This window comes from Enterobacter sp. 241F3 (genome assembly GCF_034106785.1).
GTDB classification, from domain to species: domain Bacteria; phylum Pseudomonadota; class Gammaproteobacteria; order Enterobacterales; family Enterobacteriaceae; genus Enterobacter; species Enterobacter vonholyi.
On sequence record NZ_JAWNDD010000001.1, the window covers coordinates 687,963 to 744,341 of the forward strand.

Genomic DNA, 56,379 nt, shown 5'->3' on the forward strand with positions numbered 1-56,379 from the left:
CGACCGAAGCGGTCCGCGGCGCGCCCACGCATGTAGCGTAAGCCTATGAAGAGTGCGACAGGTTGATACATGAAGTCCGTCTGTTTGCTGATAGCAGACCCACGAGTATATAAGCGAATCCGTTAAGCGTAAATGACTGAAACCGTAAGCTTTGGTAATCATTTTTCCAAAAAATTCAGACAAATCAGGGTACTAATATCTGAAACCGCCCCTCGCAACCTCCACCTTTTCCGAAAAACCTCCTGATACAGACTGTTACCCATTACAGCACGGTTTCGTTTAACAACAATTGCTCGTTCGTCTATGGCAATAAGGTAGTTGCGAACAATGAAGCAAAAAGCATTATGGATTAACCAGATAAAAGGGCTGTGTATCTGCCTGGTGGTTATCTATCATTCGGTTATCACGTTTTATCCGCATCTGATCGGGCTGCAACACCCGCTCTCCGGCCTTCTCGCCAAATGCTGGGTCTATTTTAATCTCTATCTTGCCCCCTTCCGTATGCCGGTCTTTTTCTTTATCTCCGGCTATCTGATCCGTCGTTATATTGACGAGGTGGACTGGCGAACCAGTCTCGACAAGCGAATCTGGAGCATTGTCTGGGTGCTGGCGCTGTGGGGGATTTTGCAATGGCAGGCGCTGACCCACCTGAATGCCTGGCTGGCGCCCGATCGCGAGCTTGCCACCTCGTCGAACGCGGCCTACGCCGACTCGCTCTCGGGATTTGTGCAAGGCATGCTCACTGCCAGCACCAGCCTGTGGTATCTGTATGCCCTGGTCGTGTACTTCACGCTGTGTAAACTGCTGAGCCGCTGGAAGCTGCCGATGCTGGGGCTGCTGGCGCTGGCAAGCATCGCGATCAACTTCCTGCCGCTGCCGTGGTGGGGAATGAACAGCGTGGTCCGCAACATGATCTACTACAGTCTCGGGGCGTGGTATGGCGCGACGCTGATGGCGTGGATGAAAAGCGTCAGCCTGCGCCGCCTCTGGCTGGCAACCGTCGCTTTCGCCGCCGTCTCCGTGGTGCTGTGGTTTGCTAACGTTCCGCTGCTGCTCTCATTGCTGTCGATTGTGCTGATCATGAAGCTATTCTACAGCTTTGAGCAGTGCTATGCCGTTCACCCTGACAACCTGTTGAACGTGATTGGCTCCAATACCATTGCGATTTATACCACCCACCGCATCTTGATTGAGGCCTTCAGCCTGTTCCTGATTGGCGAGATGAATGCCGCTTACTGGCCGGTCTGGGCTGAACTCACCTTAATTCTGGTCTACCCGTTTGCCAGCCTGCTGATCTGTACCCTGGCCGGGCTCGGGGTGCGTAAAATTTCCACCGCGCTGTTTGGCGACGTTTTCTTCTCTCCTCCGTCTACGCTGACCCTGTCCCCCTCAACGCGTTAATGCCCTCTCCGCCCCCGTTTCGGGGGCGTTTAGCCCTGCCGTGCGGTTACGATTTGCTTATGCAAAACGATCGAGGATAATAAAGACATTGCGTATCAGTGATATGCCCCAATACTGTTGGTATATCCATAAGAGACTCTGACATAGCCATGCCTGAACACTATCGTTATTCCTTGCCTGTCAAAGCGGGCGACCAGCGCCAGCTGGGTGAACTCACGGGCGCGGCGTGCGCCACGCTGGTGGCGGAAATCGCCGAGCGTCATCAAGGGCCGGTGATCCTGGTTGCCCCGGATATGCAAAACGCCCTGCGCCTGCACGATGAAATTCGCCAGTTCACCGATAATCTGGTGTTCAGCCTGGCCGACTGGGAAACGCTGCCCTATGACAGCTTCTCTCCGCACCAGGAGATCATCTCCTCGCGCCTGTCGACGCTCTACCAGCTTCCGACCATGCAGCGCGGCGTGCTGATTGTACCGGTGAACACCCTGATGCAGCGCGTCTGTCCGCACAGCTACCTGCACGGCCACGCGCTGGTGATGAAAAAAGGCCAGCGCCTGTCCCGTGATGCCCTGCGGGCGCAGCTTGACGGGGCCGGCTATCGCCACGTCGACCAGGTGATGGAACACGGGGAATACGCGACCCGCGGCGCGCTGCTCGACCTTTACCCGATGGGCAGCGACCAGCCGTATCGTCTGGACTTCTTTGATGATGAAATCGACAGCCTGCGCGTCTTTGACGCCGACACGCAGCGCACGCTGGAGGAAGTGGAGTCCATCAATTTACTGCCCGCGCATGAGTTCCCCACGGACAAAACCGCTATCGAACTGTTCCGCAGCCAGTGGCGCGATAGGTTCGAGGTGAAGCGCGACGCGGAACATATTTATCAGCAGGTCAGCAAAGGCACGCTGCCTGCCGGGATCGAATACTGGCAGCCGCTGTTCTTTAACGAGCCGCTGCCTGCCCTGTTCAGCTACTTCCCGGCGAATACGCTGATTGTTAACACCGGCGATATCGACGCCAGCGCCAGCCGCTTTGAAAGCGAAACCCGCGCTCGCTTCGAAAACCGGGGCGTTGACCCGATGCGTCCGCTGCTGCCGCCGGAAGCGCTGTGGCTGCGCACCGACGAGCTCAACGCCGAGCTGAAGCGCTGGCCGCGCATGCAGCTGAAAACCGATTCGCTTGCCGACAAGGCCGCCAACACCAACCTCGCCTTCCGGACGCTGCCGGACCTGGCCGTCCAGGCGCAGCAGAAATCCCCGCTGGATAATCTGCGCAAGTTCCTGGAGTCCTTTACCGGCCCGGTGGTGTTCTCCGTTGAGAGTGAAGGCCGCCGCGAAGCTTTGGGTGAGCTGCTGGGACGCATTAAGGTGGCGCCGAAGCGCATCCTGCGCCTGAGCGAAGCAACCGGAAACGGTCGTTACCTGATGATTGGCGCCGCCGAGCATGGGTTCATCGACACGCTCAACAACCTGGCGCTGATTTGCGAAAGCGACCTGCTGGGCGAGCGCGTCGCGCGCCGCCGTCAGGACAGCCGTCGAACCATCAACCCGGACACGCTGATCCGTAACCTGGCCGAGCTGCATCCGGGCCAGCCGATTGTGCACCTGGAGCATGGCGTTGGACGCTATCAGGGGATGACCACGCTGGAAGCGGGCGGTATTAAAGGTGAATACCTGATGCTCACCTACGCGAACGACGCCAAACTGTATGTTCCGGTGTCGTCCCTGCATCTGATCAGCCGCTACGCGGGCGGTGCCGAAGAGAACGCGCCGCTGCACAAGCTGGGCGGCGACGCCTGGGCGCGCGCGCGCCAGAAGGCCGCGGAAAAAGTGCGTGACGTGGCCGCCGAGCTGCTGGATATCTACGCCCAGCGCGCGGCCAAAGAGGGCTTCGCCTTTAAGCATGATAAGGAACAGTATCAGCTGTTCTGCGACAGCTTCCCGTTTGAAACCACGCCGGATCAGGCTCAGGCTATTAACGCCGTGCTGAGCGACATGTGCCAGCCGCTGGCAATGGACCGTTTAGTGTGCGGCGACGTCGGCTTCGGTAAAACCGAAGTGGCGATGCGCGCCGCCTTCCTTGCGGTGGAAAACAACAAGCAGGTGGCAGTGCTGGTGCCGACCACCCTGCTCGCTCAGCAGCACTTCGACAACTTCCGCGACCGCTTCGCCAACTGGCCGGTACGCATCGAGATGCTGTCGCGTTTTCGCAGCACCAAAGAACAGACGCAGATCCTCGAACAGGCAAGCGAAGGCAAAATCGATATTCTGATCGGCACCCATAAGCTGCTGCAAAGCGACGTGAAGTGGAAAGATTTGGGGCTGCTGATCGTCGATGAAGAGCACCGCTTCGGGGTGCGTCATAAGGAACGCATCAAAGCGATGCGCGCCGACGTCGATATCCTGACCCTGACCGCAACGCCGATCCCGCGAACCCTGAACATGGCGATGAGCGGCATGCGCGATCTGTCGATTATTGCCACGCCGCCGGCGCGCCGTCTGGCGGTAAAAACCTTCGTCCGCGAGTACGATAATCTGGTGGTGCGTGAGGCAATACTGCGTGAAGTCCTGCGCGGGGGTCAGGTCTATTACCTGTACAACGACGTGGAAAACATCCAGAAAGCGGCCGACAGGCTGGCAGAGCTGGTGCCGGAAGCGCGCATTGCTATCGGTCACGGGCAGATGCGCGAGCGCGAGCTGGAACGGGTGATGAACGACTTCCACCACCAGCGCTTTAACGTGCTCGTGTGCACCACCATCATCGAAACGGGGATCGACATTCCGACGGCGAACACCATCATCATTGAACGTGCGGATCACTTTGGCCTGGCGCAGCTTCACCAGCTGCGCGGCCGCGTCGGGCGTTCGCACCATCAGGCCTACGCCTGGCTGCTGACGCCGCACCCGAAAGCGATGACCACCGACGCGCAGAAGCGTCTGGAAGCCATCGCCTCGCTGGAAGACCTCGGCGCAGGCTTCGCGCTGGCCACGCACGATCTCGAGATCCGCGGCGCCGGCGAGCTGCTGGGTGAGGACCAGAGCGGCTCCATGGAGACCATCGGCTTCTCGCTCTATATGGAGCTGCTTGAGAACGCGGTTGATGCCCTGAAGGCCGGTCGCGAGCCGTCGCTGGAAGATCTCACCAGCCAGCAGACCGAGGTCGAGTTGCGTATGCCTTCCCTGCTGCCGGACGATTTCATTCCGGACGTGAATACCCGACTGTCGTTCTACAAGCGCATCGCCAGTGCGAAGACGGAAAACGAGCTGGAAGAGATTAAGGTTGAGCTGATCGACCGCTTTGGTCTGCTGCCCGATGCGGCGCGAAATCTGCTGGATATCGCGCGCCTGCGCCAGCAGGCGCAGAAGCTGGGCATTCGTAAGCTCGAAGGCAACGAAAAAGGCGGCGTGATTGAGTTCGCGGAGAAGAACCACGTCAACCCGATGTGGCTGATCGGCCTGCTGCAAAAACAGCCGCAGCATTTCCGTCTGGATGGCCCAACGCGTCTGAAATTTACCCAGGAGCTGACGGAGCGCAAAACCCGCATGGACTGGGTGCGTAACTTTATGCGCCAGCTGGAAGAGAACGCGATCGCCTGACCTCCCTTCCCCCGTTAGCCCAGCGCTAACGGGGGACAATTTACAAACTCTTTGCACTTCACCCGATCTTCCCGACACACCCATTCGCCATAATTATCGTTAACGCCTTATAAAACAATAACCTTATCATTTACATGGATTATGGTGATGATGACCTCTTCGCGTATTACTCGCTGGTTAACCCTGTTTGCGCTGGCAGCCACCGTCGCGGTGGCGCTTCCCGCTCGCGCAAATACCTGGCCCCTCCCTCCGCCCGGCAGCAAGGTCGTGGGGGAAAACCGCTTTCATGTGGTTGAAAATAATGGCGGTTCGCTGGAAGCCATTGCCAAAAAATATAATGTCGGTTTTCTGGCTCTGCTGCAGGCGAACCCCGGCGTCGACCCGTACGTCCCGCGCGCGGGCAGCGTATTGACAATCCCGTTACAGACTATCCTTCCGGACGCCCCGCGCGAGGGGATCGTGATAAACCTGGCGGAGCTACGCCTGTACTATTATCCGCCGGGTAAAAATGAGGTAACCGTCTACCCGATTGGTATTGGTCAGCTGGGCGGCGACACCCTGACGCCGACGATGGTCACAACCGTCTCGGATAAACGCGCGAATCCAACCTGGACCCCGACGGCCAATATTCGTGCCCGTTATAAAGCTCAGGGCATCGATCTTCCGGCCGTGGTGCCAGCAGGCCCGGATAACCCGATGGGTCACCACGCAATCCGTCTGGCGGCCTACGGCGGCGTTTACCTGCTGCACGGAACGAATGCGGACTTTGGCATCGGCATGCGCGTCAGCTCCGGCTGCATTCGTCTGCGCGATGACGATATCAAAACGCTGTTTAACGTCGTTACGCCGGGTACCAAAGTGAATATTATCAATACGCCGATTAAGGTTTCTGAGGAGCCGGGCAGCGTGCGGCTGGTTGAAATTCATCAGCCGCTATCGAAAAACATTGGCGACGATCCGCAGACGCTGCCCATTAACCTGAATGCCGCGATGGTAAGCTTCAAAACGAATGCGAATACCAACAGCGTGGTGATGGAGCGCGCAATGGAGGCCCGCTCAGGCATGCCGACCGATGTCACCCGGCATCACGGCGTCGTCCAGCAGTCGATGTAAATCAGAAATAAAAAAACGCCCTGCTCAGCAGGGCGTTTTTTATTGCAGTGGCATAAATGAGGGTTTATGCCCGGCTTATTTGTAGATGACGGCGGTGCCGTGCAGGGTGTTAGGACCGGTCACAGAGGTGATGCGGTAAGATTTTGCACCCATCTCTTGCGCTTTTTGTGCCAGCTGATCTTCCAGGGAACCCAGGTTAGTACCGGCAGACGCAGAAATGGTCCCGACTTTATGCTGATCGACCGGGGTGGACTGTACCTGTACAGCAGCAAAGCTTGCGAAAGAGAGTGAACTCAGAACAGCGGCAGCGATGAGGGTTTTTACGTTTTTCATGATGTTTACCTTTAGCAGATGAATTTGGAGGTCGTTAATCATTTAGTTAACGATCGATAGGTAAATCATAAATGTGATCCACATCACGCGTCAACATAATTTTATAATGACCATTAACTTAATTTTAAAGTCGTTATTTTTCATACTCATATGATTAATTTATTTTTAAGCATTCAGCGCTGGTGGTGACTTGCGTTTATTTTTATAATGGTCATTCAACAAATCAACAGAGGACCAACGGCAAATGACAACCGACGTCACGAGTTGTGCGAAGAAAAGCCGTGGCCGACCAAAAGTGTTTGACAGGGATGCAGCGCTTGATAAGGCCATGACTCTCTTCTGGCAACATGGGTATGAAGCAACCTCGCTTTCCGATCTGGTAGAAGCTACCGGAGCAAAAGCGCCGACGCTGTATGCCGAATTTACCAATAAAGAGGGGCTGTTCAGGGCGGTGCTGGACAGATACATTTCGCGCTTTGCGGCGAAACACGAAGCCCAGCTGTTTTGTGAAGAGAAAAGCGTCGAACAGGCGCTTCGGGATTATTTCACCGCCGTCGCGACCTGCTTCACCAGTAAAGAGACGCCTGCGGGCTGCTTTATGATTAATACCTCTGCCACCCTGGCGGCGTCCTCTAAAGAGATTGCCAACACGGTGAAATCGCGGCATGCCATGCAGGAGGAGACGCTTAGCGCATTTCTGGCTCAGCGCCAGCAGCGCGGTGAAATCCCTGCCCAGTGCAACCCACAGCTGCTGGCGCAATACCTGAGCTGTATTTTGCAGGGGATGTCGATCAGCGCCCGTGAAGGGGCTACGCTGGAAAAACTGCAGAATATAAGCGAAACCACGCTGCGGCTGTGGCCTGAGCTACTGAAAATCTGAAGCAAAAAAAAGCTCCTCAGCCTGAGCGCATGAGGAGCTAAATTCAGAGAACATCTTTTTTACACTTTGTTATTCAGAACCAGCTGGCCATTTCCATCCAGTGGAATTTGCGTGCCCGGGTCTTTATCCATGCGGATTTTGCCCTGCTGATCGCCAATTTTGTACGTCACGTCATAGCCCAGCATTTTTTCCGACTTGTCATAGACGGTTTTGCAGCGCTGCTGAGTCGTGGTGTAGGTATCGTTATCCTGCATCGCGCCCTGCACCTGGTTACCGGCATAGCCGCCACCCAGCGCGCCGACCACGGTCGCCACATCTTTACCCCGGCCGCCGCCGAACTGGTGACCAATCACGCCACCCGCTACCGCGCCCAGAACAGAACCGGCGATACGGTTTTCATCCTGCACCGGACGACGATGCGTCACGGAGACGTTACGGCACTCCTGACGAGGCGTTTTTACCGTTTCTTTAATCGGTGTAGCAGAAACCACCTGCGCATACTGCGGGCCGCGATCTAATACGTTGAGACTGGCAACGGCAGCCACACCTAACGCAGCCGCGACGCCAATCCCTATACCCGCCAACATTGATTTATTCACGGGACTTCCTCCTTTGTTGCTATTGGTAACAATTTTGCAATGGAGGCACGGCTTCGCCAATCAGATAAAGGATCAAAAAAGGGGCGTTCAGAGGAGATATATTGTATTTAGGAGAACTCTTAAGCACTCAATCTGTGATCTACAGCATGAAATGCTAAAAACTCCCTCCGGAGAGCCCGGAGGGAGTGAAAGATTAGTGCAGCTTCAGACGCGGACGGATCACGCGGTTGATTCTGCCGACCAGCATCATCAGCCCGGTTTTGAAATAGCCGTGCAGCGCAATCTGGTGCATACGATACAGGGAGATATACACGAAGCGGGCAATGCGCCCTTCTACCATCATCGAGCCGCGCATCAGGTTACCCATCAGGCTGCCGACGGTAGAGAAGTTTGACAGAGACACCAGAGAACCATGGTCTTTGTAGACATAGGCCTTCATTGGCTTGCCTTTGTACTGTGCCAGAATGTTGTGCAGGACCAGGCTTGCCATCTGGTGAGCGGCCTGCGCGCGCGGCGGCACAAATCCACCTTCAGGACGCGCGCAGGAGGCGCAGTCACCGATAGCAAAGATTTCAGGGTCACGCGTGGTTTGCAGCGTCGGCTCGGTTACCAGCTGGTTAATGCGGTTGGTTTCCAGACCGCCGATATCTTTCATAAAGTCAGGCGCTTTGATGCCGGCCGCCCAGACCATCAGATCCGCTTTGATATACTCGCCGTCTTTGGTGTGCAGGCCGCCTTCGTCGGCGCTGGTCACCATGGTCTGCGTCAGTACCCGCACGCCCAGCTTGGTGAGTTCATTGTGCGCCGCACCGGAAATACGCGGAGGCAGCGCAGGCAGAATGCGTTCACCGGCTTCGACCAGCGTGACGTTCAGCGCTTCATTCGTTAATCCTTTATAACCGTAGCTGTGCAGCTGCTTCACCGCATTGTGCAGCTCCGCAGACAGCTCAACGCCCGTCGCACCGCCGCCGACAATGGCGATATTTACCTTACCGTTCGCCCCCATATTGCTGGTGTACTTCAGGAACAGGTTCAGCATTTCCTGATGGAAACGACGCGCCTGGTGCGGGTTATCGAGGAAGATACAGTGCTCTTTCACGCCCGGCGTGTTGAAGTCGTTGGAGGTACTGCCCAGCGCCATGACCAGCGTGTCGTACGGCAGCTTGCGTTCAGGAACCAGCAGCTCCCCTTTTTCATCGCGCAGTTCTGCCAGAGTGATGGTTTTGCTTTCACGGTTGATGTCCACCACCGAGCCCAGCTGGAACTGGAAATGGTGGTTGCGCGCGTGCGCCAGATAGCTGAGCGCGTCCACGCCCTCATCCAGAGAACCGGTCGCCACTTCGTGCAGCAGCGGTTTCCACAGGTGGCTGTGGTTACGATCCACCAGCGTAATTTTGGCTTTTTTACCGCGACCCAGCTTCTTGCCCAGCTGTGTCGCCAGCTCCAGCCCGCCAGCACCACCGCCTACAATCACTATCTTTTTCAATGGAGTAGTCAACGTGACCCCCTCAAATTATTAACCAATTGTTAATTAAAAGTTATAAAAATAACCCTTAATTAACAACAGGTTACAGCACTGAAACCATTCAGGTGCATTGAGAATACCACGTCAGGCGCATTGGTCATACCAAAATTGATATGCATCAAGTTTTGATGGCTTAAAAGTAGACAATTCTGGTCAAAAAGAAAGCCCGGCACGCTTTCACGGCCGGGCTTCGACGCCTGCAGGCAAGAAATTAACCCAGCGTTTTAAATGCTTTGATACGCTGCAGGTGCGGGGAGATGTTTTTGAACTTGTGGGTCTGTTCTTCGTCCCAGACAATTTCGTAATAATGATGCAGCAGCTCTGCCGCCCGGTGGCTGTTGAGCGCCTCATCGTTACGCGACAGGATCACAAGACAGCGGTCACGGTTTTTCTCACGAAAATTGCTCACGCACTTGGTCGCAATATCGACATACTCTTCCGGGCGGTCAATTTTGCCTTCCATGTTCTCGTTCGGGAACAGGTTAGGATTGAATACCACCTGACGGATGTCGCACAGGAAGCCAATGCGCTCCGCCCAGTAGCCGCCCAGCCCCACGCCGCAGATCAACGGGCGATCGTCGACGTTGAGCTGCAACATCTTGTCCACCTCTTTGAGCAGATGCTGCATATCGTGCTTCGGATGGCGCGTGCTGTAGCTGATCAACCGTACATCCGGATCGATAAACTGCAGCTGCAGCACCTTCTCATGATTACCAGGGCTGTTTGAGTCAAAACCGTGTAAATAGATGATCATCGTCTTCTCACCACGCTACGCCTTCCGGGAGGGTTTACAGGCTGGCTTTATGTGCCTGCCAGCGCTCATTCAGGTCTTCAAGCCGGGCGTTGACCGTCTTCCAGCGCGCCGAATCCATCAGCTCCTGACGGCTAAATGAACCTTTATGATACAATTGTGTAACACGCTCAGCTTTGATCGGCGACAGGTTATCCAGCACGCTAACGGCACCTTTACGATTATTGCAGACCAGGATCATATCGCAACCTGCATCCAGCGACGCCTGGCCGCGCTCAGCGTAGCTGCCCATAATCGCCGCCCCTTCCATCGATAAATCGTCAGAGAAGATCACGCCATTGAAGCCCAGCTCCTGACGCAGAACGGTTTTCAGCCAGTGCGGAGAGCCGCTGGCAGGGCGCGGGTCAACGTCGCTATAAATCACGTGCGCAGGCATGATGGCATCCAGCTTGTTGTCGGTGATGAGCGACCTGAACACCGACATATCTTTCGCGCGAATTTCCGCTTCCGGGCGCGGATCGCGCGGGGTCTCTTTATGCGAGTCCGCCGTAACCGCCCCGTGGCCCGGGAAGTGTTTCCCGGTGGTTTTCATCCCGGCATCGTGCATGCCGTCGATGAACCGGGTCGCCATGGCCAGCGCAATGCGCGGATCTTCATGGTACGAGCGCTCGCCAATGGCGGCACTGATATGCCCCACGTCCAGAACCGGGGCAAAACTGATGTCGATATCCATGGCAATCATTTCACTGGCCATCAGCCAGCCGGCCTCCTGCGCCAGTTTCCCGCCCTCTTCCGTGCCGAGCAGCGCGGCAAAAGACTGGGCTGCCGGCAGGCGGGTAAACCCTTCGCGAAAACGCTGCACGCGTCCGCCTTCCTGATCGACGGCGACCACCAGATGGTTGCGCGACGCGGCGCGGATCTGACGCACCAGCTCACGCAGCTGCGCCGGATCGTGATAGTTGCGGGTAAACAGGATAAGCCCCCCCACCAGCGGATGCGCCAGAATTTCACGCTCCTCCGCATCCAGCTCAAACCCTTCTACATCCAACATGACTGGACCCACATCCACCTCTCTTATCCTTTAGTTTGTAACTGACGCCAGGCATCGTCTGCCAGCGCAATAAATTGTTTGTCTCGGGACTGCCGATAGCGCATTTCAAACCAGCCAGCCATTAACATGACGACCCAGGGCCGCCAGCGTTTGACCTGACGCTTCAGCGCGTCGGCGTTAATGTGTGCCACCTGGGCGTAGTCCATGATGAGCATTTGCCGCGCGGCTTCACTCTCCGTCCAGACGGCCGCCAGCTCCAGCGCGACATCGCCATCTCCGGCATATTCCCAGTCGATAAGCCTGATGCCCGCTGACGTATGCACAATATTTCCGGCATGAACATCCATGTGCAGCGGCGAGAGCCGAATCGGCTGCGGCTCGCCCGTTTTACGCAGCCGCCTGAGATGTGCCAGCCACACTGGAGTGCGCCTGTCAGGCAGGGCCTGCTGCCAGTAGTGTTCAAGCAGCGGGAATAACGTAGTTCGCCATCCCAGACGTGGCTGCTGGTGCAGATGATACAGCATCGCCGCGAGCACAGGCGTGTCCGGCAGCGCGCTTTTAACATCACCTTCCAGATAGTCGACGGCCATCCAGCCCTGTCTGAAAAAACGAGGGGCAGGCACGAGATCTGACGGTAGACGCCTCAGGGCGCGAAACTGACGACGGAAATGGGAGGCAGGCGCATCGGGGTCATGGTTTTGCCGCAAGACCAGACGTTGTTCGCCCTGCGCTATAATGCAACTCGCGCCGCCAAGCCCGGAATGGGCCTGCGGCGCGATAAGGCGGTACTGAGGAAAATAGCGCGTCAGAATCTCTTCACGCGTGCTGTCATTGTTGCGTAACCGCACCTTTACCTGACCAGATAATTTCGCCTGTCTGAACCAGCATCAGCTGCATCTGCAGGGCTGGTGTATTCACGTTACCGGTGGCGTTAGAGTAAAGCACATACTGTGCGCCAACGTTACGGGCAATACCGATCGCCTTGCTGCGGGTACCGAGGCTATCCTGCGGCGAAAGGCCCAGCTGCTGTTTGGCTACCGCGAGCTGTTGAGCTGAGACCAGCGTAAACTTACCGTTGTTTGCCAGGGCATTGCGCAGAGTTTCCGTCGCTTCACCCGCATTCAGCGAACCGTTGGTACGGTTGTTCACGCTATCGACCAGCAACACGCTACCTGCCGTCACGCCCTGTGCCTGCAGCATTTTGCCGACCATGGGCTGCATTGCGCCGTTCCAGTCGTAATGACGCACGCGCGGCGTGGGTTGCGACGTCTGGTCCGGATGTTCAATCGGGCCTGGCTGTGACGGAATAGACGGCACAGACGGCACGGTTGGCTGCTGCTGCGTTGGCGGCGTCGGCTGTTCAGTGCCCGGTTTCGCCTCTTCCACAGGCGCTGGCTGTTCAGTTCGGGTCACACACCCTGCCAGGAACAGAGCGAAAGCTGTCACGAGCGCATAGCGGCTCAAATTTTTAATCAAGGTTCACCCCTCAGAGATAAAGATAAAGTCTCACCTTATGTGCACCCAGATAGTTGGCGCTGCCATAGAGCGTTACCGACGACCTGGCCGGAATGGTGACGCTGCGAGGCGCCTCCAGCGGATGCATTTCAAGACCTCTTACGTCATACCAGAAAAAACGGTAGTGGACCGTCACGGGCTCATGTCTTTCATTAAAGAGCGTAGAGGAGGCAGATGAGTTGATTTCACTGATAGTCAACGCGGGCTGTTGCGCCGTGATGCCCGCGGCAAGCACGGAGGATTCCATGACCAGCGTCTGTTCATCATTCACGGGGATCGCCGGGCGCGAGCTGCACCCCACAATCATCATCGTCATTATCAGCGCTGCAATACGCCCTTTAAGCATGTCAAAGACCTTTATGTGCCAGCATCGGTCCCAGAGGACGACCACCCAGCAGATGCATGTGAATATGATAAACTTCCTGGCCACCGTGACGGTTGCAGTTCATGATCAGACGATAACCGTCTTGTGCAATGCCTTCCTGTTCAGCGATTTTCGCGGCCACCGTCAGCATACGACCTAACACCACTTCATGCTCGGTTTTTACGTCGTTTACAGTCGGAATCAGAATATTGGGAATAATAAGGATGTGCGTCGGGGCCTGAGGGGAAATGTCCCGGAAAGCCGTCACCAGTTCATCCTGATAGACGATATCCGACGGAATTTCGCGGCGGATAATTTTACTGAAAATCGTTTCTTCAGCCATGACCTTTTCCTTTTTTGTTTAATCTGGCGCAATGCGTCCGCTGTAAACACACTCCCGGGATCGGTGTGTGACACAATGCAAGAGTATGAGCGAGTTTCTCCTGTCCTTTCAACCTCCTCCCTCGATTTCTTTCCTGAATGTTCATCAGCTGACTGAAGAGTGACCGCTCTTGTGCCTCAGTGGCGTTTTTAAGACACAAATAAAAAAGGCAGCCATTCGGCTGCCTTAGTCTCCCCAGGTCACAACTTAGTTGCTGCGGATGTACTCATCCATTTCGGTTTTCAGGTTATCGGATTTGGTACCGAAGATTGCCTGTACACCAGAACCTGCAACAACTACGCCCGCTGCGCCCAGTTTTTTCAGACCCGGCTGGTCTACTTTCGCTACGTCGGCAACGCTCACACGCAGACGAGTGATGCACGCGTCCAGGTTAGTGATGTTCTCTTTACCGCCGAACGCTGCGACCAGTGCCGGAGCCATTTCGCTGGTCGCGCCAGCTTTGCTGTCTTCTGTCGCATCTTCACGACCCGGAGTTTTCAGGTCCAGTGCTTTAATCAGCACGCGGAAGATGGTGTAGTAAACAACGGCATAGCACGCACCCACGATAGGGAACAGCCACAGTTTGCTGCTGTTACCGGACAGAACGATGAAGTCGATCAGGCCGTGAGAGAAGGACGTACCGTCACGCATACCCAGCAGGATACAGATTGGGAACGCCAGGCCCGCCAGAATCGCGTGGATAACGTACAGGATCGGCGCAACGAACATGAAGGAGAACTCGATCGGCTCGGTGATGCCGGTCAGGAACGAGGTCAGCGCTGCGGAGATCATGATACCGCCCACTTTTGCACGGTTCTCTGGCTTAGCAGAGTGCCAGATAGCAATCGCCGCTGCTGGCAGACCGTACATTTTGAACAGGAAGCCACCAGACAGTTTACCTGCAGTTGGGTCGCCCGCCATGTAACGTGGGATATCGCCGTGGAATACCTGGCCTGCTGCGTTGGTGAATTCACCAATCTGCATCTGGAAAGGAACGTTCCAGATGTGGTGCAGACCGAATGGCACCAGGCAACGCTCGATGAAGCCGTAGATACCAAACGCCACAACCGGGTTCTGGTAAGCAGCCCACTGAGAGAAGGTCTGGATAGCAGAGCCGATTGGTGGCCAGATGAAGGAAAGGATCACGCCAGTGAAAATCGCTGCCAGACCAGAAATGATCGGAACGAAACGCTTGCCCGCAAAGAAGCCCAGATACTCAGGCAGCTTGATGCGATAGAAGCGGTTAAACATATACGCTGCAATCGCACCGGAGATGATACCGCCCAGAACACCTGTGTCTGCCAGGTGTTTCGCGGCGATCTCTTCTGCCGGTAAATGCAGAACCAGCGGCGCAACCACAGCCATGGTTTTCACCATGATGCCGTAGGCAACCACTGCAGCCAGCGCAGAAACGCCGTCGTTATTGGTGAAGCCCAGAGCCACACCGATCGCGAAGATCAGTGGCATGTTAGCAAAGACAGAACCGCCTGCTTCGGCCATCACGTGGGACACTACGGCTGGCAGCCAGCTGAAGTTAGCAGAACCGACACCCAGCAGGATACCTGCGATAGGCAGTACGGATACTGGCAGCATCAGCGATTTACCGACCTTTTGCAGGTTAGCAAATGCATTCTTAAACATAATTGAGAGTGCTCCTGAGTATTTGTGCTTTTTTTACGCTTTCACGCATTGGCCCGGGGGGAGTACCGTGCCGTGGACAGGACATCTAAGCGCCCTTTATTTATTACACAGAGTAAAATAATTCCCTCTGAGTTTGTTTGACGGCTATCACGTTTCAGCTTAAGGCGGTCGAAAAACTTTCAGTTATTTACAAAAAGCATGTCCGGATGTGTCTAAAAACACCCTCACCGCCCCAAATGAGGCGGTGAACTTTACTCGCTTTACTTATTAATTACGAGCCTAAAAAAAACAGGTGTATCAGACAGATTGCAGGCGGGCGGGGTCAATATGGAACAGCGCGGAGAAGTTTTCCGTCGTCACGCGGGCCAGCTCATCGATGCTGACGCCCTTCAGAACGGCCATGTACTCGGCCACGTCTCGCGTCATCGCCGGTTGGTTTTCTTTACCGCGATGCGGTACCGGGGCCAAATACGGAGAGTCTGTCTCCACCAGAATGCGATCGAGCGGAACATAACGCGCGGCATCCCGGAGCTGCTCAGCGTTACGGAACGTCACGATCCCCGAAAACGAGATATAAAATCCCAAATCAAGCAGTTTACCCGCCGTTTCTCTGTCTTCTGTGAAACAGTGTAGTACGCCACCGCAATCCGTCACGTTTTCTTCCCGGAGGATCGCCAGCGTATCCGCACGTGCATCGCGGGTGTGGACGATAACCGGCTTATTCAGTTCACGGCCAATGCGAATATGGTTGCGGAAGGACTCCTGCTGGCGAGATTTGGTTTCCGGCGTGTAGAAATAGTCCAGCCCGGTCTCGCCCATTGCCACCACGCCCTCTTCCGCCGCCAGACGACGCAAATCGTCAACGTCATATTCTTCATCCTGGTTCAGGGGGTGTACGCCGCAGGAGAACACCACGTTATCGCGAACGCCCACCAGCTCGCGCATCGTGCGATAGCCCGGCAGCGTCGTCGCTACCGCAAGGCAGAATTTCACATCGCGGGCGGCGGCTTTTTCCAGCACGTCATCCACGTTTTTATGCAGGGATTGATAATCCAGGCCATCAAGATGGCAGTGTGAGTCGACTAAAAACATAATGTCTCTCTCAGAGATGGGAAACAGGCGGTGTGACGCCGGGTTGCAGGTAATGTTCGATACGCAGTAACTGGTCGGTCAGTAAAAGCTCGCGATTAAGCCCCGTCACGGTTAAAAGCTGTTCACGGCTTTGGCAAATTTCATGAAGCATAGCGTGAAGAACCGTCCCTGAGAGGCGGTTCGCCAGCGTATTCACCAGCGGCCACGCGTCCGGGTTGGTCAAAAGCGTTGCCCCTCGCTGGATTTTGAGCGCATCCAGCAGCAAGGAGGCCAGCCAGTGCAGCCGATCAACGGCCCGCTCGCTGTTAAGCGCAGGCAGTAAACTTAGCCAGTCGTGGTTATTCAGTGCCGTTTCGATGGCACGGCAGAGCGTTTCTCGCTCTGACCAGACGTCAGGCTGCAGTAATGCCAGCGCCGCCGCAGGCGCGCCGCTGCTCAGGCGCAAGGCGGACAGCGCGCTCTCAGGTGACGTTGTCACCTCTCGTTCCAGCCAGCTCAGCGCCCACGATTCCTGAGGAACCGCAAGGTGATGAAGACGACAGCGGCTACGCAGCGTCGCCAGTAATCTTCCCGGGTCGCGGCACGAGAGGAAAAACCACGTTTTTAACGGCGGCTCTTCCAGGGTTTTCAGCAGGGCATTAGCGGCCGCCTCGGTCAGCTGCGTGGCGTCTTTAAGCCAGACCACTTTAGCGCCGCCCAGCCGCGCGTGTTCATACAATTTTTCACTGACTTCCCGCACGGCATCGATACCCAACGCGCTTTTACCCTTCTCAGGCTCAAGGGTGTAGTAGTCAGGATGTGTACCCGCCTGCATCAGGTGGCAGCCACGGCATTTGCCACAGCTCTTATGCCCTTCCGGCTGCTGGCACATCAGAAAACGGGTGATGGCATAAATCAACGCGTCATCGCCCATTCCCGGCAATGCCTGAATCAGTAACGCATGATGCCCCCGCCCCGCCTGATAGCTGCCGATCAGCTGTTCAAAGTGCGGGCGCAACCATGGATACCATTTCATGCCTGCTGCTCCTGCACCCACTGCGTCACGGTTTGCTGAATGTCACGCGTGACGTCGTCCAGGGATTGCGTCGCATCGATGGTACAAATTGAGCTGTCCTGTGCGGCCAGTTCAAGATAGCGCGCACGGGTGCGGTTAAAGAAATCAAACGACTCTTGTTCTATGCGGTCCAGCTCGCCGCGCGCGCGGGCACGCTTGAGGCCCACTTCCGGGGTTACATCCAGATAGAGCGTCAGGTCGGGGCGAAAATCTCCCAGTACGGCATTACGCAGCGTTGCCAGCATGGTCTGGTCGATGCCGCGTCCGCCGCCCTGATACGCCTGAGTCGACAGATCGTGACGGTCACCGATCACCCACTTACCCTCGGCCAGGGCGGGTTTGATCACCGTCTCAACCAGCTGCACGCGCGCCGCGTAGAACATCAGCACTTCGGCTTTGTCAGTGATAACTTCGTCGCCGACGGATTTAATATCCAGCACCAGGCTGCGCAGCTTTTCAGCCAGCTGCGTGCCGCCCGGCTCACGGGTAAACACCATGTCCGCCACGCCAAGTGATTTGAGCGTATCCACTACCACGTTGCGGGCAGTGGTTTTACCCGCCCCTTCAAGTCCCTCAATGACAATGTATTTACTGCGCATTTTTTTCCTTAAGTGCCTTCAGATAGTCCTGAACAGAGCGGTTGTGGCTGGCAAGGTTGGTGTTAAAGGTGTGCCCCCCTTTTCCATCAGCCACAAAATAGAGATACGGTGTTTTAGCCGGATGCGCGGCTGCTTTTAGCGACGCCTCGCTCGGCGTGGCAATCGGGCCTGGCGGTAAACCGCTAATCACGTAGGTATTATACGCCGTTGGCGTCTCCAGATCTTTTCGTGAGATCTTGCCGGCGTAGCTCTCGCCCATGCCGTAGATAACGGTAGGATCGGTTTGCAGACGCATGCCGATACGCAGACGGTTGATAAACACCGACGCCACCCGATCGCGCTCGGCGGCAACGGCGGTCTCTTTCTCAATGATCGAGGCCATGGTTACGAACTGGTTCTGATCGCTGTAAGGCAATCCTTCCATTCGCCCCTGCCAGGCGGCATCCACTGCGGCGACCATTTTTTTGTGCGCCCGCTTAAGGATGGCCACATCGGTCGTGCCTGCCGTGTACATCCAGGTGTCTGGCCAGAACCAGCCTTCCACCCATTCCGGATGCTCAAGCTTCAGCGCTTCTGCTACCGTCTGATAGCTATCGTCTTTTAACGTATGTTTGATATACGGCGCATCGCGCAGCTGTTTAAGGTAATCGCTCAGGCGCATCCCTTCCACAAACCGCAGAGGGAACTGGGCTTCTTTGCCGCTTTCCAGCAGCTGCAGCATCTCCCGGACGGTCATTCCTGGCGTAAAGCGATAGGTGCCGGCTTTGAAATGTGACAGCTCAGGCTCCACGCGCAATAGCCACTGGAATACCCGTGGACGATTAATAATCTTGTCGCCATAGAGCTGTTCCCCAAGCGCCTGACGGCCGGTTCCCGCTTTCAGGGTAAAGATCGTTTCGTCTTTAACCAGGATCTTGCTGTCCGCCAGCTGGCGAACTTTCCATACGCCTGCTCCGCCAGCGATGCCCAGCGCGACGATGAGGATAAGGACAAAGCGCAACATTTTTTTCATGACTATCTGATTTGCTCACATATCGGGGCTAAAAACTGAAACAGCTCGCGCGAGGACCAGCGTTGTTGACCATACGCACGGACGGGTACAACAGGCATCAGCGCGTTGCAGATGATGACTTCATCTGCGGCCTTTAGCGCGGTTTCTCCTGCACTAACTTCGACAACGCGAAAGTCAGAGCGTGCCAGCTGTTCCAGACAAAACTGACGCATTAACCCATTTACGCCAGCGTGTTCCAGCGACGGAGTGAACACCTCTCCCCCCTGCCGCCAGAATAAATTAGCCGCACAGCATTCCGTAATGAACCCTTCGCTGTCAAGAACCAGCGCCTCATTGGCGTCCGTCTGTTCAAGATGAGTACGAATGAGCACCTGCTCCAGGCGATTGAGATGCTTAAGCCCGGCCAGCATCGGGTTTCGTCCCAGTCGCACCGGGCTCAGCGTCAGCGTGACGCCGTCTTCTCGCCAGTGAGAGTAATGCGCGGGATAAGCTGATACGGAGAGGATTCGCGTTGGGTTGAGACACGATGCAGCGCTATAACCCCGGCCACCACTGCCGCGGCTGATAATGACTTTGAGTACCCCGCTGTCCTTCCCCGTAGCCAGCTGGCACATTTCCTGACGCAGCATGTCCCAGTGCGTAAAAGGGGTCATTAGCTTTTCACAGCCATGCTGCAGGCGTCGAATATGCGCCTCCAGCAGGCAGACATCGCCATCCAGAATGCGCGCCGTCGTAAAGCAACCATCACCGAACTGTATCGCCCTGTCGCTGGCAGGCAGCGTGTCCTGCTCAAGGCCATTGATTAAAAACATGGTGGCTCCTTATGCGTGGGCGTTTAGTCTGGCAGGATGTCATGCAGCCGACAAGAAGATTAGCCTTAATAAAAAAGGCCCGGCAAGCGGACCTTTTTAAAAGCTATCGGGACGTCAGGATCAGATCTTTTTGAAGATCAGAGAACCGTTGGTGCCGCCGAAGCCGAAGGAGTTACACAGGGTGTACTCCATACCGCTAACCTGACGCGCTTCGTGAGGAACGAAGTCCAGATCGCAACCTTCATCCGGGTTATCCAGGTTGATGGTTGGCGGAACAGCCTGATCGCGCAGCGCAAGGATGGAGTAGATTGACTCTACTGCACCCGCCGCGCCCAGCAGGTGACCGGTCATGGACTTCGTGGAGCTCACCAGTACGCGGCTGGCAGACTCGCCGAAGATAGATTTAACCGCCTGAGCTTCAGCTTTATCGCCTGCAGGAGTAGACGTGCCGTGCGCGTTAACATAGCCAATCTGAGCCGGGGTAATACCCGCATCACGGATTGCGTTTTCCATCGCCAGCGCAGCACCTGCACCGTTCTCCGGAGGAGACGTCATGTGGTACGCATCGCTGCTCATACCAAAGCCAACGACTTCAGCATAAATTTTCGCACCGCGTTTTTTCGCGTGTTCGTACTCTTCCAGTACGATCATGCCCGCCCCGTCGCCCAGCACGAAGCCGTCACGGTCTTTATCCCACGGACGGCTTGCCGCCTGCGGGTTATCATTACGGGTAGACAGCGCACGGGCTGCGCCGAAACCGCCAACACCCAGCGGGGTACTGGCTTTTTCAGCACCGCCGGCAACCATAGCATCTGCATCGCCGTACGCAATAATGCGCGCGGCCTGGCCGATGTTATGTACGCCAGACGTACAGGCGGTCGCGATAGAAATGCTTGGCCCACGCAGGCCGAACATGATGGTCAGGTGACCTGCCACCATATTAACAATCGTGGACGGAACGAAGAACGGGCTGATCTTACGCGGGCCGCCATTCATCAGAGATGTATGGTTTTCCTCGATCAGGCCAAGGCCGCCAATCCCGGAGCCGATAGCGGCGCCGATACGGGTTGCGTTCTCTTCCGTAATCTCAAGGCCAGAATCCTGCATGGCCTGAACGCCAGCGACAATTCCATATTGAATGAAGGCATCCATCTTGCGCTGTTCTTTGCGCGAGATGATCTCTTCACAGTTAAAATCCTTTACTAAGCCAGCAAATTTCGTTGCATAGGCGCTAGTATCGAAATGGTCGATTAGGCTGATGCCGCTCTGACCGGCAAGGAGAGCTTTCCAGGTGGACTCTACGGTATTGCCGACAGGAGACAACATGCCAAGTCCGGTCACAACTACACGACGCTTAGACACGTTTGTCCTCCAGGGAGGGATAAAAAAAGAGATTCGTGGGACTAAAAAAGATAAAACTCAGGCGGTCGAATGACCGCCTGGAGATGTTCACTTACGCCTGGTGACCGTTGATGTAATCAATGGCAGCCTGAACGGTGGTGATCTTCTCAGCTTCTTCGTCCGGAATCTCAGTATCAAACTCTTCTTCCAGAGCCATTACCAGCTCAACGGTGTCAAGAGAATCTGCGCCCAGGTCTTCAACGAAGGAAGCGGAGTTCACAACTTCTTCCTGCTTAACGCCCAGCTGTTCGCCGATAATTTTCTTAACGCGTTCTTCGATAGTGCTCATACTCTTAAATTTCCTATCAAAACTCGCTTTCGCGATGGTTTTCGTAGTGTATAAAATGTTGAAAAATTTGCAACTAAATCCCGGCAGTTCTTACCACGATTTTACGTTATTTTGAGGCCTTTTACCCAAATAACGCAAATTTTTTTATCGTGGTTAAACCATATACATCCCGCCGTTGACGTGGAGGGTCTCACCAGTGATGTAACCCGCTTCGTCAGAGGCTAAAAATGCAACCGCACTGGCGATTTCTTTAGGGTCGCCAAGACGACCCGCCGGAACTGCCGCCAGCGTACCCGCACGCTGCTCATCAGTCAGCGCACGCGTCATGTCCGTTTCAATAAAGCCCGGAGCAACAACGTTTACCGTAATACCGCGGGACGCAACTTCACGCGCCAGCGACTTACTGAAACCAATCAGACCTGCTTTCGCCGCAGCGTAGTTAGCCTGACCAGCATTTCCCATGGTACCTACCACAGAACCGACAGTGATAATACGACCATGACGCTTTTTCATCATAGCGCGCATTACCGCTTTTGACAGACGGAATACAGATGACAGGTTGGTTTCGATGATATCGTTCCACTCGTCGTCTTTCATTCGCATTAACAGGTTATCGCGAGTGATCCCGGCATTGTTTACCAGAATATCCACTTCGCCAAACTCTGCGCGAATATTTTCCAGAACAGATTCGATAGATGCAGGTTCAGTCACATTCAGTACCAGACCTTTACCGTTTGCACCCAGATACTCGCTGATGGCCTGAGCGCCATTCTCGCTGGTTGCTGTACCAATCACCTTCGCGCCGCGCGCAACCAGTGTTTCAGCAATTGCACGCCCGATACCGCGGCTTGCGCCAGTGACCAGGGCGATTTTTCCTTCAAAACTCATGGTATTCCTCTTTTATTGCGAGAGTGCCGCTGACATCGCTTCCGGCTCGTTAATCGCCGAGGCTGTCAGGGTGTCAACAATACGTTTTGTCAGACCGGTGAGGACTTTACCTGGGCCGACTTCATACAGATGCTCAACGCCCTGTGCGGCCATAAACTCAACGGTTTTGGTCCACTGTACCGGGCTATAGAGCTGGCGAACCAGTGCGTCACGGATAGCTTCCGGCGCGGTTTCGCATTTCACATCGACGTTGTTCACGACAGAAATCGTCGGTGCGTTAAAGGTAATTTTTTCCAGCTCAACCGCCAGTTTCTCGGCAGCAGGCTTCATCAGCGCGCAGTGAGACGGCACGCTGACAGGCAGCGGCAGGGCACGCTTAGCGCCCGCTGCTTTACAGGCCGCACCCGCGCGTTCAACCGCTTCTTTATGACCTGCGATAACCACCTGACCCGGCGAGTTGAAGTTCACCGGCGAGACAATCTGGCCTTCAGCAGATTCTTCACACGCTTTTGCAATTGCAGCATCATCCAGACCGATAATGGCAGACATGCCGCCCGTGCCTTCCGGCACCGCTTCCTGCATGAATTTACCACGCAGTTCCACCAGACGTACCGCGTCAGCAAATGCGATCACGCCGGCGCACACCAGCGCAGAGTATTCACCCAGGCTATGGCCTGCGAGCAGCGCTGGCGCTTTACCGCCCTGCTGCTGCCAGACGCGCCACAGCGCAACAGATGCGGTCAGCAGCGCTGGCTGGGTCTGCCAGGTTTTGTTCAGCTCTTCGGCCGGCCCCTGCTGGGTCAGTGCCCATAAATCATAACCCAGTGCATCAGAAGCTTCACGGAAAGTCTCTTCAATGACCGGGTAGTTTGCTGCCATTTCAGACAACATCCCAACGGTTTGAGAGCCCTGGCCCGGGAACACAAAAGCAAATTGCGTCATTTTTTATTCCTTATCCTAGAAACGAACCAGCGCGGAACCCCAGGTGAACCCGCCACCGAAGGCTTCAAGCAAGACCAGCTGGCCCCGTTTGATTCGTCCATCGCGTACCGCTTCATCAAATGCGCACGGTACCGACGCCGCAGAAGTGTTGCCGTGACGATCAAGGGTCACAACAACGTTATCCATCGACATGCCCAGCTTTTTCGCGGTCGCGCTGATGATGCGCAGGTTCGCCTGATGCGGCACCAGCCAGTCGAGAGAGGAACGCTCAAGGTTATTCGCTTCCAGCGTTTCATCAACGATGTGTGCTAGCTCAGTCACCGCCACCTTGAACACCTCGTTCCCTGCCATGGTCAGGTAAATCGAGTTGTCCGGATTAACGCGATCGGCGTTAGGCAGAGTCAACAGCTCGCCGTAGCTGCCATCAGCATGCAGATGCGTAGAGATGATACCCGGCTCTTCGGACTGCCCCAGCAGCACCGCGCCTGCGCCATCACCAAAAATAATGATCGTTCCGCGATCGGTTGGATCGCAGGTGCGCGCCAGCACGTCAGCACCGATCACCAGCGCATATTTAACGGCACCGGATTTCACGTACTGATCGGCAACGCTCAGCGCATAGGTGAAGCCTGCGCACGCTGCAGCGACGTCAAACGCCGGACAGCCTTTAATGCCGAGCATGTTTTGCACCTGGCACGCTGCACTTGGGAATGCATGCGTGGCAGACGTCGTGGCGACCACGATCAAACCAATCTGTTCTTTATCAATGCCCGCCATTTCGATAGCACGCTGTGCGGCTTCGTAACCCATGGTCGACACGGTTTCGTCTGGCGCGGCAATACGACGTTCACGGATACCTGTGCGCGTGACAATCCACTCGTCAGACGTATCTACCATTTTTTCCAGATCGGCGTTGGTACGCACTTGTTTTGGCAGGTAGCTGCCGGTACCTAAAATCTTCGTATACATGTACGCTCAGTCACTTTTAGCTAATACAGATTCCAGGCGAGCGGCAATCCGTTGAGGGACTTGTCGCTGCACCGCCTGCACTGCCTGTTCAATCGCGACAGCAAATGCTCGCTGATTGGCGGCGCCATGACTCTTAATCACGATGCCGCGCAATCCTAACAGACAGGCGCCATTATACTGGTCGGGGTTGAGGTGACTGAATCGCCGCGTCAGGCTCTTTTGTAGCCAACGCTTCAATAAAATGAGCCACCAGGCGCTTTTTTTGCCCTCTCCCTGAGATTTCAGCAGAGAAAGAAACATGCGCACGACCCCTTCCATGGTCTTCAACGTGACGTTTCCGGTGAAGCCATCGCACACCAGAACATCCGTTTTCCCCGTCAACAACTCATTGGCTTCGAGATAACCAATATAGTTGATGGAGGGAACCTGTTTGAGCAATTCAGCCGCTTCGCGAATGCTGTCCAGGCCTTTGGTCTCTTCTTCACCAATGTTCAGTAACGCAACACGGGGAGTGTTGATCCCGACAACTTCTTCTGCCAGCACCGATCCCATCACGGCAAACTGAGCCAGCATAGTACTATCGCAGTCGACGTTAGCGCCTAAATCGAGCACCACCGTCTTGCCCTTCTGCTGATGCGGTAATACCGTCACCAGCGCCGGGCGCTCAATACCTTCTATAGGTTTGAGCAGTAATTTCGACAGCCCCATCAGCGCGCCGGTATTTCCCGCGCTAACGCAAGCCTGGGCTCGCCCTTCTTTCACCAACTCCAGCGCTATCCGCATAGAGCTGCCACGACTGTTGCGAATAGCCTGCGAGGGTCGGGCATCACTGGCAATAACTGACTGCGCAGGAATAATCTGCAGACGCGAACGTTGTTCAAAGTCAGCTTTTGCGAGTAATGGCGTGATTGCGTCGGGATTGCCGACTAAAAGAAGTGTGAGTTGCGAATTAGAATTCAGTGCCTGCAATGCTGCAGGCACTGTCACGGAAGGGCCAAAATCTCCCCCCATGACATCTAACGCCAGGGTTAGACGTGTCAAGGTATCGTCGCAGCCTGGTTCGGTAAATTCCCCGTTTACACGGGGAAATCCTCACTAAGCCTAATCACGCTTGCGCGTGATTACTTAGTGATAACCTTGCGGCCGCGGTAGAAACCGTCAGCGGTGATGTGGTGACGCAGGTGTTTCTCACCAGAAGTCTTGTCTACAGACAGGCTGGTAACTGCGGTCAGCGCGTCATGGGAACGACGCATGCCACGTTTGGAACGGGTTGGTTTATTCTGTTGTACGGCCATGGACCTTACTCCTCAATTACTTACGCTTTAAGCTGGCTAATACGGCAAATGGGTTTGGTTTTTGCGCTTCATCAGGCAGTTCCCCAAAGACCATGTCCGCCTCGGACACTTCACAGTGTTCAGAATCATGCACCGGAACTACTGGCAAGGTGAGGATGATTTCATCTTCAACCAGAGCCAGAAGATCGATTTCACCGAATTCGTTAACCTCAATCGGCTCATACGCTTCCGGGAGTGCTTCAGCCTGTTCGTCAGAACGGACCGGACTGAAACAATACGTTGTGTGAACATGCTGTACAAACGGTTTCCCGCAACGCTGACATTCGAGCGTTACCGTTACCTTCGCATCACCGGTTAAAACGGCGAGACGCTGGTTGTCGATAGCGAACGACATGGAGCATTCTACATCACTGTCCACACTGACTACGGATTCGGCAATACGCTCAGCCTGATCGGAAGTATAGATACCTTCATAATCGAGGCGTTTTTGAGCCGTACGAACCGGATCAAGAGTCAGGGGTAATTTTACCTTTTGCATAGGGCGCGCATATTAACTTTGTAACGTCATAGAGTCAAAGAAAAAGGCAACCAGAGCTGCCTTTTGCCAATTATTCGCACACATTGCGGCCTGTAGTTTAAAATGGCTGGCATCGATACGCTATATCTGGTGATAAAAATATGCCAAATCTCGTCCTTGCTTCCACGTCTCCCTATCGCCGAATGCTGCTGGAAAAGCTCGGGATCCCGTTTGAATGCGCCGCGCCAGAGATTGATGAGACGCCACAGCCGGGTGAATCACCGCGTCATCTGGTGACGCGTCTCGCTAAAGAGAAAGCGCAGTCGCTGGCAGCACGTTACCCCGCACATTTGATTATAGGCTCCGATCAGGTTTGCGTACTGGACGGCGAAATCACCGGCAAGCCCCATACGGAGGAGAACGCCTGCCAGCAGCTTCTGCGTGCACGAGGCAGTATCGTGACCTTTTATACCGGCCTGGCGCTTTACAACTCCGCTTCCGGTCATCTGCAAACTGAATGCGAACCGTTCGACGTGCACTTCCGCCATCTCAGCGAGCAGGAGATTATGGATTATGTGCGCCGTGAGCGACCGCTGAACTGCGCGGGGAGCTTTAAAAGTGAAGGATTGGGGATTGCACTTTTCGACAAGCTGGACGGTCGGGATCCCAACACCCTGGTGGGGTTACCGCTAATTGCCCTGTGTCAGATGTTAAGACGAGAAGAGTGTAATCCGCTGACGATGTGACTGGGACGTTGCGGCCTGATGCCCTCACCCGCCCCTCTCCCACAGGGAGAGGGAGGAAGGCAAAATCAGCCGCGCAAAACCTTAAGACAGCGTTTCAGCTGCTCATCCAGCGGCGCTTCAATACGGATCACTTCACCGGTATTCGGATGGGTAAACTTCAGCGCTGCCGCATGCAGGAACAGACGCGACAGCCCCGTTCCCGCCAGCTGCTTATCAAACTCGCGGTCGCCATAGCGGTCATCAAACGCGATGGGATGCCCTGCAAACTGCGTATGCACGCGGATCTGGTGGGTCCGGCCGGTCACCGGACTGCAGCGCACCAGCGTGGCAAACTCATACCGCTCTTCAACCTTAAAGCGCGTCTCAGACGGTTTCCCTTCCTGGCTCACGCGGACAATACGCTCACCGCTTTGCAGAATATTTTTCAGCAGCGGCGCCTGCACCACTTTAACATGGGACTGCCACTGGCCGCGCACCAGCGCCAGATAGTCTTTCTGCATCCCTTTTTCACGCAGCTGTTCATGCAGAGAACGCAGCGCGGAACGCTTTTTCGCCACCAGCAGAACGCCAGAGGTGTCGCGGTCAAGACGATGCACCAGTTCAAGGAAGCGCGCTTCCGGGCGCAGGGCACGCAGCCCTTCAATCACCCCGAAGCTCAGACCGCTACCGCCATGAACAGCCGTCCCTGACGGTTTGTTCAGCACCAGAATGTGGTCGTCTTCATAAAGGATCACATCACTCAGGGCCGCCACTTTCTGTAGCTTCGGTGATACGGTCTCTTCTTCACGCTCTGCCACGCGCACCGGTGGAATACGCACTTCGTCACCGGCTTCGAGTTTGTACTCGGGCTTCACGCGTTTTTTGTTAACCCGCACCTCGCCCTTACGCAGAATGCGGTAAATCATGCTCTTTGGCACCCCTTTTAGCTGGGTGCGCAAAAAGTTATCGATACGCTGCCCCGCTTCATCTTCGGCGATGGCAACCATTTTTACGGCTGGAGTCTCTGTTTTCATGGTTGGCGATTCTAAATATCGCCAGCCATTAGCGCCACTCATTTTTCTATGCTTATATTTACTTTTATCCGGCCTGCTACCCGTTTCGCGCAACCGATTTGGTGGTTATTAAACCAATCGCCATTCTGAAGTGAAGAAACTGTGAGTAACCGGGTGATAATTGGTAAAAGTCATCTTGCTATAACCCGGCGAGCAGTGGAATAATGAGGCTGTTTTCCGTGTTAAATCCTGGTTAAGTAAGGATGTTGACGGAATGACCAATTTTGTCTGACCGATCATCCACGCAGCAATGGCGTAAGACGTATTGATCTTTCAGGCAGTTAGCGGGCTGCGGGTTGCAGTACTTCCCGGTATAAGGATTGTTCTCTGGAGAGTTCTACCCAGGCAATTCCCCTGATAATTGCGCTGTGTTTCCGTATGAAATACAGGCAACCGACACTCTGCGCCTCTTAAGCGAGCGACAACCGTGAGGTTGGCGACGTGAACAGACACGAGGCCATCGGTTCATACCCCGGAAAGCGTCACCTTGCCCGCAGCTTTGTCGTCAATGTAAGAATAACGAGTAAGTTACGATGAAAAGAATGTTAATCAACGCAACTCAGCAAGAAGAGTTGCGTGTCGCCCTTGTGGATGGGCAGCGCCTGTACGATCTGGATATCGAAAGTCCTGGACACGAACAGAAAAAAGCGAACATTTACAAAGGTAAAATCACCCGCATTGAACCAAGCCTTGAAGCTGCATTTGTCGATTACGGTGCTGAGCGTCATGGTTTCCTCCCTCTGAAAGAAATTGCCCGCGAATATTTCCCTGCAAACTACAACGCCCATGGCCGCCCAAACATCAAAGATGTGCTGCGTGAAGGTCAGGAAGTTATCGTTCAGATTGATAAAGAAGAGCGTGGCAACAAAGGTGCCGCACTAACAACCTTTATCAGCCTGGCAGGGAGCTATCTGGTTCTGATGCCAAACAACCCGCGTGCGGGTGGCATCTCTCGCCGTATCGAAGGTGATGACCGTACCGAGCTGAAAGAAGCGCTGGCAAGCCTCGAGCTGCCTGATGGCATGGGGCTTATCGTGCGTACCGCAGGCGTTGGCAAATCCGCCGAAGCGCTGCAGTGGGACCTGAGCTTCCGTCTGAAGCACTGGGAAGCCATCCAGAAAGCAGCGGAAAGCCGCCCTGCTCCGTTCCTGATCCACCAGGAAAGCAACGTTATCGTGCGTGCCTTCCGTGACTACCTGCGTCAGGACATCGGTGAAATTCTGATCGATAACCCGAAAGTACTTGAGCTGGCGCGCCAGCACATTGCCGCGCTGGGTCGTCCGGATTTCACCAGCAAAATTAAACTGTACACCGGTGAAATACCGCTGTTCAGCCACTATCAGATCGAATCCCAGATTGAATCCGCCTTCCAGCGTGAAGTGCGCCTGCCATCCGGCGGTTCTATCGTTATCGATACCACTGAAGCGCTGACCGCTATCGACATCAACTCCGCTCGCGCAACGCGCGGTGGCGATATCGAAGAGACCGCCTTCAACACCAACCTTGAAGCCGCTGATGAAATCGCCCGCCAGCTCCGCCTGCGCGACCTGGGTGGTCTGATTGTTATCGACTTCATCGACATGACCCCTGTTCGCCACCAGCGTGCGGTTGAAAACCGTCTGCGCGAAGCGGTGCGTCAGGACAGGGCGCGTATCCAGATTAGCCATATCTCACGCTTTGGCCTGCTGGAGATGTCCCGTCAGCGTCTGAGCCCGTCGCTGGGTGAGTCCAGCCATCACGTCTGCCCACGCTGCTCCGGCACCGGTACCGTGCGTGATAACGAATCGCTGTCCCTCTCGATTCTGCGTCTGATTGAAGAAGAAGCGCTGAAAGAGAATACCAAAGAGGTTCACGCGATTGTCCCTGTGCCAATTGCCTCTTACCTGCTGAACGAAAAACGTGCTGCGGTCAGTGCCATTGAAGCGCGTCAGGGTGGCGTTCGCTGCATCATCGTGCCAAACGATCAGATGGAAACCCCGCACTATCACGTGCTGCGTGTCCGTAAAGGCGAAGAGACGTCAACGCTCAGCTACCTGCTGCCGAAGCTGCATGAAGAAGAGATGGCCCTGCCGTCCGATGAAGAGCCAGCCGAGCGCAAGCTGCCTGAGCAGCCTGCGTTAGCGACCTTCATTATGCCTGAAGCACCGCCTGAAGCAGCCCTAGAAAAACCGGCGGCCAAACCTGCGGCGCAGAAACCTGAAGCAACGGCAGCGAAAGCCCAGCCGGCGCAGCCTGGTCTGCTGAGCCGCTTCTTCGGCGCGCTGAAGAAGATGTTTGCCGGTGAGGAAGTTCAGCCAGAGCAGCCGAAAGAAGAGCCAAAAGCGGCCAAGCCTGAGCGTCAGCAGGACCGCCGTAAGCGTCAGAACAACCGCCGCGATCGTAACGACCGCAGCGATCGCAATGACCGCAACGAGCGTCGTGACAACCGTGACAACCGCTCTGAGAATAACGAAGGCCGTGAGCAACGCGAAGACAACCGTCGCAACCGTCGCGAGAAACAGCAGCAGAATGTTGAAGATCGTGAAATTCGCCAGCAGGCGGGCGATGAGTCTGAGAAGAGCAAACAGCGTGACGACCAGCAGCCGCGCCGTGAACGCAACCGTCGCCGTAACGACGAGAAGCGTCAGGCACAGCAGGAAGTCAAAAACCTGAACCGCGAAGATCCTGTTGAACAGCAGGACGGCGAGCAGGAAGAACGTACTCAGGTAATGCCACGTCGTAAGCAGCGCCAGCTTGCTCAGAAAGTTCGTTTCGCCTCCGAAGCAACCGAAGAGTCAGCAATTGTCCCGGTTGAAACCCGCGAGAGCGCAGCCGGTACTCAGCTTGCAAAAGTTGACCTGCCAGCGGTCGTTGATAACAACGTTGAGCAGGATGATAACGGTGAAAACCGTGATAACGCCGGCATGCCGCGCCGTTCACGTCGTTCCCCACGTCATCTGCGCGTCAGCGGCCAGCGCCGTCGTCGCTATCGTGACGAGCGTTACCCAACTCAGTCGCCAATGCCGCTGACCATTGCCTGTGCTTCACCAGAAATGGCCTCCGGCAAAGTCTGGATCCGCTACCCGGTAGCGCGTCCGGAGCAGGTTGTTGAAGAACAGCCAGTAACCGAAGAGGTTATTGCACCTGCAGCAGCGGTAGAAGAGGTCGTGACTGAAGCGGCAACCGTGGTGGAACCTCAGGTTGTTGAAACTGCAGCCCCTCAGGTAGCTGAAGTCGAAACCACGCATCCGGAAGTGATTGCCGCGCCGGTTGATGCCGCACCGCAGCTTATTGCTGAAGAAGATGTCGTGGTGGCTGAGGAAATCGCTGAAGAAGCTGAACCTGTAGCCGCAGTGGAAGACACCGCTGAAGCCATCGTCGAAACGACCGCTGAAGAAATCGTTCAGGACGTTGAGATTGAGGTTGAACCGGTTGTTGAAGAACCGAAAGCGCCTGAAGTGAAACCAGAGCTGGTTGTTTCTGCGCCAGCCGCTGCCCACGTGGCGACAGCACCAATGACGCGCGCTCCGGCGCCGGATTACGTGCCTGAAGCACCGCGTCACAGCGACTGGGTTCGCCCGGCATTCAGCTTCGAAGGTAAAGGCGCAGCCGGTGGCCACAGTGCAACGCATCAGGCGACTGCACCTGCAACGCGTCCGCAGTCTGTCGAATAACGACAAACGACGCTGAAAGTAAAAAGCCGACCTGAGGGTCGGCTTTTTTTATGGCTGCTGCACAGGCTTCCTCATCCCGGTCACCTCCGGCATGACCTGCCGCATCAACTCCAGAAAACGCCGCAAGCGTGCCGGATAATAACGGGACCAGGGATAAACCAGATGCACCGGTAGCGCCGCTGGCTGCCACTCCGGCAGCAAGTGCACCAGCCGCCCTTCCTGAATATCGTCCTGTACCGTCCAGCTGGAGACCACCGCCACGCCAAGCCCGGTGAGTGCAGTGTTACGTGCGACATACAGGCTGTCGGTACTTAGCCGTGGCGTAATAGCAATCCGCGCGGTGGCGGGCGAAGTATCGTGAAAAAGCTCCACGTGGCGCTGGTAGAAAGAGCTGATGGCTATCCAGGGAAACTGCTGCAAATCCTCCGGCGTGGTAACCGCTGGAAAACGGGCCAGCAGTGCCGGTGAAGCCACCACCGAGCGCGGCACCTCCGCCAGCAGCACGGACACGGTCGCCGGATCGACCTCCACGCCTACCCGAATAGCACAGTCCAGGTTGTCGCCGAGGAAATCCGCCGACCTGTCGTTGAGCATCCACTCAATCGAAAGCTGCGGATAACGTTGCAAAAATTCGGTTACGGGTTTAAGAAGCTGATCCTGACCAAACGCGTGGGGAGCGCGCACCCGCAGCACGCCTACCGGCTCATCTTCCGTCTGCCCCACCTCATCTTCCAGCGCCAGCCAGCTGTCAATCACCCGACGGGCGTGCTGATAGCAGCGCTCGCCGTCATCCGTCAGCCGCGTCGTGTGGGTGGTGCGCAATATCAGGCGTACGCCCAGCATGGTCTCAAGCGACTGTAACCGTCTGCTCACAGTGGCCTGGGTGGTGGCCAGCTGCCGTGCCGCCGCAGAGAGGGAACCCGCCTCCACGATGCGAACAAACGTCCGCATTAGCTCCACCCTGTCTATACGCTCAGCTCTTTTCATCGCCTTTTCACTTATACGTTCAACGTATAAGCGTTTTACCACCGGGCCCGCTACCGTCGCAAGGCGTACTGATAAAAAATAGCCTCACACGACGAATGAGGAACTTCTTATGAACACAACAACCGCCGCCCATGCCGTGAGCCGCTGGGTGATTTTAATGCTGGCGATCGGTGCAGGTTTCAGCGTGGCATCAATCTATTATGCCCAGCCTCTGCTGCCGCTGATGGGCGCAGACCTTCATCTGAGTATCGAAGGAATGGGCATGGTCCCGACGCTCACCCAGGCGGGATATGCCCTGGGGATCCTGTTCCTGCTTCCGCTCGGCGATCGCCACGACCGCAGGACGTTAATCCTGATAAAGAGTGCGGCGCTGGCGATGTTTCTTCTCGGCTGTAGCCTGACCGGGCAGATCCACTCTCTGCTGCTGGCAAGCCTGCTCATCGGCATGGCCGCCACCATGGCACAGGATATCGTCCCTGCCGCGGCCATCCTTGCGCCGGAAGGTAAACAGGGGAAAACCGTGGGCACGGTAATGACCGGGCTGCTGATGGGTATCTTATTATCAAGAACCGTGAGCGGCGTGGTGGGTGAAGCGTTTGGCTGGCGCGTCATGTACCAGCTGGCGGCGGCGAGCATTGCGTTCATCGGCGTGATGATGTGGTTTGTGCTTCCCCGTTTTGCCATTCACTCCACGCTGAGCTACCCCGCGCTGATGCGCTCAATGGAACACCTGTGGCGTCGCTATCCGGCGCTGCGCCGTGCGGCGCTGGCTCAGGGCTTTCTGTCGATTGCCTTTAGCGCCTTCTGGTCTACGCTTGCGGTCATGCTGCTTGAGCACTATCACCTGGGCAGTGCCGTAGCGGGTGGTTTTGGTATTGCAGGTGCCGCCGGTGCGTTAGCTGCCCCGCTGGCAGGAGGTCTGGCGGATAAACTGGGTGCAGGAAAAGTCACGCAGCTTGGTGCCGTTCTGGTGACCGTCTCATTTGCCCTGATGTTCCTGATGCCCGCGCTGGGCGTTCATGGACAGCTGATTCTGATCGCCATCTCTGCCGTCGGGTTCGACCTGGGTCTGCAGTCAAGCCTGGTCGCTCACCAGAATCTGGTATACAGCCTTGAACCACAGGCTCGGGGTCGTCTCAACGCCCTGCTCTTTACGGTGGTCTTTATCGGGATGGCGCTGGGTTCCGCGTTAGGCAGCAATATCTACTCGCTGGCTGGCTGGACGGGTGTGGTCGCGCTGGCGACAGTCTGTGGCGTCATTGCACTGGCAATTCGTCTGATTGAAAGCGCGCGTGTCGCCTCCGCATCAGCAGAAGTTGCATAAAAAAAATGCCCAATCCAGGCGGATTGGGCAGTAAAACATGCCCAGTTTCAAGACATGTTCCAAGAGGTCAAGATGTTATTTGTTCAGCTGGAACAGAGACATGCCCTGCATATCGCTAAACGCTTTATAAGACGCCTGCAAGGCCGCCTGCTGCATGGTGTAAGAGGAAATCGCTTCGTTCCAGTCAACATCCACCAGGTCGCTCATCTGCTTGGTCTGACCCAGCGCGCGGTCATCACCCAGCGTATCGAGTTTTTCCAGCTCGTTCATCTTGGTTCCCACATCCGCAACGACCGTCAGGACATTGTTCTGGGAGTTTTTGATGCCGATTTGCGCATTGGCAATCACCTGGCTTTGCGCCGTGGCAGCAGCCGGATCGTTTTCAATCGGCGTCTTCAGCGACGCAATCGCAGAATCCAGGATTTTGAACATGTTCGTCTGGCCATATCCACCGCCCGGCAGCTGTTCTGCATTACTGGTAATGCTTTCGAAAATTTGCTGGCCGGTATGGCTAATGGTCATATTTCGCGCCGTATCAACCTGCTGCGTGATGGCCTCTGCGCCGCCGTTGTAATCCCCGGTCGCGGCATCAAACGGTGCGCTCTCGGTTTTGTATCCCGCAAAGATAAAGCGACCATTACCATCCGTCGTGTTGGCCAGGTTCATAAGCTGATCGCGGATCCCCTGAATATCGGTCGCCAGAGAAAGACGGTCGTCATCGCTTAACGTGCCGTTCGACGCATAAACGAGCTTCTCGCGCACGCTCGAGATCGCGGTGTTGACCTGGGTTAACACGTTATCTTCCAGCGAGACCTTCTGCGTTGCAAAGGTGCGCGCGAGCGCAAACTGGCTGTTTTGCGACTGAGACTGTGACAGAACGATGGCCTGCGACGCGGCGATAGGATCGTCCGAAGGACGATTGACGCGCTTGCCGGTGGACATCTGCTCACCGTAGCTCAGCCATCTGCTCTGGGAATCGGTGATCCCACGCATGTTCTGCTCGTACATCATCTGGGTGCTAATACGCATTGTTCACCTCAACCTTAACGAATGTTGATAATTGCATCGAAGAGCGTACTGGCAGTCTGGAGAACCTGGGCGTTCGCCAGGTAATACTGCTGATAACGCTGCAAATTGCCATACTCTTCGTCGAGGTTTACCCCAGAGATGGTCTGCTGCTGCTTGATTAACTGCGTCTCCACGTTGGCTTTCGTCTGGCTGCTCACCTTCAGTGACGCCGTTGAGCTACCGACGGTACTGACGAGAGAGGCATACGCATCGTTGAAGGTTTTGTTTCCACCCACTACTTTGCCATTTTGCAGATCGAGCAGTTTTTGGCCGTTACGGTTATCACTCTCTCCGCCGTTCTGCACCGATGCCATCGCCAGCTTGGACTCGTCGCTGATCGCGAGTTCCATGTTCATGATGACGTTGGAAACAGGCTTCACGGTAAAGCTGTCTTTGGTGTTTGCCGTACCGCTCACGTTGACGTTAAGGCCATCAAACGACAGATTGCCGCTGGCATCCGGGCTCATCGTAAAGCTGGTTTTGTCTGAAGTACGGGTAACCGTCCAGTCAGTGCCGTTAAACTGCAGCTTATAGTCTGTCGCCTGGACCTGCTTGCTGTCCGCTACAGAAGCCGTAACAACCGCCGAACCGCCGTTCTTGCTGCTGGACAGGACCGCCGGAGAGCCGAAGTTGAACAGCTTACCGCCCGCATCACCGTTCGCATCAAAGCCGGCTTCATGCTGCGCGTTCATTGAATCTGCAAAGGCCAGCGCCATCTGGTTCAGGGTGTTACGAGCTTTATCAAGATCTTCCGTGCGGAAGGTCAGTAAACCGCCCAAAGAACCGGTGGTAATCATCTTCTCCGGGATCTCGACATTACCCGCTACGTCGTCGACATAGGCCACGGTGGTACGAGCCGGATCTGCACTCGACTTCACGGCAGCCAGCTGGTTGGCTTTGCTGCCCTGAACCAGGCTGTAACCGTTGCCGAAAGAGATGTTAAACGTACCGCTATCCTGAACAGACACTTCCACGCCGACGATTTTGTTCAGCTCATTGACGAGCTGATCGCGCTGGTCGAGCAGATCGTTAGGCGATGCGCCCGCGCCGACGCCGGTCAGACGAGAGATCTGATCGTTCAGGTTCGCAATCTGTTTGGCATAGTTGTTGATCTGAGACACGCTGGTCCCAATAGCGGTATTGACCTGCGTATCCTGGTCACGCAAATACTGATCGTTGGTTTTGAACTGATTGACCAGACCACCCGCTTTACCCAGCACCGTCTGACGTGCAGCCGGGTCTTCCGCGTTGCTCACCAGCGTTTGCAGGCTTTTGAAGAAATCCTGCAGGGTGGTGGAGAGCGAGTTGGTGGTATCAGAGAGCACATCGTCGATTTTTGACATCTGCTGATAGCGCGTCGTCAGACCGCTGCTCTGCGTCTGCGCGGCGCGCAGCTGGTTGGTGATGAAGGCGTCATACTCACGCTGGACACCGGAGACATACACCCCGTTACCCACCCAGCCACCGCCGGTCAGCGTGCTGTTAGATGCGCCCAGCACCGTGGTCTGGCGGGTGTAACCTGCCACGTTATAGCTTGAAATATTATTACTGACGGTATTGAGTGCCGACTGCGCAGCACTGAGGCCACTCATGGCGCTGTTAATCAAACTGGACATGGGGGTTCCTTTTATACGTTCAGACACGAGTCCTGATGAAGGTTATCGGCAACCTCCACCGGGACTTGAGAACTTTCAGAACAGATTTTCAATATCTGTGCTATAGGCTTTGCTGACTTTCTCGCCCATGGATTTCAGCTGCTGGATCATGCTGGTGAGCTTGCGTGCATAGTTCGGGTCAGTCGCGTAGCCCGCGTTTTGTAAGGCCTGAGCGCCCTGCTCCGCCGTCGCCGCCTGCGTAACGGCGGTATAACGCGGATTTCGGCTCAGCAGGCCAACGTAGTCGGACAATGCTTCCAGATAAGAGCTGTAGACGCGGAATTTTGCTTTGACCTTCACCGCCGCACCGTTCTCGTATTCAGTGGTCGTGATCTCCGTTGTTGGCCCCTTCCAGCTGGAGGTGGCCTTCACGCCGAAGATGTTGAAGCTCGGCTCGCCGTTTTCCTTGCGGATCTGGCGCTGGCCCCAGCCCGACTCCAGCGCGGCCTGCGCCAGAATCAGATGATGCGGCACGCCGCTCTGTTCGCTGGCAAGGCGCGCGGGCAGAGAAAGCTGCGCCAGGAAGTCTTTGCTGTCACCGGAGAGCGGCTCATCGCCGCTGCCCGTGGCTTTTGGCATCGCTTTACGCACCATTTGCGTCAGAGCCTGGTTCTGATAACTGGTCACCGTTTCCAGGTCGAACTTCATCGGCACCTGCTGCGTCTGTTCCTGAGGCTGAATGCCCTGCGCGGCTTCGGTCTGTTTCACAATCATGTCAGCCAGACCGAGGCCTTTACCGGCGGTCATCTGCTGCGCAATCTGCTGGTCATACATGCTGGTGTAGAGACGCGTTGAATCACTGCTGAACATCCCGTCTTTCGGCAGGGTTTCACGCATGCTTTTCAGCATCATCTGTACAAACATCCCTTCCACCTGGCGGGCGACCGGGCGGATGTTCGCCGCCGGGTCTTTTCCTGCTTTGGTTTTCAGTTCGTTGAGCGACTGGGCATCCCAGGCTGCACTGGTCAACAGTTTGCTATCGGTCAGCATTAGATGATTTCCAGTTTGGCGCGCAGGCAGCCCGCGCTTTGCATGGATTGCAGAATGGACATCAGATCCATCGGCGTTGCACCCAGGGCGTTCAGGGCTCGCACCACGCTGTTCAGGTTGGCACTGGAGCGAACGCTCTGCAGCGACCCGCCGCTCTGACGCATATCAATCTGCGTTTGCGGCGTCACCACCGTCTGACCGCCACTAAATGGCGTATTCGGCTGGCTCACGTTCGCGGAGCGGTTTACCGTTACGGAGAGGTTGCCCTGCGCTACGGCACAGCTGTCCAGCGACACTTCCCGGTTCATGACCACCGAGCCGGTACGGGAGTTGATGATCACCTTGGCATCCTGAACCGGAACGTTCACTTCCATATTCTGGATATCTGCCAGCATGCGCACCTGGTTGCTGCTGCCGGTAGAGGTACGGATCTGCACGGTGCGCGCATCGAGTGCCGTTGCATTACCGTAGCCGCGGCTGCGGTTGATGGTATCGGCAATTTGCTGCGCCATGGTGAAGTCTTCATTATTGAGCTGCAGGTTGATGGTGTTGCCCGCGCCAAACTGGGTCGGCAGTTCACGCTCAATGATCGCCCCGTTGGTGATACGTCCACCGTTAAGCTGGTTCACCTGCACGCTGCTTCCGCCTGCGGATGCGCCCGCACCGCCAACCAGAATGTTCCCCTGCGCCAGCGCATAGACCTGGCTGTCGACGCCTTTCAGCGGGGTCATCAGCAGCGTACCGCCGCGCAGGCTTTTGGCGTTACCCATTGAGGAGACCACCACGTCAATGGTCTGCCCCTGACGAGCAAACGCCGGGTAGGACGCGGTGACCATTACCGCGGCCACGTTTTTCAGCTGCATGTTAGTTCCCGCCGGCACGGTAATGCCGAGCTGGGAAAGCATGTTGTTCAGACTTTGGGTAGTGAACGGCGTCTGGGTGGTCTGGTCACCGGTACCATCCAGACCAACCACCAGGCCATAGCCAATCAGGGAGTTTTCACGGACGCCCTGAACGCTGGTGAGGTCGCGAATACGGTCAGCCTGGGCAAACGTTGCCACCAGCGCGAGCGCCACGGCGAAGATCGATTTAAACATGGGTCACCTCGCTTACATTGGCGATAAATTAAGGAAGAAGCGCTGCAACCAACCCATATTTTGCGCTTCATTGATATAGCCGTTCCCGACGTACTCAATGCGCGCATCCGCCACCTGGGTAGATGGAACGGTGTTGGTGCCGCTGATGGTGCGAGGGTTAACCACGCCCGAGAAGCGAATGAATTCAGTGCCCTGGTTGATGGCGATCTGTTTTTCACCCACAACGTGCAGGTTGCCGTTAACCAGTACCTGGTCAACCGTGACCGTCAGCGTGCCGCTGAAGGTGTTGCTGGCGTTCGCGCCGCCTTTACCGTTAAAGGTGTTGCCGCCGGAGGCCTCAACATCCGCACGGGCATTGCCGAACAGGCCCTGCAGATAGCGTGGCACGGTATCGAAGCCAAAATTGGTTTTGCCATCGCGGCTGGCGTTCGCCGACGAGCTCTTGCTCGCGCTGACGTTTTCCTGCAGCACAATGGTCAATGTATCGCCGACGTTACGCGGGCGGCGATCTTCAAACAGCGGCTGATAGCCGTAATTAATCGGCTGCGCAGTCTGGAAAATGGAGCCGTTTACCACTGGCGCGGGGCCAGGAACGGGTTGGGCAGTCGTCGCACCCTGGACCAATGGTTTAGACGGGATCAAAGCACACCCGCTAAGGGTGACAGCCAGAACAGTCAGTATCGGATAACGAAACGCCGCGTTTTTTTGCATTGCCTTCATCTTCGAAAACAGGGAGCCGGCGCGGCGTTTACCGCACCGGGCTACACCTTAGAGTTGCGTCAGTTTCTGCAGCATCTGGTCGGTCGTCGACACTGCTTTACTGTTAATTTCATACGCGCGCTGGACCTGGATCATATTCACCAGCTCTTCCGCCACGTTCACGTTGGACGTTTCAACATAACCCTGGTACAGCAGACCCGCGCCGTTCAGGCCCGGGGTGCTCTCATTCGGCGTACCGGAGGATTGCGTTTCGGTGTAGAGGTTCTCACCAATGCTTTCCAGACCGGTATCGTTCATGAAGGTGGTCAGGTTGAGCTGCCCGACCTGAACCGGCGCGGCCTGTCCCTGCTGGGTCACGCTGACCACACCGTCACGTCCGATGGTGATGCTCAGGGCATTCGCCGGGATGGTAATCGCAGGCTGAACCTGGAAACCGCCCGCCGTCACCAGCTGGCCGTTCTGATCGACCTGGAACGAACCGTCGCGGGTATAGGCAGAGGTCCCGTCAGGCAGCTGTACCTGGAAGAAGCCCTGGCCTTTGATTGCCACGTCTTTGCTGTTGTTGGTCTGAGACAGGTTGCCCTGGCTGTGCAGACGTTCGGTGGCCACCGGACGAACACCGGTACCGATCTGCAGGCCCGAAGGCAGCGTCGTCTGTTCAGAAGACTGCGCGCCCGGCTGGCGGATGGTTTGATAAAGCAAATCTTCGAAAACGGCACGCTGACGCTTGAAACCATTGGTGCTCACGTTTGCCAGGTTGTTGGCAATCACGTCCATGTTGGTTTGCTGGGCGTCCAGGCCAGTTTTCGCGATCCATAAAGAACTGATCATAAGGAGTCCTGTTAACTCATAGCCAGAAGTTGGTTAGCCTTGCCCGCGTTTTCATCCACGCTGCTGATGATCTTCATCTGCATTTCAAAACGACGGGCGCTGGCGATCATGTCGGTCATGGCTTCGACCGGCTTGACGTTACTGCCTTCCAGAACGCCGGACATCACGCGGATGCTCGGATCGGCCTGTAACGTGGCGCCACGCGTCGCCTGAGCCGCCTGGGTCAGGCGGAACATGCCGTCGTCGCCACGCTGCACGTCTTTGGCTTCCGCCTTCACCAGCTTCAGACGTCCGACGGGCGCAACGGTGTTGGCCGGGTCGCCCGGATTCAGCGCCGAAATGGTGCCGTCCGCAGCGATAGTGAGCTCAGATCCTTCCGGCACGGTCAGCGGACCTGCTTCCCCCATCACCGGATGCCCCTGAATCGTCAGCTGGCCCGTCGCGCTCACCTGGATGTTGCCATTACGGGTATAGCCTTCGCTGCCGTCCGCCGTTTGCACCGCCAGCCAGCCGTCCTGCTGCAGGGCAACGTCCAGCGGGCGTGAGGTGTAATCCATCTGCCCTGGCGTCATATCGGCGCCAGGAGTTGATGCTGTCACCAGCGTACGGGTCGGCAGGGAAAGCCCTTCTACCGGCACCGCGCGCAGCGCATTAAGCTGGGCGCGAAAGCCCGGCGTTGAGGCGTTTGCCAGGTTGCTGGCGGTAACGGCCTGCTGATTGAGCGTCTGACTTGCCGCGCCCATCGCGGTATATATTGCGTGATCCATTGCGCTTTCCTGTTAGCCGCTTAACGCAGGTTAACCAGCGTGTTGAGGATCTGGTCCTGGGTTTTGATGGTCTGCGCGTTCGACTGATAGTTACGCTGCGCGACGATCATGTTCACCAGTTCTTTACTCATATCCACGTTGGAGGCTTCCAGCGCGCCGTTGGTCAGCTTGCCGAAGTTACCGGTGCCCGCGGTACCCAGCAGCGCCACGCCGGAAGACTGTGTGGCAGACCAGACGTTGTCGCCTTCAGACTTCAGGCCTTCGTTGTTGGCGAAGTTTGCCAGCACGATCTGACCCAGAACCTGAGACTGTTCGTTAGAGTAGCTTCCCACCACGGTGCCATCGTCGTTGATCTGGTAGCTCACCAGATCGCCCGGCTTATAGCCGTTCTGATTGGTTGCCACCACGCTGTTTGCACCGGTGTTCTGCTGCATGGAGTTCTGGAAACTCAGGGAGAAGGTCGCCGCCGTCGCACCGCTGACAGAACCCGTGGTGATGTTAATGGCCGGCGTGGCGTTTGGCGTTGCGCTCAGCACGCCCGCCGCGTCGTAGTTATAGACACCCGCCAGGTTACCGTTCGCATCAAAGTTCATCTGCGCCGCTTTCGTCGCAGCAGAACCCGCAACGCTGCCGTCCTGAGTGTAAAGATCCCATTTATTGTTGGCCGTCTTAACGTAGTAGACGTACATGTTATGGGCGTTACCCTGGCTGTCGAATACGGTCACGGTACCTTTTTTGTTATAGGTATCCGGGTTGGTCGCATCGAAGGGGGCGGTTTGAACAGGATCGGTTGAGTTCAGGTTGATCTGCTGCGTGGCGGTGGTGGTTGATTTCGCCGCCATCAGGGTATTCGGGATAGTAATCGCCTGAGGATTCGCACCGGTCTGAACGGTTGGAGGCGTTCCTGCTGCCGGGTAGCCCGTCAGCTGCATGCCCTGCATGTTAACCAGCGTACGGTTTTCATCCAGTTTGAACTGGCCGTTACGGCTGTAGAACACAGAACCGTTAGAATCGACCATACGGAAGAACCCGTTCTGGCTGATGGCAACGTCCAGGCCACGGCCGGTGTTGGTGGTTGTGCCGTCGCTAAAGTCCTGAGTGATGCCTGCAACTTTAACGCCCAGACCCACTTTGGAACCGGCAAACATGTCTGCAAAAGAAGCAGAACCGGATTTAAAACCATAGGTCGCGGAGTTGGCGATGTTGTTGCCAATGACGTCCAGGTTGGTGGCCGCAGCATTCAGGCCGCTGACCGCTTGAGAAAAGGCCATGACTTACTCCTGATAAGTGTTAAGGCTTAGATAATCTGCCGAACTTCGTCGAGTGTGGTGGAACCAGAGGTTCCCAAATCCAGTTTGTTGCCGTCGCTTCCTTTAATCACGCCCTGGACCAGCGCGAACTGCAGCGGCTGCGCCACCAGCTGGGTCGTCCCGTTGCTGGCGCTGATCGCTACTTTGTAAGAACCGTTTGGTGCTTTAGTGCCGTCGGTCAGGCTGCCATCCCACGTAAAGGTGTGAACGCCCGCCTTCAGCTCACCGATATCAATGGTGCGCACGACCGTGCCGTTGCTGTCGGTAATGGTTGCGGTAACTTTCTCCGCCGCCTGCTGCAGCTCAACGCCAAACGGCGTGGTGGTCGTTGTGGTGTTCCCTTCAGTGGTGCTGGTGCCCGCCAGAATCGTGGTTCCAGGGATCATCACCCCGTGACCAATCAGGCTCGCTGCCTGCAGAGACTGGCTGCTGCCAATCTGGCCGGAAACGGCACCGAGGGTAGTGTTGAGCTTCTCAATGCCGCTCACGGTGCTGATCTGCGCAAGCTGCGTGGTCAGTTCGTTGTTCTGCATTGGGTTGGTGGGATCCTGGTTCTTAAGCTGCGCCACCAGCAGCGTCAGAAAGCTGCCCTGAAGATCGGAGGCATTGCTTCCGGTCAGGGAGTTAGAACCCGTCGTACTCTTCGTGTTATTAACACCCGAGTTCGTAGGATCATTCACATTTACGGCGATGGACATGCATGTCTCCTTTACTGGCCGAGAGTGAGTGTTTTGAGCATCATGCTCTTCACGGTATTAAGCACTTCGACGTTGGCCTGGTAGCTACGGGAAGCCGACATGGAGTTCACCATCTCACCCACCACATCCACGTTTGGCATTTTCACGTATCCGCTGGCATCCGCGAGCGGGTTACCCGGCTCATACACCAGCCTGTCCGGCGCCTGGCTCTCTACCACATCAGACACCTTCACACCGCCCGTCGCCGCGCCCGGCGCCGCATCGACCTGAAAGACAACCTGTTTGGCACGATAAGGCTGGCCGTCGGGTCCGGTTACGCTGTCGGCGTTCGCCAGGTTACTGGCGGCCACGTTCAGGCGTTTGGACTGCGCGGTTAACGCCGAACCGGCAATATCAAAAATATTCAACAAGGCCATCTATCAGTTCCCCCCCTGCAGGACGTTCATCATGCCTTTGATTTGTCCGCCGAGTACGGTCAGGCCCGTCTGGTATTTCAGGCTGTTATCGGCAAACTGCGTACGCTCCCGGTCCATATCCACGGTGTTACCGTCGAGTGAGGGCTGATCGGGAATGCGGTAAAGTAAATCGGTCGCTGGCGCGGTCATCGCCTGAGCAGGAATATGGCGAGAGGATGTCATGGCGAGTGCAACACCCGTTCCTTCGGCACGTCCACGCTCCATCACCTTTTTGAGTTCACTGGAAAAATCAATATCGCGCGCCTGAAACCCTGGGGTATCGGCGTTAGCGATGTTGGCGGCTAAAATCTCCTGCCGCTGGGCGCGTAAGTTGAGCGCTTCCTGCTGAAAACGTAACGCGGCGTCGAGTTTATCGAGCATGTCTCCTCCGCTGATGGCAAAATTTCAGTTCACAGCTTAAATCTCACCCGGTCTCCCCTATCGACGGAATAAGCGCAAAATGCGTCGCTATTTATTGCGTTGATGCAAAACCACTGCAGGTAAAATTCATTCAACTCTGGAAACGGTGGAACTTGCGATGCAAACGTTAAAACGTGGCCTGGTGGCAGCTTTCTTGCTGTTTAGTCCTCTGGTGCAGGCTGATGGCTTACAGGATCGGCTGACGGCTTTTTTTGCTGAAAAACTGGCAGGCTTTAGCGATGACGTGACCGTTACCGTGCGCACGCCACCGAATCTGTACCCGACGTGTGACCAGCCGTCCTTCAGCGTGGTAGGGTTCACAAAGCTCTGGGGGAATGTGAACGTGCTGGCACGCTGCGCCAACGAAAAACGCTATTTACAGGTTGCAGTTCAGGCGACGGGCAATTATGTTGTCGCCGCCGTGCCCATTGCGCGCGGCAGCGTGCTGCAGACGAACAGCGTGACGTTAAAACGCGGGCGTCTGGATCAGCTGCCGCCACGCACCATGCTCGATATGAACCAGGCACAGGACGCCGTCAGCCTGCGTGATGTCGCCCCCGGCCAGCCGATACAGCTCTCAATGCTGCGTCAGGCATGGCGGGTAAAAGCGGGTCAACAGGTGATGGTGGTGGCCAACGGAGATGGCTTTAGCATCAACAGTGAAGGGAAAGCGTTAAACAATGCCGCGGTGGCGCAAAACGCCCGCGTCAGAATGTCCTCAGGCCAGGTGGTGAGCGGAACCGTCGATGCTGATGGGAATATTCTGATTAACCTATAATCTTTCTAAAGATTTCGCTGCGCGTGCCGATAAATATTCCACTAATGATGATATCAGGCGCAAACGCCGCGAACCCTCGATGAGGACAACACTATGAGCATTGATCGTACATCAGCCCTGAAGCCGGTAAGCGCTGTACAACCTCGCGAAACGAATGACGCTCCTGCGCAGAAAACGCGTCTGGAAAAACCGTCAACGTCCAACAGCACCAGCGTTACCCTGAGCGACGCGCAGGCAAAACTGATGCAGCCAGGCAGCAACGATATCAATATGGAACGTGTTGAAGCGCTGAAAACGGCTATTCGTAACGGTGAGCTGAAAATGGACACCAGCAAAATCGCTGACGCCCTGATTCAGGAAGCACAGAGTTTCTTACAGAGTAACTAACCGTATGAGTCGACTGTCAGAAATACTGGATCAAATGACGGTTGTTCTTAACGACCTGAAAACGGTAATGGACGCTGAACAACAGCATCTCTCTTCCGGTCACATCAACGGCAGTGCGCTGCAGCGTATTACTGAAGATAAGAGTTCACTCCTGGCGACGCTGGATTATCTGGAGCAGCAGCGCCGCGCTGAGCAGGATCCTAAGCGTAGCGCCAATGACGATATTATTGAGCGCTGGCAAACCATTACCGAAAAAACCCAGCATCTGCGCGATCTTAATCAGCACAACGGCTGGCTACTGGAAGGTCAGATTGAGCGTAACCAGCAGGCGCTTGAGGTATTGAAACCGCATAAAGAAACCGGACTGTACGGTGCGGATGGTCAGACAGCGACTGCGCGTATTGCGGGAGTTAAAAAGATTTCGATTTGACGCCTGAGCGACAAATCATGCAGCGGGGAGCACCATAAGGTGAACTCCCCTTTTGGCGTTTATGCCGTACGGCGGGCAAACTCTTTCACTTTGAACCCCAGCACCGCGAGCGTGGCAAAATAAGCCACCACCCCAACGCCTACCACGGCCATCAGCCGCATCAGACGGTAAGGCATGGTGCCCAGGGACCATTCCGGCATCACGTACATCATGCCAAGCAGCGCGGCAGACATTACCAGTACCGCAACGATCAGACGCGCCAGGAAACTCCCCCAGCCCGGCTGCGGCGTAAAAATATCCTGCTTGCGCAGCTGCCAGTATAATAGCCCGGCATTCAGACAGGCCGCCAGACCAATCGATAATGACAGGCCTGCATGCTTCAGCGGCCCAATAAACGCCAGGTTCATCAGCTGCGTCATAATCAGCGTCACGATGGCAATTTTTACCGGCGTTTTGATGTCCTGACGCGAGTAGAACCCTGGCGCCAGCACCTTGACGACGATCAGCCCCATCAATCCGACCGAGTAGGCAATCAGCGCGCGCTGGGTCATGGCAGCATCAAAAGCGGTGAATTTCCCGTACTGGAAGAGCGACACCGTTAACGGTTTAGCCAGAATACCCAGCGCCACCGCGCTTGGCAGGGCCAGCAGGAAGCAGAGACGTAATCCCCAGTCCATCAGGCGGCAATATTCATCGTGATTGCCGCTGGCAAAACTTTTCGACAGCGACGGCAGCAGAATGGTCCCCAGCGCCACGCCCAGCACCCCGGACGGAAACTCCATCAGACGGTCGGCGTAGTACATCCAGGAAACCGAACCGGACACGAGGAAAGAGGCAAAGATGGTGTTGATGATAAGCGAGATCTGGCTGACTGAGACGCCGAGAATGGCGGGCCCCATCTGCTTGATCACGCGCATCGCTCCGGCATCTTTGAAATTGATGCGCGGCAGCACCAGCATGCCGATTTTTTTCAGATGCGGCAGCTGGTACGCCAGCTGCAGCACGCCGCCGACGGTAACCGCCCAGGCCAGCGCCAGCACCGGCGGGTTAAAGTGCGGCGCGGCGAACAGGGCAAAACCGATCATGCTGACGTTGAGAAACGTCGGCGCAAACGCCGGGACAGAGAAGCGGTTCCAGGTATTCAGGACAGCCCCCACCAGCGAGGCCAGCGAGATGAGCAGAATATAGGGGAAGGTAATGCGCAAAAGCTGCGAGGTCAGGGCAAATTTGTCAGCCGTATCGGCAAACCCGGGCGCGGTCACCATAATTACCCAGGGCGCGGCCAGCATCCCGAGTACGGTCACCACAGCTAAAGCCAGCGTCAGCAATCCGGAGACATAAGAAACAAAGACGCGCGTCGCGTCTTCACCCTGCTTGCTTTTATATTCCGCCAGAATGGGCACGAATGCCTGGGAAAACGCCCCTTCAGCAAAAATACGACGCAGCAGGTTCGGCAATTTGAACGCGACGAAAAAGGCGTCCGTGGCCATCCCTGCACCAAATACCCTTGCCACAATGGCGTCGCGTGCAAAACCCAGCACGCGGGAAAACATGGTCATCGAGCTGACGGCCGCCAGCGATTTTAATAAGTTCATTAACGTGAATTTCCAGAACCATACGGATTTCCAGGACGGGCAAGCGTAAGCGCCACCCGGCAAAGCCTACAAGCGGCGCTTAGTCTACCCGGATTTCAACGAATTACTATCCGCAGATGTTACAGCGAGTTATTCACTCATGGCATCGCGCCAGAGCCTTTCTACAATGCGCTGCGCCATAATGGCCTGCTCGCCGGACGTTTCAGGAACCGTCTGATTTTGCACGCAGGTGATAAAGTGGCGGGCGCATCCTGCGAAACCGCGCTGCTCGAGGGTGCTCTGCCAGCCTGGCGCCGGGAGCGTCACCACGCCGTTGCCCTTCTCTTCCCGCCACTCGCGCATGTCCGTAATGTCGTACAGCGCGCCGTCGCTCACCGCCTGCACGGATTCACGCTGGCTACCCGCCCGACGGTGCATGCTGGTGGTAATCTGAAGATGCTCAACGGAAAAGTGGTGTTCAGCGTAGACCATTTGCCCCTGATCGTTTGTCACGAGGGTGCCGCTTTTCAGCTGCGCATTACCGTTGGTCAGCCACAGCGCCGTATCCACCACATGCAGGTAATCATCCAGAAGGGTGAACCGCAGATCGTTTGGCCCAATGCTGTCGGTACGGTGCTTATCCATTCGCAGCGAGGAAAGCGTGCCCGACTGTGCCTTAAGCTGCTGGTAAAGCGGCGCGAAGCGGCGGTTGAAGCCCACCATCAGCGTCAGTTTTTTGCGCGCCGCCAGTTCGATCAGACGTTCCGCGTCCGGAACATTTTCCGCCAGCGGTTTATCCACGCAGACGTGAACCCCCGCATTGAGCAGCTCGCTCACCACCTGATAGTGAGTTGCCGTTGAGGTATGCACAAAAACCGCATCACACTCGCGGGCCAGATCCTGCAGGGAGGCAGCGTACGGAATGCGCCAGGTTTCGCAGATACGTTCTGCCTTTTCTCGCGTGGGTGACCATGCCCCTTGCAGGGTCCAGTCCGTCGCCGCACCTAAAACAGGCAGCCAGGCTTTTTGCGCGATGCCGCCCAGCCCCACCACGCCTACGCGTAATTTTTTCACCGTCAGTCTCCCAGATGTGCCAGCAAGGCATCCAGACGCTGTTTCAGCCCGGCGACCTCTTCTTCCAGCGCTTCTACGCGCGCGGCAAGAGTGTCTGTGCCTGCTGAGGATATCGCGTCGCTCTCCACGGTAGCGACATCGACGTCGCCGCTGAACAGATGCATATAGCGGCTTTCACGTTTGCCCGGCTCGCGCGCCAGACGCACCACGTACGGGCCGTCTTCGCGAGAAGCCAGCCCTTCCAGGGTCTGCTCAACTTCCTGCATATCGCTGAACTCATGCATACGGGAAGCGCGCGTGCGCAGTTCTCCCGGCGTCTGCGCCCCGCGCAGCAGCAGCGTGGTGATGACCGCCACTTCCGCGCTGCTCAACTTCAGGTCACCGAATTCGGAGTTACAAAAGCGCTGTTCGTACTTGGTCACGCGGTTGCCGAAGCCGCTGACGGTGCGCAGATAGTGGCGTTTTACCAACGCATCCAGCACGCCCTGAACGTCATGCTCGCTGAGGTTCATCACCGGCTCGCGGTTGGTTTTCTGGTTGCAGGCCATGGTCACGGCGTTGACGGAGAGCGGATACTGCTCCGGCGTGGTGACCTGTTTTTCGAGTAAGCACCCAATCACGCGCGCTTCTGTACCGTTTAGCTGATACTTCATCTTTTCTCCTTAACGACCTGCGGTCCAGTCCCGGGTGGTTAACGCCGTCAGAACGTGGTCGCGCCACTCTCCGTCAATCAGCAGATAGTCTTTGGCGTAACCCTCTTTCTCGAACCCTAAACGCGCCAGCAAATTGCCGCTGCGCTGATTATGCGGCATATAGTTCGCCATGATGCGATGGATATGCTGCGTGCGTTGCATATAGCGGATCGCCACCGTTAACGCCTCGTACATCAGCCCCTGCCCCTGCCATTTCTGGCCGATGGAGTATCCAAGGTAGCAGGCGTGAAACGACCCGCGCACCACGTTTGAAAAATTGGCGATCCCGATAATCTCTTTCTCTTCGGGATCCAGCAGCGCGAAATAAAACGCGCTGCCCTGCTTGTGAAATTCCGTAATCATGCTGAGACGCGCCTGCCAGCCGGAAGGGTAACAATGGCTCTCATCCCGAACGGGTTCCCAGGGTTTTAAAAACTGGCGATTCTCGGCGTAATAATCCGCCAGACGCCAGGCATCACGCTCATGCACCAGACGAACGACCAGCCTGTCCGTTGTCAGACGCACTTTTGGCACATTACTGCGATAGCCAAACATCGATCCCACTCCTTCCCGTCACTTCTGCTTACCCATTAGCTTTACTATACCTGCGCCTGCGGCGTCTGTGAAAACAGTGACATACCATTTTGCTCGCTTTTCACTATTTTCGATGAGAACTCTCTATCAAAGCAGCCTTTTGATAAAAAAATATTGTCACGCCCGGGGGTGGGAAAAAACGCGGCGACACCGCAGAATGTTAGCGTGCTCACCATCTTATTTTCCCTGGAGGGAAAATGTCCCGCGTATCACAGGCCAGGAGCCTGGGTAAATATTTCCTGCTCGTCGATAACATGCTAGTCGTGCTCGGCTTTTTTGTCGTTTTTCCCCTTATATCGATCCGCTTTGTCGATCAAATGGGCTGGGCGGCATTAATGGTCGGCATTGCCCTGGGGCTACGCCAGTTTGTCCAGCAGGGTCTGGGCGTCTTTGGCGGGGCTATCGCCGACCGCTTTGGCGCTAAACCGATGATCGTTACCGGTATGCTGCTGCGCGCGGCAGGGTTTGCCACGATGGCGGTCGCCCAGGAGCCCTGGCTGCTCTGGTTCTCCTGCTTTCTCTCCGGCATCGGGGGCACGCTGTTCGATCCGCCACGTACCGCGCTGGTGGTGAAGCTTATTCGCCCTCAGCACCGCGGCCGTTTCTTCTCGATTCTGATGATGCAGGACAGTGCCGGGGCGGTTATCGGCGCCCTGCTGGGAAGCTGGCTGCTGCAGTATGACTTCCGTCTGGTCTGTGCGGCTGGGGCGGTGCTCTTTATTCTGTGCGCGCTGTTTAATGGCCTGTTCCTGCCCGCCTGGAAGCTGTCGACGGTCAAAGCGCCGGTCCGGGAAGGGCTTGGCCGGGTCCTGCGCGACAGGCGTTTTGTCACCTATGTGTTGACCCTGACGGGCTACTACATGCTGGCCGTACAGGTCATGCTGATGCTGCCGATCATGGTTAACGATATTGCGGGCACGCCTGCAGCCGTAAAATGGATGTACGCCATTGAAGCCTGCCTGTCGTTAACGCTGCTTTATCCAGTTGCCCGCTGGAGCGAGCGACGTTTTCGTCTGGAACATCGCCTGATGGCCGGGCTGTTTCTGATGACGCTGAGCATGATGCCGATTGGCCTGGTGAACACGCTCCAGCAGCTGTTTACGCTGATTTGCACGTTCTATATTGGCTCAATCATCGCTGAGCCTGCCCGCGAAACGCTGAGCGCCTCGCTTGCGGATGCGCGTGCGCGCGGCAGCTATATGGGGTTCAGCCGCCTGGGGCTGGCGCTCGGCGGGGCATTAGGTTACGCCGGGGGCGGCTGGTTGTTTGATGCCGGCAAAGCGTTAAATCAACCTGAACTCCCGTGGATGATGCTGGGCGCGGTGGGCTTTATGACGCTACTCGCCCTGTGGTGGCAGTTCAGCCAGAAACGCAGCGCGAGCGGCATGCTCGAGCCTGGCGCGTAGCCTTTCCCTCGGGCGGGAGCCTCTCCCGCCCCACTTCTCAGTTTTTTCTGCTGGTTTCTGCCCATTCACGCTGACATACTGGCGTAACAGGACAGAAGCGCCGATTTTTCGTTGAGGAACACTATGAAGAAAATTTTCTTTGCCGCTGCATTAGTTGTCAGCGGCCTGCTGGTTGGCTGTAACCAGCTCACGCAATATACCGTCAGTGAACAGGAAATTAATCAGGCGCTGGAAAAACATAACAATTTCTCGAAAGACATTGGCGTGCCGGGGCTGGCAGACGCGCATATCGTGCTCACAAACCTGAGTAGCCAGATCGGACGTGAAGAGCCAAACAAAGTCACCCTGGCCGGTGATGCGGACCTCGATATGTCCTCCCTGTTTGGCAATCAGAAAGCCAACATCAAGCTCAAGCTGAAGGCACTCCCTGTTTTCAACAAAGAGAAAGGGGCGATTTTCCTGCAGGAGATGGAAGTGGTCGATGCGCAGGTGTCTCCGGACAAGATGGCACCGGTTCTGCAAACCCTGATGCCCTATCTGAACCAGTCGCTGCGTAATTATTTTAACCAGCAGCCCGCGTACGTCTTAAGTGAAGACAAAAGCAAGGGTGAAGCCCTGGCGAAAAAATACGCAAAGGGCATAGAGGTGAAACCGGGCGAAATTATCATTCCTTTCACCGATTAAACTGAAGGGCGCTGCGGCGCCCTTTTTTTCACGGAAAAGTGTGCAAACGAAAACGTTTCCGCTTATGATTTGTGTCCGGCAAAAACAGCCATCCTTATGACTGATTCCTGACAAGCCGGAGCTTCCATGACTGCACAACCCCAGGTTCTTAAAATCCGCCGCCCTGACGACTGGCATATCCATCTGCGCGATGGCGATATGCTGAAAACCGTCGTGCCTTATACCAGCGAAATTTATGGCCGCGCGATTGTAATGCCTAACCTGGTTCCACCAGTCACCACCGTCGATGCCGCGATAGCCTATCGCCAGCGCATCCTGGATGCCGTGCCTGCGGGACACGATTTTACCCCGCTGATGACCTGCTATCTGACCGACTCGCTGGACCCGAACGAAGTGGAGCGTGGGTTTAACAAAGGCGTCTTTACGGCAGCGAAACTCTACCCGGCGAATGCCACCACCAACTCCAGCCACGGCGTCACCAGCATTGATGCCATCATGCCGGTTCTGGAACGCATGCAGAAACTGGGTATGCCGCTGCTGGTCCATGGTGAAGTCACGCACGCGGAGATTGATATCTTCGACCGTGAAGCCCGTTTTATCGAGACCGTGATGGAGCCTTTGCGCCAGCGCCTGCCCGCGCTAAAAGTGGTATTTGAGCATATCACCACCAAAGACGCGGCAGAGTACGTGCGTGACGGCAACGATCTTATCGCCGCCACCATTACGCCACAGCACCTGATGTTTAACCGTAACCACATGCTGGTGGGCGGGGTGCGCCCTCACCTGTACTGTCTGCCTATCCTCAAACGCAACATCCACCAGCAGGCGCTGCGCGAGTTGGTCGCCAGCGGGTTCTCCCGCGCGTTCCTCGGTACCGACTCCGCACCTCACGCCCGCCATCGTAAAGAGGCGAGCTGCGGCTGTGCAGGCTGCTTCAACGCCCCAACGGCGCTTGCCAGCTACGCAACCGTATTTGAAGAGATGAACGCGCTGGAACATTTCGAAGCATTCTGCTCCCTTAACGGCCCGCGCTTCTACGGCCTGCCGGTCAACGACACCTTCATCGAGCTGGAGCGGAAAGCGAGCCACGTTGAGGAGTCCATTGCCCTGACGAATGACACGCTGATCCCATTCCTGGCGGGCGAAACCGTAAGCTGGACGGTAAAACGTTAAAAAATCAATCCCCCTTGTTGTCAAACAGATAATATACCTGTATAAATAAACAGTATATTACACAGGGGGCATTTATGCGTATTGAAGTCACCATAGCCAAAACTACCGTTCTGCCTGCCGGCGCGCTTGATGCACTGGCAGGCGAATTATCCCGCCGTATTAACAACACCTTTCCCGATAACGCGGGCGCCGTAACGGTGCGTTACGCCGCGGCGAACAACCTCTCCGTCATTGGTGCTGCGAAAGAAGATAAAGATCGCATCAGCGAAATCCTGCAGGAAACGTGGGAAAGCGCAGACGACTGGTTTATCACAGATTAACACTGCTCCCTCATTGTGTTTTTTGCCGGGTCGCCCCGGCTTTTTTTTGTCTAAAAATCCTGCAAGTTCAAATTAATTCGGCATCTTCTTTAAGAATCGTGAACAAGATGGTGTTTTATTGTTCGAACAATCCTAAAAAGCAGAAAAATGTGTTGCCAGCTGTTTATTTTTCCCGTCGGAACCCTTATTACTTGGTATACTGAAGATGCTTTCAGAAAAACATGCATTGAACCTCAAAGCCGTTGTCTTCTAACACGCATTAAGGGGGTTATAATGGAAAAGAATAGTGAAGTGATCCAGACCCATCCACTGGTTGGCTGGGATATCAGTACCGTAGATAGCTACGATGCGCTGATGCTGCGTTTGCACTACCAGACCCCGAATCAACTCAACCGTGAAGAAGCGGAAGTTGGACAGACGCTGTGGCTAACAACAGACGTCGCCCGTCAGTTTATTTCTATTTTAGAAGCAGGTATTGCAAAAATAGAATCTGGCGACTATCAGGAAAATGAGTATAAACGGCACTAAGCTTATGCCCACTTTTCTCTCTACAGGCACCCTCGCGGTGCCTTATTTATTTCTCCCTTGTCTAACCCCGCGTTGTTAATTACTCTGCTAACAAAACGTCAGTTTATGAGATGCATATGAAATACGACTTAATCATTATTGGTAGCGGCTCCGTGGGTTCCGCCGCCGGTTATTACGCAACACAGGCAGGCCTGAAGGTCCTGATGATCGATGCCCACCTTCCTCCTCATTCAGAGGGCAGCCATCATGGCGATACCCGCCTCATGCGCCACGCGTATGGAGAAGGCGAGCGCTATGTACCGCTGGTGCTTCGCGCCCAGACGCTGTGGGACGAGCTGGCGAAGCAGACCGAAGAGCGTATTTTCGAGCGTACCGGCGTTATCAACCTTGGCCCTTCCCATTCTGATTTTCTCGCCAGCGTCGAGCGCAGCGCAAAAGCCTTTAATCTTGATGTCGAGAAGCTGGACGCGACGGGCATTACCGCGCGCTGGCCTGAAATTACCGTCCCCGACGATTACATTGGCCTCTTTGAAGCCCACTCCGGCGTGCTGCACTGTGAAACGGCGATCAAAACCTGGATCGATCTTGCCGCGAAAGCCGGCTGCGCGCAGCTGTTTAACTGTCCGGTAGAGGCCATAACCCATGACGATAATGGCGTCACGGTAACGACTATTGACGGCGACTATTCAGCGTCCCGCCTGCTCGTCAGCGCAGGAACCTGGGTCACGCGCCTGCTGCCGGAACTGCCTGTCCAGCCGGTGCGTAAGGTCTTCTCCTGGTTCCAGTCGGATGGGCGCTACAGCGCGCAGAATAAATTCCCGGCCTTTACCGGCGAATTGCCGAATGGCGATCAGTTCTACGGTTTCCCTTCCGAGAAAGACGCGCTGAAAATCGGTAAACACAACGGGGGCCAGGCTATCGCCTCCCCTGAAGAGCGTAAACCCTTCGGCGCCTGGCCACAGGATGGTTCAGAGGCCTTCTCGTTCCTGCGCAATATTCTTCCAGGCGTTGGCGGCTTGCTGTATGGCGCGGCCTGTACCTACGACAACACGCCGGATGAAGACTTTATCATTGATACCCTGCCGGGGCATGACAACGTCCTGCTGATTACCGGGCTGAGCGGCCATGGCTTTAAGTTCGCGTCCGTGCTGGGCGAGATCGCCGCACAGTTTGCCCAGGGCATCACGCCGCAGTTTGATCTGACGCCCTTCTCCCTCTCGCGTTTTAACGGATAATCCGCCACGGGCTCCGGACGTCCCGGAGCCCGTTTCATTTACACTGCATGTTGGGGCGTTATGCGCAGGATCGTTAACTTTCTTATGAATAATATTCGCGAGCATTTTATGCTCTATATCTTACTGTGGGCGCTGCTGGCCATTATTGATTTTGTTTACATCGTATTTTATTGAAAAGCATGATTGACAATAATTGACGTTTATTTAGGTTTGCTGAAACTCTCAATTTCATCTTGCACGAAGACATTGAATTACATTTATTGATCCTGTTCAAAAACGCTGAAATAAATAAAATAAAAATCAATAGACAATTATTTCAGTTGCAATATCACCTCTTCCCGTTCATTTTTACCTTTCGGTTAATATGAAAATGGACATTCTGATGCAATTGCGTAACTCCTCCCGGCGCTACGGAATAATATCCATAAGTTTGCACTGGATATTTGCTCTTGCCGTCTACGGTATGTTTGGACTTGGGCTCTGGATGGTCACGCTCAGCTATTACGATGGCTGGTATCACCAGGCGCCAGAGTTGCATAAAAGTATTGGTGTCCTGCTGATGCTGGGGCTGGTCTTCCGCGTGATCTGGCGACATATCTCCCCGCCGCCCGCCGCGCCAACGTCTCACAGCAAATTTACCCGCGTTAGTGCAGTCGCCGCGCATATTGCCCTCTATGCGCTGCTGTTTGCCATCCTGATTAGCGGCTATCTCATTTCGACGGCTGACGGTAAGCCGATTAACGTTTTTGGCCTGTTCGAGGTTCCGGCAACGCTTAGCGATGCCGGGGCGCAGGCCGATACGGCGGGGGTAGTTCACCTCTGGCTTGCCTGGAGCGTGGTGATCCTGTCCGTACTTCACGGGCTTGCCGCCCTCAAACACCATTTTATTGATAAAGACGATACGCTAAAGCGCATGCTTGGCCGCTCGTCAGTTGACTCTGGAGCATAAAATGAAAAAACACCTGCTGGGTATCGCCCTGGGTTCTCTGTTATTCACCGCCGGTAATGCCGTGGCGGCGGATTATAAAATTGATAAAGAGGGCCAGCACGCTTTCGTCAATTTCCGTATTCAGCACCTGGGCTACAGCTGGCTGTACGGCACCTTTAAGGATTTTGACGGCACGTTCACCTTTGACGAGAAAAATCCCGCGGCCGATAAAGTCAATGTGACGATTAATACGAACAGCGTCGACACGAACCACGCAGAGCGCGATAAACACCTGCGAAGTGGGGAGTTCCTCAACGTCGCGAAATTCCCGCAGGCGACCTTCACTTCTACTGAGGTGAAGAAAGACGGTGATAAGCTGAATATTACCGGCAACCTGACGCTTAACGGCGTAACCAAACCGGTCACGCTTGATGCTAAATTACTGGGCCAGGGTGACGATCCGTGGGGCGGTAAACGCGCAGGCTTTGAAGCGGCAGGGAAAATTCACCTGAAAGATTTTAATATCACAACGGATTTAGGCCCGGCGTCTCAGGACGTGGAGCTGATTATTTCCGTTGAAGGGGTACAGCAGAAATCATAATAACTTCGCCCGGCAGGTTTTCACCGTGCCGGGCGTTATTATCATTCCGGGTCAGGGATACCCAGTTTGGTATTCAGACGACCGCGTGATTTATTAAAAATCTTGTTGCCGTTTTCACGTCCTGCGCGACGGCGACGCTGCTCTTCTTCCGGCAGGATGCTCTCTTCACTGCACAGCTCGC

Annotated in this window: 61 protein-coding genes (2 of these 61 running past the window's edge); 19 read left to right on the forward strand and 42 right to left on the reverse strand. The window is 55.7% G+C overall.

Features of this window, described 5'->3' with window-relative positions; genetic code table 11:
* Positions 1-71 carry the beginning of a lipoprotein-releasing ABC transporter permease subunit LolC gene (gene lolC / locus UR504_RS03220; protein ID WP_127730410.1) on the reverse strand. The gene continues 1,129 nt to the left of window position 1, outside the view, so the window shows 71 of its 1,200 coding nt (coding positions 1-71); its start codon is at positions 69-71; its stop codon lies off the left edge, out of view.
* Between the two features lie 256 nt (positions 72-327).
* On the opposite strand from lolC, the gene UR504_RS03225 reads away from it, so the two are divergent.
* From UR504_RS03225 to ldtC, 3 genes are all read left to right on the forward strand, one after another.
* The gene (locus UR504_RS03225; RefSeq protein ID WP_320739323.1) at positions 328-1,401 is read left to right on the forward strand and encodes an acyltransferase family protein; all 1,074 of its coding nucleotides are present in this window, start codon (positions 328-330) and stop codon (positions 1,399-1,401) included.
* Between the two features lie 149 nt (positions 1,402-1,550).
* Entirely contained in the window at positions 1,551-4,997 is a 3,447-nt protein-coding gene (gene mfd / locus UR504_RS03230) for a transcription-repair coupling factor (protein WP_111965551.1), read from the forward strand.
* A gap of 147 nt (positions 4,998-5,144) precedes the next feature.
* On the forward strand, positions 5,145-6,110 hold the full coding sequence (gene ldtC / locus UR504_RS03235) for a L,D-transpeptidase LdtC (protein WP_320739325.1): 966 nt from the start codon (positions 5,145-5,147) through the stop codon (positions 6,108-6,110).
* 75 nt (positions 6,111-6,185) lie between these two features.
* Here the strand turns inward: ldtC and bhsA are convergent, their stop codons facing one another.
* Positions 6,186-6,443: a multiple stress resistance protein BhsA gene (gene bhsA / locus UR504_RS03240; RefSeq protein WP_008500777.1), complete on the reverse strand. Its 258-nt coding sequence runs from the start codon at positions 6,441-6,443 to the stop codon at positions 6,186-6,188.
* Positions 6,444-6,687: 244 nt separating this feature from the next.
* On the opposite strand from bhsA, the gene UR504_RS03245 reads away from it, so the two are divergent.
* Entirely contained in the window at positions 6,688-7,323 is a 636-nt protein-coding gene (locus UR504_RS03245; RefSeq protein ID WP_024909039.1) for a TetR/AcrR family transcriptional regulator, read from the forward strand.
* Between the two features lie 59 nt (positions 7,324-7,382).
* Here UR504_RS03245 and UR504_RS03250 read toward each other — a convergent pair whose 3' ends face one another.
* From UR504_RS03250 to yceD, 22 genes are all read right to left on the reverse strand, one after another.
* Complete coding sequence (locus UR504_RS03250; RefSeq protein ID WP_008500779.1) at positions 7,383-7,922, reverse strand: glycine zipper 2TM domain-containing protein; 540 nt, start codon at positions 7,920-7,922, stop codon at positions 7,383-7,385.
* Positions 7,923-8,115: 193 nt separating this feature from the next.
* Positions 8,116-9,420, reverse strand: a complete 1,305-nt coding sequence (locus UR504_RS03255; protein WP_008500780.1) for an NAD(P)/FAD-dependent oxidoreductase — start codon at positions 9,418-9,420, stop codon at positions 8,116-8,118.
* Positions 9,421-9,658: 238 nt separating this feature from the next.
* Entirely contained in the window at positions 9,659-10,201 is a 543-nt protein-coding gene (gene ycfP, locus UR504_RS03260) for an alpha/beta hydrolase YcfP (RefSeq protein WP_008500781.1), read from the reverse strand.
* Between the two features lie 34 nt (positions 10,202-10,235).
* A complete protein-coding gene (gene nagZ / locus UR504_RS03265) occupies positions 10,236-11,261 on the reverse strand; it encodes a beta-N-acetylhexosaminidase (RefSeq protein ID WP_127732759.1) in 1,026 nt (341 codons plus the stop codon).
* 11 nt (positions 11,262-11,272) lie between these two features.
* Positions 11,273-12,097, reverse strand: a complete 825-nt coding sequence (gene thiK / locus UR504_RS03270; RefSeq protein ID WP_302234738.1) for a thiamine kinase — start codon at positions 12,095-12,097, stop codon at positions 11,273-11,275.
* Complete coding sequence (gene lpoB, locus UR504_RS03275; protein ID WP_047650878.1) at positions 12,078-12,725, reverse strand: penicillin-binding protein activator LpoB; 648 nt, start codon at positions 12,723-12,725, stop codon at positions 12,078-12,080. Before lpoB ends, thiK begins: the two co-directional genes overlap by 20 nt.
* Positions 12,726-12,735: 10 nt before the next feature.
* On the reverse strand, positions 12,736-13,110 hold the full coding sequence (locus tag UR504_RS03280) for a YcfL family protein (protein ID WP_111965547.1): 375 nt from the start codon (positions 13,108-13,110) through the stop codon (positions 12,736-12,738).
* 1 nt (position 13,111) lies between these two features.
* Positions 13,112-13,471 carry a purine nucleoside phosphoramidase gene (gene hinT, locus UR504_RS03285; RefSeq protein ID WP_302234737.1) on the reverse strand — a complete coding sequence of 120 codons (360 nt, stop codon included), beginning with the start codon at positions 13,469-13,471 and terminating at the stop codon, positions 13,112-13,114.
* 246 nt (positions 13,472-13,717) lie between these two features.
* The gene (gene ptsG, locus UR504_RS03290) at positions 13,718-15,151 is read right to left on the reverse strand and encodes a PTS glucose transporter subunit IIBC (protein ID WP_023311158.1); all 1,434 of its coding nucleotides are present in this window, start codon (positions 15,149-15,151) and stop codon (positions 13,718-13,720) included.
* A 297-nt stretch (positions 15,152-15,448) separates the two neighbouring features.
* Complete coding sequence (locus UR504_RS03295) at positions 15,449-16,243, reverse strand: metal-dependent hydrolase (protein WP_302234736.1); 795 nt, start codon at positions 16,241-16,243, stop codon at positions 15,449-15,451.
* 10 nt (positions 16,244-16,253) lie between these two features.
* On the reverse strand, positions 16,254-17,258 hold the full coding sequence (gene holB, locus UR504_RS03300) for a DNA polymerase III subunit delta' (RefSeq protein WP_302234735.1): 1,005 nt from the start codon (positions 17,256-17,258) through the stop codon (positions 16,254-16,256).
* Positions 17,255-17,896, reverse strand: a complete 642-nt coding sequence (gene tmk, locus UR504_RS03305) for a dTMP kinase (RefSeq protein WP_133294167.1) — start codon at positions 17,894-17,896, stop codon at positions 17,255-17,257. Before tmk ends, holB begins: the two co-directional genes overlap by 4 nt.
* Positions 17,886-18,908 (reverse strand): cell division protein YceG, encoded by a 1,023-nt coding sequence (gene yceG / locus UR504_RS03310; RefSeq protein WP_111965543.1) that lies wholly within the window; start codon positions 18,906-18,908, stop codon positions 17,886-17,888. The genes tmk and yceG overlap by 11 nt, the downstream gene beginning before the upstream one ends.
* A gap of 2 nt (positions 18,909-18,910) precedes the next feature.
* Complete coding sequence (pabC, locus tag UR504_RS03315) at positions 18,911-19,720, reverse strand: aminodeoxychorismate lyase (RefSeq protein WP_302234734.1); 810 nt, start codon at positions 19,718-19,720, stop codon at positions 18,911-18,913.
* A 120-nt stretch (positions 19,721-19,840) separates the two neighbouring features.
* A complete protein-coding gene (gene fabF / locus UR504_RS03320; RefSeq protein WP_032639670.1) occupies positions 19,841-21,082 on the reverse strand; it encodes a beta-ketoacyl-ACP synthase II in 1,242 nt (413 codons plus the stop codon).
* 91 nt (positions 21,083-21,173) lie between these two features.
* Complete coding sequence (gene acpP / locus UR504_RS03325) at positions 21,174-21,410, reverse strand: acyl carrier protein (protein ID WP_003857954.1); 237 nt, start codon at positions 21,408-21,410, stop codon at positions 21,174-21,176.
* Between the two features lie 153 nt (positions 21,411-21,563).
* On the reverse strand, positions 21,564-22,298 hold the full coding sequence (gene fabG / locus UR504_RS03330; protein ID WP_008500795.1) for a 3-oxoacyl-ACP reductase FabG: 735 nt from the start codon (positions 22,296-22,298) through the stop codon (positions 21,564-21,566).
* A gap of 12 nt (positions 22,299-22,310) precedes the next feature.
* Positions 22,311-23,240 carry an ACP S-malonyltransferase gene (fabD, locus tag UR504_RS03335; protein WP_302234733.1) on the reverse strand — a complete coding sequence of 310 codons (930 nt, stop codon included), beginning with the start codon at positions 23,238-23,240 and terminating at the stop codon, positions 22,311-22,313.
* Between the two features lie 15 nt (positions 23,241-23,255).
* Positions 23,256-24,209: a beta-ketoacyl-ACP synthase III gene (locus UR504_RS03340; protein ID WP_115874729.1), complete on the reverse strand. Its 954-nt coding sequence runs from the start codon at positions 24,207-24,209 to the stop codon at positions 23,256-23,258.
* 6 nt (positions 24,210-24,215) lie between these two features.
* Complete coding sequence (gene plsX / locus UR504_RS03345; RefSeq protein ID WP_060568787.1) at positions 24,216-25,250, reverse strand: phosphate acyltransferase PlsX; 1,035 nt, start codon at positions 25,248-25,250, stop codon at positions 24,216-24,218.
* A gap of 80 nt (positions 25,251-25,330) precedes the next feature.
* A complete protein-coding gene (gene rpmF, locus UR504_RS03350; protein ID WP_003857964.1) occupies positions 25,331-25,504 on the reverse strand; it encodes a 50S ribosomal protein L32 in 174 nt (57 codons plus the stop codon).
* 16 nt (positions 25,505-25,520) lie between these two features.
* Positions 25,521-26,042 (reverse strand): 23S rRNA accumulation protein YceD, encoded by a 522-nt coding sequence (gene yceD / locus UR504_RS03355; protein WP_014883375.1) that lies wholly within the window; start codon positions 26,040-26,042, stop codon positions 25,521-25,523.
* 140 nt (positions 26,043-26,182) lie between these two features.
* Here yceD and UR504_RS03360 point away from each other — a divergent pair, with 140 nt between their 5' ends.
* On the forward strand, positions 26,183-26,767 hold the full coding sequence (locus UR504_RS03360) for a Maf family protein (protein WP_302234732.1): 585 nt from the start codon (positions 26,183-26,185) through the stop codon (positions 26,765-26,767).
* A gap of 65 nt (positions 26,768-26,832) precedes the next feature.
* Here UR504_RS03360 and rluC read toward each other — a convergent pair whose 3' ends face one another.
* Positions 26,833-27,780 (reverse strand): 23S rRNA pseudouridine(955/2504/2580) synthase RluC, encoded by a 948-nt coding sequence (rluC, locus tag UR504_RS03365; RefSeq protein ID WP_021240761.1) that lies wholly within the window; start codon positions 27,778-27,780, stop codon positions 26,833-26,835.
* A gap of 572 nt (positions 27,781-28,352) precedes the next feature.
* On the opposite strand from rluC, the gene rne reads away from it, so the two are divergent.
* A complete protein-coding gene (rne, locus tag UR504_RS03370) occupies positions 28,353-31,472 on the forward strand; it encodes a ribonuclease E (RefSeq protein ID WP_302234731.1) in 3,120 nt (1,039 codons plus the stop codon).
* A 48-nt stretch (positions 31,473-31,520) separates the two neighbouring features.
* On the opposite strand, the gene UR504_RS03375 is transcribed toward rne, so the two are convergent.
* A complete protein-coding gene (locus UR504_RS03375) occupies positions 31,521-32,423 on the reverse strand; it encodes a LysR family transcriptional regulator (protein ID WP_414464870.1) in 903 nt (300 codons plus the stop codon).
* A gap of 145 nt (positions 32,424-32,568) precedes the next feature.
* On the opposite strand from UR504_RS03375, the gene UR504_RS03380 reads away from it, so the two are divergent.
* Positions 32,569-33,783 carry an MFS transporter gene (locus UR504_RS03380; protein ID WP_302234729.1) on the forward strand — a complete coding sequence of 405 codons (1,215 nt, stop codon included), beginning with the start codon at positions 32,569-32,571 and terminating at the stop codon, positions 33,781-33,783.
* 75 nt (positions 33,784-33,858) lie between these two features.
* On the opposite strand, the gene flgL is transcribed toward UR504_RS03380, so the two are convergent.
* The 11 genes from flgL to flgB all read right to left on the reverse strand — a co-directional run bounded on the left by flgL (position 33,859) and on the right by flgB (position 43,755).
* Positions 33,859-34,812, reverse strand: a complete 954-nt coding sequence (gene flgL, locus UR504_RS03385; protein ID WP_033145208.1) for a flagellar hook-associated protein FlgL — start codon at positions 34,810-34,812, stop codon at positions 33,859-33,861.
* Positions 34,813-34,826: 14 nt separating this feature from the next.
* Positions 34,827-36,467 carry a flagellar hook-associated protein FlgK gene (flgK, locus tag UR504_RS03390; protein WP_302234728.1) on the reverse strand — a complete coding sequence of 547 codons (1,641 nt, stop codon included), beginning with the start codon at positions 36,465-36,467 and terminating at the stop codon, positions 34,827-34,829.
* Between the two features lie 75 nt (positions 36,468-36,542).
* Positions 36,543-37,496 carry a flagellar assembly peptidoglycan hydrolase FlgJ gene (flgJ, locus tag UR504_RS03395; protein ID WP_111965535.1) on the reverse strand — a complete coding sequence of 318 codons (954 nt, stop codon included), beginning with the start codon at positions 37,494-37,496 and terminating at the stop codon, positions 36,543-36,545.
* The gene (locus UR504_RS03400) at positions 37,496-38,593 is read right to left on the reverse strand and encodes a flagellar basal body P-ring protein FlgI (RefSeq protein WP_302234727.1); all 1,098 of its coding nucleotides are present in this window, start codon (positions 38,591-38,593) and stop codon (positions 37,496-37,498) included. Before UR504_RS03400 ends, flgJ begins: the two co-directional genes overlap by 1 nt.
* 12 nt (positions 38,594-38,605) lie before the next feature.
* Positions 38,606-39,304, reverse strand: a complete 699-nt coding sequence (gene flgH / locus UR504_RS03405) for a flagellar basal body L-ring protein FlgH (protein ID WP_023311139.1) — start codon at positions 39,302-39,304, stop codon at positions 38,606-38,608.
* A 57-nt stretch (positions 39,305-39,361) separates the two neighbouring features.
* Entirely contained in the window at positions 39,362-40,144 is a 783-nt protein-coding gene (gene flgG / locus UR504_RS03410) for a flagellar basal-body rod protein FlgG (RefSeq protein WP_008500810.1), read from the reverse strand.
* 11 nt (positions 40,145-40,155) lie between these two features.
* Positions 40,156-40,911 carry a flagellar basal body rod protein FlgF gene (locus UR504_RS03415; RefSeq protein ID WP_033145205.1) on the reverse strand — a complete coding sequence of 252 codons (756 nt, stop codon included), beginning with the start codon at positions 40,909-40,911 and terminating at the stop codon, positions 40,156-40,158.
* Between the two features lie 20 nt (positions 40,912-40,931).
* The gene (flgE, locus tag UR504_RS03420; RefSeq protein ID WP_302234726.1) at positions 40,932-42,182 is read right to left on the reverse strand and encodes a flagellar hook protein FlgE; all 1,251 of its coding nucleotides are present in this window, start codon (positions 42,180-42,182) and stop codon (positions 40,932-40,934) included.
* A 26-nt stretch (positions 42,183-42,208) separates the two neighbouring features.
* A complete protein-coding gene (gene flgD / locus UR504_RS03425) occupies positions 42,209-42,919 on the reverse strand; it encodes a flagellar hook assembly protein FlgD (RefSeq protein WP_111965533.1) in 711 nt (236 codons plus the stop codon).
* 11 nt (positions 42,920-42,930) lie between these two features.
* On the reverse strand, positions 42,931-43,335 hold the full coding sequence (flgC, locus tag UR504_RS03430) for a flagellar basal body rod protein FlgC (protein WP_008500814.1): 405 nt from the start codon (positions 43,333-43,335) through the stop codon (positions 42,931-42,933).
* Between the two features lie 3 nt (positions 43,336-43,338).
* The gene (gene flgB / locus UR504_RS03435) at positions 43,339-43,755 is read right to left on the reverse strand and encodes a flagellar basal body rod protein FlgB (protein WP_023311135.1); all 417 of its coding nucleotides are present in this window, start codon (positions 43,753-43,755) and stop codon (positions 43,339-43,341) included.
* A gap of 157 nt (positions 43,756-43,912) precedes the next feature.
* Here flgB and flgA point away from each other — a divergent pair, with 157 nt between their 5' ends.
* The 3 genes from flgA to flgN all read left to right on the forward strand — a co-directional run bounded on the left by flgA (position 43,913) and on the right by flgN (position 45,389).
* Positions 43,913-44,572: a flagellar basal body P-ring formation chaperone FlgA gene (flgA, locus tag UR504_RS03440; RefSeq protein ID WP_115874724.1), complete on the forward strand. Its 660-nt coding sequence runs from the start codon at positions 43,913-43,915 to the stop codon at positions 44,570-44,572.
* A gap of 93 nt (positions 44,573-44,665) precedes the next feature.
* Positions 44,666-44,959 carry a flagellar biosynthesis anti-sigma factor FlgM gene (gene flgM, locus UR504_RS03445; RefSeq protein ID WP_023311133.1) on the forward strand — a complete coding sequence of 98 codons (294 nt, stop codon included), beginning with the start codon at positions 44,666-44,668 and terminating at the stop codon, positions 44,957-44,959.
* A gap of 4 nt (positions 44,960-44,963) precedes the next feature.
* Positions 44,964-45,389 (forward strand): flagella biosynthesis chaperone FlgN, encoded by a 426-nt coding sequence (flgN, locus tag UR504_RS03450; protein ID WP_008500818.1) that lies wholly within the window; start codon positions 44,964-44,966, stop codon positions 45,387-45,389.
* Between the two features lie 59 nt (positions 45,390-45,448).
* Here the strand turns inward: flgN and murJ are convergent, their stop codons facing one another.
* The 4 genes from murJ to rimJ form a co-directional block, all read right to left on the reverse strand.
* Entirely contained in the window at positions 45,449-46,984 is a 1,536-nt protein-coding gene (gene murJ, locus UR504_RS03455; RefSeq protein ID WP_127730382.1) for a murein biosynthesis integral membrane protein MurJ, read from the reverse strand.
* 129 nt (positions 46,985-47,113) lie between these two features.
* Positions 47,114-48,037, reverse strand: coding sequence for a Gfo/Idh/MocA family protein (locus UR504_RS03460; protein WP_302234725.1), 924 nt, complete (start codon positions 48,035-48,037; stop codon positions 47,114-47,116).
* Between the two features lie 2 nt (positions 48,038-48,039).
* Complete coding sequence (locus tag UR504_RS03465) at positions 48,040-48,690, reverse strand: YceH family protein (protein WP_302234724.1); 651 nt, start codon at positions 48,688-48,690, stop codon at positions 48,040-48,042.
* 9 nt (positions 48,691-48,699) lie between these two features.
* Positions 48,700-49,284: a ribosomal protein S5-alanine N-acetyltransferase gene (rimJ, locus tag UR504_RS03470; protein WP_008500822.1), complete on the reverse strand. Its 585-nt coding sequence runs from the start codon at positions 49,282-49,284 to the stop codon at positions 48,700-48,702.
* Positions 49,285-49,520: 236 nt separating this feature from the next.
* Here rimJ and mdtH point away from each other — a divergent pair, with 236 nt between their 5' ends.
* The 9 genes from mdtH to UR504_RS03515 all read left to right on the forward strand — a co-directional run bounded on the left by mdtH (position 49,521) and on the right by UR504_RS03515 (position 56,198).
* A complete protein-coding gene (gene mdtH, locus UR504_RS03475; protein ID WP_127730378.1) occupies positions 49,521-50,729 on the forward strand; it encodes a multidrug efflux MFS transporter MdtH in 1,209 nt (402 codons plus the stop codon).
* 123 nt (positions 50,730-50,852) lie between these two features.
* Positions 50,853-51,413, forward strand: coding sequence for a lipoprotein (locus tag UR504_RS03480; RefSeq protein ID WP_115874720.1), 561 nt, complete (start codon positions 50,853-50,855; stop codon positions 51,411-51,413).
* A 126-nt stretch (positions 51,414-51,539) separates the two neighbouring features.
* Positions 51,540-52,586, forward strand: coding sequence for a dihydroorotase (gene pyrC / locus UR504_RS03485; RefSeq protein WP_302234723.1), 1,047 nt, complete (start codon positions 51,540-51,542; stop codon positions 52,584-52,586).
* A 74-nt stretch (positions 52,587-52,660) separates the two neighbouring features.
* Positions 52,661-52,906, forward strand: coding sequence for a DNA damage-inducible protein I (gene dinI / locus UR504_RS03490; protein WP_008500826.1), 246 nt, complete (start codon positions 52,661-52,663; stop codon positions 52,904-52,906).
* 273 nt (positions 52,907-53,179) lie between these two features.
* Entirely contained in the window at positions 53,180-53,434 is a 255-nt protein-coding gene (bssS, locus tag UR504_RS03495) for a biofilm formation regulator BssS (RefSeq protein WP_008500827.1), read from the forward strand.
* A gap of 116 nt (positions 53,435-53,550) precedes the next feature.
* Complete coding sequence (gene solA, locus UR504_RS03500; protein ID WP_302234722.1) at positions 53,551-54,669, forward strand: N-methyl-L-tryptophan oxidase; 1,119 nt, start codon at positions 53,551-53,553, stop codon at positions 54,667-54,669.
* A 60-nt stretch (positions 54,670-54,729) separates the two neighbouring features.
* The gene (locus UR504_RS03505; RefSeq protein ID WP_032639612.1) at positions 54,730-54,843 is read left to right on the forward strand and encodes a YceO family protein; all 114 of its coding nucleotides are present in this window, start codon (positions 54,730-54,732) and stop codon (positions 54,841-54,843) included.
* Positions 54,844-55,051: 208 nt separating this feature from the next.
* Positions 55,052-55,618, forward strand: a complete 567-nt coding sequence (locus tag UR504_RS03510) for a cytochrome b (protein WP_111965848.1) — start codon at positions 55,052-55,054, stop codon at positions 55,616-55,618.
* 1 nt (position 55,619) lies between these two features.
* Positions 55,620-56,198 (forward strand): YceI family protein, encoded by a 579-nt coding sequence (locus UR504_RS03515; RefSeq protein ID WP_133294157.1) that lies wholly within the window; start codon positions 55,620-55,622, stop codon positions 56,196-56,198.
* A gap of 41 nt (positions 56,199-56,239) precedes the next feature.
* On the opposite strand, the gene UR504_RS03520 is transcribed toward UR504_RS03515, so the two are convergent.
* Positions 56,240-56,379, reverse strand: the 3' end of a protein-coding gene (locus UR504_RS03520; RefSeq protein WP_111965842.1) for a rhodanese-related sulfurtransferase. The gene runs 910 nt beyond the window's last position; the window shows 140 of its 1,050 coding nt (coding positions 911-1,050); the start codon falls outside the window, past its right edge; it ends in the stop codon at positions 56,240-56,242.

What these genes read in the sequence shown, in the direction of transcription:
- UR504_RS03225 (WP_320739323.1), top strand. Translation starts at nt 328, where the DNA reads ATGAAGCAAAAAGCATTATGGATTAACCAGATAAAAGGGCTGTGTATC.
- mfd (WP_111965551.1), top strand. Translation starts at nt 1,551, where the DNA reads ATGCCTGAACACTATCGTTATTCCTTGCCTGTCAAAGCGGGCGACCAG.
- ldtC (WP_320739325.1), top strand. Translation starts at nt 5,145, where the DNA reads ATGATGACCTCTTCGCGTATTACTCGCTGGTTAACCCTGTTTGCGCTG.
- bhsA (WP_008500777.1), bottom strand. Translation starts at nt 6,443, where the DNA reads ATGAAAAACGTAAAAACCCTCATCGCTGCCGCTGTTCTGAGTTCACTC.
- UR504_RS03245 (WP_024909039.1), top strand. Translation starts at nt 6,688, where the DNA reads ATGACAACCGACGTCACGAGTTGTGCGAAGAAAAGCCGTGGCCGACCA.
- ycfP (WP_008500781.1), bottom strand. Translation starts at nt 10,201, where the DNA reads ATGATCATCTATTTACACGGTTTTGACTCAAACAGCCCTGGTAATCAT.
- UR504_RS03280 (WP_111965547.1), bottom strand. Translation starts at nt 13,110, where the DNA reads ATGCTTAAAGGGCGTATTGCAGCGCTGATAATGACGATGATGATTGTG.
- hinT (WP_302234737.1), bottom strand. Translation starts at nt 13,471, where the DNA reads ATGGCTGAAGAAACGATTTTCAGTAAAATTATCCGCCGCGAAATTCCG.
- ptsG (WP_023311158.1), bottom strand. Translation starts at nt 15,151, where the DNA reads ATGTTTAAGAATGCATTTGCTAACCTGCAAAAGGTCGGTAAATCGCTG.
- UR504_RS03295 (WP_302234736.1), bottom strand. Translation starts at nt 16,243, where the DNA reads ATGTTTTTAGTCGACTCACACTGCCATCTTGATGGCCTGGATTATCAA.
- holB (WP_302234735.1), bottom strand. Translation starts at nt 17,258, where the DNA reads ATGAAATGGTATCCATGGTTGCGCCCGCACTTTGAACAGCTGATCGGC.
- tmk (WP_133294167.1), bottom strand. Translation starts at nt 17,896, where the DNA reads ATGCGCAGTAAATACATTGTCATTGAGGGACTTGAAGGGGCGGGTAAA.
- yceG (WP_111965543.1), bottom strand. Translation starts at nt 18,908, where the DNA reads ATGAAAAAAATGTTGCGCTTTGTCCTTATCCTCATCGTCGCGCTGGGC.
- pabC (WP_302234734.1), bottom strand. Translation starts at nt 19,720, where the DNA reads ATGTTTTTAATCAATGGCCTTGAGCAGGACACGCTGCCTGCCAGCGAC.
- acpP (WP_003857954.1), bottom strand. Translation starts at nt 21,410, where the DNA reads ATGAGCACTATCGAAGAACGCGTTAAGAAAATTATCGGCGAACAGCTG.
- fabG (WP_008500795.1), bottom strand. Translation starts at nt 22,298, where the DNA reads ATGAGTTTTGAAGGAAAAATCGCCCTGGTCACTGGCGCAAGCCGCGGT.
- fabD (WP_302234733.1), bottom strand. Translation starts at nt 23,240, where the DNA reads ATGACGCAATTTGCTTTTGTGTTCCCGGGCCAGGGCTCTCAAACCGTT.
- UR504_RS03340 (WP_115874729.1), bottom strand. Translation starts at nt 24,209, where the DNA reads ATGTATACGAAGATTTTAGGTACCGGCAGCTACCTGCCAAAACAAGTG.
- rpmF (WP_003857964.1), bottom strand. Translation starts at nt 25,504, where the DNA reads ATGGCCGTACAACAGAATAAACCAACCCGTTCCAAACGTGGCATGCGT.
- yceD (WP_014883375.1), bottom strand. Translation starts at nt 26,042, where the DNA reads ATGCAAAAGGTAAAATTACCCCTGACTCTTGATCCGGTTCGTACGGCT.
- UR504_RS03360 (WP_302234732.1), top strand. Translation starts at nt 26,183, where the DNA reads ATGCCAAATCTCGTCCTTGCTTCCACGTCTCCCTATCGCCGAATGCTG.
- rluC (WP_021240761.1), bottom strand. Translation starts at nt 27,780, where the DNA reads ATGAAAACAGAGACTCCAGCCGTAAAAATGGTTGCCATCGCCGAAGAT.
- rne (WP_302234731.1), top strand. Translation starts at nt 28,353, where the DNA reads ATGAAAAGAATGTTAATCAACGCAACTCAGCAAGAAGAGTTGCGTGTC.
- UR504_RS03375 (WP_414464870.1), bottom strand. Translation starts at nt 32,423, where the DNA reads ATGCGGACGTTTGTTCGCATCGTGGAGGCGGGTTCCCTCTCTGCGGCG.
- UR504_RS03380 (WP_302234729.1), top strand. Translation starts at nt 32,569, where the DNA reads ATGAACACAACAACCGCCGCCCATGCCGTGAGCCGCTGGGTGATTTTA.
- flgL (WP_033145208.1), bottom strand. Translation starts at nt 34,812, where the DNA reads ATGCGTATTAGCACCCAGATGATGTACGAGCAGAACATGCGTGGGATC.
- flgK (WP_302234728.1), bottom strand. Translation starts at nt 36,467, where the DNA reads ATGTCCAGTTTGATTAACAGCGCCATGAGTGGCCTCAGTGCTGCGCAG.
- flgJ (WP_111965535.1), bottom strand. Translation starts at nt 37,496, where the DNA reads ATGCTGACCGATAGCAAACTGTTGACCAGTGCAGCCTGGGATGCCCAG.
- UR504_RS03400 (WP_302234727.1), bottom strand. Translation starts at nt 38,593, where the DNA reads ATGTTTAAATCGATCTTCGCCGTGGCGCTCGCGCTGGTGGCAACGTTT.
- flgH (WP_023311139.1), bottom strand. Translation starts at nt 39,304, where the DNA reads ATGCAAAAAAACGCGGCGTTTCGTTATCCGATACTGACTGTTCTGGCT.
- flgG (WP_008500810.1), bottom strand. Translation starts at nt 40,144, where the DNA reads ATGATCAGTTCTTTATGGATCGCGAAAACTGGCCTGGACGCCCAGCAA.
- UR504_RS03415 (WP_033145205.1), bottom strand. Translation starts at nt 40,911, where the DNA reads ATGGATCACGCAATATATACCGCGATGGGCGCGGCAAGTCAGACGCTC.
- flgE (WP_302234726.1), bottom strand. Translation starts at nt 42,182, where the DNA reads ATGGCCTTTTCTCAAGCGGTCAGCGGCCTGAATGCTGCGGCCACCAAC.
- flgD (WP_111965533.1), bottom strand. Translation starts at nt 42,919, where the DNA reads ATGTCCATCGCCGTAAATGTGAATGATCCTACGAACTCGGGTGTTAAT.
- flgC (WP_008500814.1), bottom strand. Translation starts at nt 43,335, where the DNA reads ATGGCCTTGTTGAATATTTTTGATATTGCCGGTTCGGCGTTAACCGCG.
- flgB (WP_023311135.1), bottom strand. Translation starts at nt 43,755, where the DNA reads ATGCTCGATAAACTCGACGCCGCGTTACGTTTTCAGCAGGAAGCGCTC.
- flgA (WP_115874724.1), top strand. Translation starts at nt 43,913, where the DNA reads ATGCAAACGTTAAAACGTGGCCTGGTGGCAGCTTTCTTGCTGTTTAGT.
- flgM (WP_023311133.1), top strand. Translation starts at nt 44,666, where the DNA reads ATGAGCATTGATCGTACATCAGCCCTGAAGCCGGTAAGCGCTGTACAA.
- flgN (WP_008500818.1), top strand. Translation starts at nt 44,964, where the DNA reads ATGAGTCGACTGTCAGAAATACTGGATCAAATGACGGTTGTTCTTAAC.
- murJ (WP_127730382.1), bottom strand. Translation starts at nt 46,984, where the DNA reads ATGAACTTATTAAAATCGCTGGCGGCCGTCAGCTCGATGACCATGTTT.
- UR504_RS03465 (WP_302234724.1), bottom strand. Translation starts at nt 48,690, where the DNA reads ATGAAGTATCAGCTAAACGGTACAGAAGCGCGCGTGATTGGGTGCTTA.
- rimJ (WP_008500822.1), bottom strand. Translation starts at nt 49,284, where the DNA reads ATGTTTGGCTATCGCAGTAATGTGCCAAAAGTGCGTCTGACAACGGAC.
- mdtH (WP_127730378.1), top strand. Translation starts at nt 49,521, where the DNA reads ATGTCCCGCGTATCACAGGCCAGGAGCCTGGGTAAATATTTCCTGCTC.
- UR504_RS03480 (WP_115874720.1), top strand. Translation starts at nt 50,853, where the DNA reads ATGAAGAAAATTTTCTTTGCCGCTGCATTAGTTGTCAGCGGCCTGCTG.
- pyrC (WP_302234723.1), top strand. Translation starts at nt 51,540, where the DNA reads ATGACTGCACAACCCCAGGTTCTTAAAATCCGCCGCCCTGACGACTGG.
- dinI (WP_008500826.1), top strand. Translation starts at nt 52,661, where the DNA reads ATGCGTATTGAAGTCACCATAGCCAAAACTACCGTTCTGCCTGCCGGC.
- bssS (WP_008500827.1), top strand. Translation starts at nt 53,180, where the DNA reads ATGGAAAAGAATAGTGAAGTGATCCAGACCCATCCACTGGTTGGCTGG.
- solA (WP_302234722.1), top strand. Translation starts at nt 53,551, where the DNA reads ATGAAATACGACTTAATCATTATTGGTAGCGGCTCCGTGGGTTCCGCC.
- UR504_RS03505 (WP_032639612.1), top strand. Translation starts at nt 54,730, where the DNA reads ATGCGCAGGATCGTTAACTTTCTTATGAATAATATTCGCGAGCATTTT.
- UR504_RS03510 (WP_111965848.1), top strand. Translation starts at nt 55,052, where the DNA reads ATGCAATTGCGTAACTCCTCCCGGCGCTACGGAATAATATCCATAAGT.
- UR504_RS03515 (WP_133294157.1), top strand. Translation starts at nt 55,620, where the DNA reads ATGAAAAAACACCTGCTGGGTATCGCCCTGGGTTCTCTGTTATTCACC.